The sequence below is a fragment of the Luteolibacter arcticus genome (genome assembly GCF_025950235.1).
GTDB lineage: Bacteria > Verrucomicrobiota > Verrucomicrobiia > Verrucomicrobiales > Akkermansiaceae > Haloferula > Haloferula arctica.
In genome coordinates this window covers 1-57,628 of record NZ_JAPDDT010000026.1, presented here as the reverse complement: position 1 = coordinate 57,628, position 57,628 = coordinate 1, and the positions used below count along the sequence as shown (strand labels likewise).

The 57,628-nt window shown below is 64.2% G+C and carries 38 protein-coding genes and 1 pseudogene; 17 read left to right on the top strand and 22 right to left on the bottom strand.

Features of this window, described 5'->3' with window-relative positions; translation table 11 throughout:
• Window positions 1–174: 174 nt before the first annotated feature.
• From OKA05_RS28155 to OKA05_RS28135, 5 genes are all read right to left on the bottom strand, one after another.
• Entirely contained in the window at window positions 175–1,446 is a 1,272-nt protein-coding gene (locus OKA05_RS28155; protein ID WP_264490560.1) for a hypothetical protein, read from the bottom strand.
• Window positions 1,443–3,416: a hypothetical protein gene (locus tag OKA05_RS28150; protein ID WP_264490559.1), complete on the bottom strand. Its 1,974-nt coding sequence runs from the start codon at window positions 3,414–3,416 to the stop codon at window positions 1,443–1,445. The genes OKA05_RS28155 and OKA05_RS28150 overlap by 4 nt, the downstream gene beginning before the upstream one ends.
• Window positions 3,417–3,496: 80 nt before the next feature.
• Window positions 3,497–3,880, bottom strand: coding sequence for a hypothetical protein (locus OKA05_RS28145; RefSeq protein ID WP_264490558.1), 384 nt, complete (start codon window positions 3,878–3,880; stop codon window positions 3,497–3,499).
• Window positions 3,881–3,885: 5 nt separating this feature from the next.
• Window positions 3,886–4,257, bottom strand: coding sequence for a cupin domain-containing protein (locus tag OKA05_RS28140; protein WP_264490557.1), 372 nt, complete (start codon window positions 4,255–4,257; stop codon window positions 3,886–3,888).
• A complete protein-coding gene (locus OKA05_RS28135) occupies window positions 4,254–4,925 on the bottom strand; it encodes a hypothetical protein (protein ID WP_264490556.1) in 672 nt (223 codons plus the stop codon). The genes OKA05_RS28140 and OKA05_RS28135 overlap by 4 nt, the downstream gene beginning before the upstream one ends.
• Window positions 4,926–5,124: 199 nt before the next feature.
• Here OKA05_RS28135 and OKA05_RS28130 point away from each other — a divergent pair, with 199 nt between their 5' ends.
• Entirely contained in the window at window positions 5,125–5,550 is a 426-nt protein-coding gene (locus OKA05_RS28130) for a septal ring lytic transglycosylase RlpA family protein (protein ID WP_264490555.1), read from the top strand.
• 388 nt (window positions 5,551–5,938) lie between these two features.
• Here OKA05_RS28130 and OKA05_RS28125 read toward each other — a convergent pair whose 3' ends face one another.
• The 3 genes from OKA05_RS28125 to OKA05_RS28115 all read right to left on the bottom strand — a co-directional run bounded on the left by OKA05_RS28125 (window position 5,939) and on the right by OKA05_RS28115 (window position 13,431).
• Window positions 5,939–6,538 carry a hypothetical protein gene (locus OKA05_RS28125; RefSeq protein WP_264490554.1) on the bottom strand — a complete coding sequence of 200 codons (600 nt, stop codon included), beginning with the start codon at window positions 6,536–6,538 and terminating at the stop codon, window positions 5,939–5,941.
• 320 nt (window positions 6,539–6,858) lie between these two features.
• The gene (locus OKA05_RS28120) at window positions 6,859–8,220 is read right to left on the bottom strand and encodes a sigma-54-dependent transcriptional regulator (RefSeq protein WP_264490553.1); all 1,362 of its coding nucleotides are present in this window, start codon (window positions 8,218–8,220) and stop codon (window positions 6,859–6,861) included.
• Between the two features lie 87 nt (window positions 8,221–8,307).
• Window positions 8,308–13,431: a PAS domain S-box protein gene (locus OKA05_RS28115; protein ID WP_264490552.1), complete on the bottom strand. Its 5,124-nt coding sequence runs from the start codon at window positions 13,429–13,431 to the stop codon at window positions 8,308–8,310.
• A 343-nt stretch (window positions 13,432–13,774) separates the two neighbouring features.
• On the opposite strand from OKA05_RS28115, the gene OKA05_RS28110 reads away from it, so the two are divergent.
• Complete coding sequence (locus OKA05_RS28110) at window positions 13,775–22,075, top strand: beta strand repeat-containing protein (RefSeq protein ID WP_264490551.1); 8,301 nt, start codon at window positions 13,775–13,777, stop codon at window positions 22,073–22,075.
• Between the two features lie 302 nt (window positions 22,076–22,377).
• Here OKA05_RS28110 and OKA05_RS28105 read toward each other — a convergent pair whose 3' ends face one another.
• The 3 genes from OKA05_RS28105 to OKA05_RS28095 all read right to left on the bottom strand — a co-directional run bounded on the left by OKA05_RS28105 (window position 22,378) and on the right by OKA05_RS28095 (window position 26,338).
• On the bottom strand, window positions 22,378–23,880 hold the full coding sequence (locus OKA05_RS28105) for a hypothetical protein (RefSeq protein WP_264490550.1): 1,503 nt from the start codon (window positions 23,878–23,880) through the stop codon (window positions 22,378–22,380).
• Window positions 23,881–24,186: 306 nt separating this feature from the next.
• Window positions 24,187–25,284, bottom strand: a complete 1,098-nt coding sequence (locus OKA05_RS28100; protein ID WP_264490549.1) for a sugar kinase — start codon at window positions 25,282–25,284, stop codon at window positions 24,187–24,189.
• A 76-nt stretch (window positions 25,285–25,360) separates the two neighbouring features.
• Window positions 25,361–26,338 carry a phosphoglycerate dehydrogenase gene (locus tag OKA05_RS28095; protein WP_264490548.1) on the bottom strand — a complete coding sequence of 326 codons (978 nt, stop codon included), beginning with the start codon at window positions 26,336–26,338 and terminating at the stop codon, window positions 25,361–25,363.
• A 196-nt stretch (window positions 26,339–26,534) separates the two neighbouring features.
• On the opposite strand from OKA05_RS28095, the gene OKA05_RS28090 reads away from it, so the two are divergent.
• The 4 genes from OKA05_RS28090 to OKA05_RS28075 are packed head-to-tail and all read left to right on the top strand — an operon-like array spanning window position 26,535 to window position 29,929.
• On the top strand, window positions 26,535–27,536 hold the full coding sequence (locus tag OKA05_RS28090) for a hypothetical protein (RefSeq protein ID WP_264490547.1): 1,002 nt from the start codon (window positions 26,535–26,537) through the stop codon (window positions 27,534–27,536).
• The gene (locus OKA05_RS28085) at window positions 27,536–27,871 is read left to right on the top strand and encodes a hypothetical protein (protein WP_264490546.1); all 336 of its coding nucleotides are present in this window, start codon (window positions 27,536–27,538) and stop codon (window positions 27,869–27,871) included. Before OKA05_RS28090 ends, OKA05_RS28085 begins: the two co-directional genes overlap by 1 nt.
• A gap of 34 nt (window positions 27,872–27,905) precedes the next feature.
• Window positions 27,906–28,940: a hypothetical protein gene (locus tag OKA05_RS28080; protein ID WP_264490545.1), complete on the top strand. Its 1,035-nt coding sequence runs from the start codon at window positions 27,906–27,908 to the stop codon at window positions 28,938–28,940.
• Window positions 28,941–28,945: 5 nt separating this feature from the next.
• Complete coding sequence (locus OKA05_RS28075) at window positions 28,946–29,929, top strand: hypothetical protein (protein ID WP_264490544.1); 984 nt, start codon at window positions 28,946–28,948, stop codon at window positions 29,927–29,929.
• A 140-nt stretch (window positions 29,930–30,069) separates the two neighbouring features.
• Here the strand turns inward: OKA05_RS28075 and OKA05_RS28070 are convergent, their stop codons facing one another.
• A complete protein-coding gene (locus OKA05_RS28070) occupies window positions 30,070–30,570 on the bottom strand; it encodes a hypothetical protein (protein ID WP_264490543.1) in 501 nt (166 codons plus the stop codon).
• Window positions 30,571–30,709: 139 nt separating this feature from the next.
• On the opposite strand from OKA05_RS28070, the gene OKA05_RS28065 reads away from it, so the two are divergent.
• Window positions 30,710–31,354, top strand: a complete 645-nt coding sequence (locus OKA05_RS28065; RefSeq protein WP_264490542.1) for a DUF4230 domain-containing protein — start codon at window positions 30,710–30,712, stop codon at window positions 31,352–31,354.
• 136 nt (window positions 31,355–31,490) lie between these two features.
• On the opposite strand, the gene metE is transcribed toward OKA05_RS28065, so the two are convergent.
• Window positions 31,491–33,758, bottom strand: coding sequence for a 5-methyltetrahydropteroyltriglutamate--homocysteine S-methyltransferase (gene metE / locus OKA05_RS28060; protein ID WP_264490541.1), 2,268 nt, complete (start codon window positions 33,756–33,758; stop codon window positions 31,491–31,493).
• Between the two features lie 72 nt (window positions 33,759–33,830).
• Between metE and OKA05_RS28055 the strand changes: the two genes are divergently transcribed.
• The 4 genes from OKA05_RS28055 to OKA05_RS28040 all read left to right on the top strand — a co-directional run bounded on the left by OKA05_RS28055 (window position 33,831) and on the right by OKA05_RS28040 (window position 38,511).
• Window positions 33,831–34,775 (top strand): LysR family transcriptional regulator, encoded by a 945-nt coding sequence (locus tag OKA05_RS28055; protein ID WP_343227007.1) that lies wholly within the window; start codon window positions 33,831–33,833, stop codon window positions 34,773–34,775.
• Between the two features lie 110 nt (window positions 34,776–34,885).
• Window positions 34,886–35,677 (top strand): hypothetical protein, encoded by a 792-nt coding sequence (locus tag OKA05_RS28050; RefSeq protein ID WP_264490539.1) that lies wholly within the window; start codon window positions 34,886–34,888, stop codon window positions 35,675–35,677.
• A gap of 51 nt (window positions 35,678–35,728) precedes the next feature.
• A complete protein-coding gene (locus OKA05_RS28045; RefSeq protein ID WP_264490538.1) occupies window positions 35,729–36,937 on the top strand; it encodes an aminotransferase class V-fold PLP-dependent enzyme in 1,209 nt (402 codons plus the stop codon).
• A gap of 44 nt (window positions 36,938–36,981) precedes the next feature.
• Entirely contained in the window at window positions 36,982–38,511 is a 1,530-nt protein-coding gene (locus tag OKA05_RS28040) for a lysyl oxidase family protein (protein ID WP_264490537.1), read from the top strand.
• 2 nt (window positions 38,512–38,513) lie between these two features.
• Here the strand turns inward: OKA05_RS28040 and OKA05_RS28035 are convergent, their stop codons facing one another.
• Window positions 38,514–38,954, bottom strand: a complete 441-nt coding sequence (locus OKA05_RS28035) for a 23S rRNA (pseudouridine(1915)-N(3))-methyltransferase RlmH (RefSeq protein ID WP_264490536.1) — start codon at window positions 38,952–38,954, stop codon at window positions 38,514–38,516.
• 87 nt (window positions 38,955–39,041) lie between these two features.
• On the opposite strand from OKA05_RS28035, the gene OKA05_RS28030 reads away from it, so the two are divergent.
• Entirely contained in the window at window positions 39,042–39,353 is a 312-nt protein-coding gene (locus tag OKA05_RS28030) for an EF-hand domain-containing protein (RefSeq protein WP_264490535.1), read from the top strand.
• 213 nt (window positions 39,354–39,566) lie between these two features.
• Here the strand turns inward: OKA05_RS28030 and OKA05_RS28025 are convergent, their stop codons facing one another.
• Complete coding sequence (locus tag OKA05_RS28025; RefSeq protein WP_264490534.1) at window positions 39,567–40,970, bottom strand: phenylacetate--CoA ligase family protein; 1,404 nt, start codon at window positions 40,968–40,970, stop codon at window positions 39,567–39,569.
• Window positions 40,971–41,169: 199 nt separating this feature from the next.
• The gene (locus OKA05_RS28020; protein ID WP_264490533.1) at window positions 41,170–42,234 is read right to left on the bottom strand and encodes a 3-deoxy-7-phosphoheptulonate synthase; all 1,065 of its coding nucleotides are present in this window, start codon (window positions 42,232–42,234) and stop codon (window positions 41,170–41,172) included.
• Window positions 42,235–42,400: 166 nt separating this feature from the next.
• On the opposite strand from OKA05_RS28020, the gene OKA05_RS28015 reads away from it, so the two are divergent.
• On the top strand, window positions 42,401–43,129 hold the full coding sequence (locus OKA05_RS28015; RefSeq protein ID WP_264490532.1) for a TlyA family RNA methyltransferase: 729 nt from the start codon (window positions 42,401–42,403) through the stop codon (window positions 43,127–43,129).
• On the opposite strand, the gene hisH is transcribed toward OKA05_RS28015, so the two are convergent.
• Genes hisH through OKA05_RS27995 form a run of 4 tightly spaced genes read right to left on the bottom strand, consistent with a single transcriptional unit; the run spans window position 43,126 to window position 47,607 of the window.
• The gene (gene hisH / locus OKA05_RS28010; protein ID WP_264490531.1) at window positions 43,126–43,752 is read right to left on the bottom strand and encodes an imidazole glycerol phosphate synthase subunit HisH; all 627 of its coding nucleotides are present in this window, start codon (window positions 43,750–43,752) and stop codon (window positions 43,126–43,128) included. The two genes, OKA05_RS28015 and hisH, sit on opposite strands and share 4 nt — an antisense overlap.
• Window positions 43,749–44,339 (bottom strand): imidazoleglycerol-phosphate dehydratase HisB, encoded by a 591-nt coding sequence (gene hisB / locus OKA05_RS28005; RefSeq protein ID WP_264490530.1) that lies wholly within the window; start codon window positions 44,337–44,339, stop codon window positions 43,749–43,751. The genes hisH and hisB overlap by 4 nt, the downstream gene beginning before the upstream one ends.
• A 12-nt stretch (window positions 44,340–44,351) precedes the next feature.
• Window positions 44,352–45,413 (bottom strand): PTPDL family protein, encoded by a 1,062-nt coding sequence (locus OKA05_RS28000; protein WP_264490529.1) that lies wholly within the window; start codon window positions 45,411–45,413, stop codon window positions 44,352–44,354.
• Between the two features lie 52 nt (window positions 45,414–45,465).
• Window positions 45,466–47,607 (bottom strand): DUF255 domain-containing protein, encoded by a 2,142-nt coding sequence (locus OKA05_RS27995; protein ID WP_264490528.1) that lies wholly within the window; start codon window positions 47,605–47,607, stop codon window positions 45,466–45,468.
• On the opposite strand from OKA05_RS27995, the gene OKA05_RS27990 reads away from it, so the two are divergent.
• From OKA05_RS27990 to OKA05_RS27980, 3 genes are all read left to right on the top strand, one after another.
• Window positions 47,505–48,515, top strand: a complete 1,011-nt coding sequence (locus tag OKA05_RS27990; RefSeq protein WP_319800674.1) for a ParA family protein — start codon at window positions 47,505–47,507, stop codon at window positions 48,513–48,515. The two genes, OKA05_RS27995 and OKA05_RS27990, sit on opposite strands and share 103 nt — an antisense overlap.
• The gene (locus OKA05_RS27985) at window positions 48,502–49,128 is read left to right on the top strand and encodes a hypothetical protein (RefSeq protein WP_264490526.1); all 627 of its coding nucleotides are present in this window, start codon (window positions 48,502–48,504) and stop codon (window positions 49,126–49,128) included. The genes OKA05_RS27990 and OKA05_RS27985 overlap by 14 nt, the downstream gene beginning before the upstream one ends.
• Window positions 49,129–49,439: 311 nt before the next feature.
• Window positions 49,440–49,922: a DUF1851 domain-containing protein gene (locus OKA05_RS27980; protein WP_264490525.1), complete on the top strand. Its 483-nt coding sequence runs from the start codon at window positions 49,440–49,442 to the stop codon at window positions 49,920–49,922.
• Window positions 49,923–49,929: 7 nt separating this feature from the next.
• On the opposite strand, the gene OKA05_RS27975 is transcribed toward OKA05_RS27980, so the two are convergent.
• On the bottom strand, window positions 49,930–53,418 hold the full coding sequence (locus OKA05_RS27975; protein ID WP_264490524.1) for an ATP-binding cassette domain-containing protein: 3,489 nt from the start codon (window positions 53,416–53,418) through the stop codon (window positions 49,930–49,932).
• 306 nt (window positions 53,419–53,724) lie between these two features.
• Here OKA05_RS27975 and ftsH point away from each other — a divergent pair, with 306 nt between their 5' ends.
• Entirely contained in the window at window positions 53,725–55,920 is a 2,196-nt protein-coding gene (gene ftsH / locus OKA05_RS27970) for an ATP-dependent zinc metalloprotease FtsH (RefSeq protein ID WP_319800673.1), read from the top strand.
• 119 nt (window positions 55,921–56,039) lie between these two features.
• Here ftsH and OKA05_RS29575 read toward each other — a convergent pair.
• Window positions 56,040–56,591, bottom strand: a pseudogene (locus OKA05_RS29575) (YxiH-YxzG fusion protein); the annotation flags it as partial.
• Window positions 56,592–57,628: the final 1,037 nt, after the last annotated feature.

Below are 57,628 nucleotides of genomic sequence, written 5' to 3'. Positions count from 1 at the left end.
CCAGTGACCTTTTCGTCACACTACGCCGCCGTTCCGGCAAGCAGGGAGGATGCCGAACACTATTGGCGGGACGCCCCGGCCACGGACTGGAGCGGGGCACTCCAGCGACGCAAAGGTCACCGGGCACAAGAAGGCACTGTCAACTGGTGTCGATCTTCCAGCAGCAACCACCACTCACCGCTTCAGCCGCTCCAGCGCCCGCTTCCGTCCCGGACTCTCTCGCAATCCCTCCACCCAGTTCCTTGCCGCTGCAGGATCGACGCAATTCCACGTCGCCGCCGCATTCGAGATCGCCGCCTCCCGCAGCTCTCCCGGCGGCAGGCCTTCGACATGGGCGATCGCAGCCGTTGGATCGCGGTGCGTCCACACGATCAGCCCCGTTTGGATCGTCTGATTGCGGTTGGCATGCTCTGGCAAGGCGTCAGCCCATGCGATCGCTGCCTGCGGATCGGCCTCCACCCAGCGCTCCACCACGCCGGGTGCCCACGCACGGCGCAGCGCGAGCGGCTGGCGATCCATCCATGAGGCCACCTCCGGGGCCGCCACTCCCTCAGGCCCGATCTCCAGGGAAGACGGAGGGCTATCGGGAGTCAGGCCGAGCAGTTGGATGGAGGTCTCCAGTTTCTTCGATGCCTCTGGCCACGCGTTCGCATCGCGGGGGAATTCTTTCACGATGGCTTCCAAGGCTTCCGCTCGCAAGGCGCGGCTGCCTGATTCGGCGATCCTGGTCATGGTCTCCTCCGGCTTGTTGCGGAGATCGCTGATCATCGCTTCGCGTTGCTTGTAGTCGTCTGAATCGTAGTTCGCGGGATCCCATGCGACCGCGGGCTCGGCGGGAGAAGGGGAAACTGGCTCGCTCGGTGCCCTGGGTTCGGCGGGAGCGTCGTCCGCTTCCTGCGGTTCCGGCTCGGATGGCGTCTCCGCTTCCGCCGCGGCCTCCTCTTCCGGCTGTGAGCGGGCCTCTGCCACCGCTTCCAGGCAATCCTGGACGCGATAGCTCATCTTCTTGCCACGCAAGTAACGCAGGGCTTCCTCCGGTTGTTTGCGGCCCCATGCGGAGGCGAGCGCGAGGGAATAGTCGGAGAGGGGATTCGCCAGTGCCCTGTCCATTGCCGCGGCGGGATCGAGCGAGATCATTCGGGCGATGTCGTCCTCGATGTCGCCACCTCCACAGCCCTGTTCGTGTCTCCTCTCGATCAACAGGAGGTCCAGCGTGGCGATCGATGCCGTGCGTTTGCGGTAAACCTCCTGCTCCTCGGCGACGAGCAGGCATTCGGCCAAGGCTCGCTTCCGCAATTCGCGCCGCGGGCCATCGCCAGCGACGGGTGTCGGCGTCCAGTTCGAAGTCGAACTTGAAGCGGGAGTGGGTGCGGGTTGGGAGCCGGTCAGGAACCATCCCCCGGCGAAGCCAAGCACGGCGATGACGGCCAGGAAGGCGCGCTTCATGGGGTCGTGGTGAATTCGAGGTTGATGCGCTCCAGAAACTGCTGCCGTTCCGCCTCGGAAAGTTGCGCCGCTTCCTCGAGTTGATTCCGCAAGGTCTCCGCCGTCGCCGGATCGCGGACGAGGTGCTGGTCTAGGCTGACCCGGGACAAGGCCATCTCGAACGCGTTCTTGCGTTTGCCCGCGTCGCCCAGCGCAAGTGCCAGAGTGACCGTTTTCACGGGATCCACATCGTCAGGCCATTCCAGGATCTTGGCGATCGCGGCATCTCGTCCTGCGCTGATGGGAAGTGTCAGCAGGGCATGGGTGACTTCATCCGGGAAGTCATCGATGACCGAGCCAGTCACCGCACTCCATGCCGCGACAGGGGCATCGGGATCCTCGGAGAGGTGCTTCAAGGCTATGGAGGGATCGGACTGGGACCAGGAGAGATAGGCCCAGACCACCGGCTGCTCCGCGGTGTCCGTCTTGCGTGCGTACTCCAGTGCAGCGAGCGGATCATCATCCGCCATTTCCATGGCGCGCTGGGTCACCAACTCCGTCCGCACCGAACCGGGTGGCAGGGTTTTGATGAGGGCGGCTCTTTCGAGCGGATTGAAACCACGCAGCTTGAACTCGATCTGGTTCCAGGCCTCGCGGGATGTATAGCCATCCTCGGTGCCAAGCTTGCCCGCCAGCCAGCGGACCGCTTCCTCAGGAGACCGCTCCATCCAGAGCAGGATGGCACTCTTTCCTTCATCGAGGAACTGCGCGGCGGGAATGCCCTCCATCAGGCGGATCGCTTCGTCCTGGTCGCTCTCGATCAGGCGCAGCAGCAGGTAGTCCTTCACATTGGCAGGGGTGTTCCGCTGGGGCCCGAAGAAACCACTCAAGTAGTGGATGGGTGGACTGAGCGCGCCGGAGTCCGAGCCCGCTTGCAATTCCACGCCCGGGATCGATGTGCGCAGGCTCCACTGGACGGAAGGCCCGAGCGATTCCAGCAGCGACCACGCCTTGTTGAATTCGCTGTCTGCGATCCGCGAGGCGATCCCTGCGATCATGTCCGCACGAACGGAGGGATCGGGGATCACACGGGCCGCTTCCTTCGCCGCGAACTCCGGGTCGCGCCAGGCGAGGCCACTCAAGAGAGCTTGGAGCGCTTCAATCCGGGCGTTGCCCGGCGGCATGAACTCGGCGATGAAATCCACCACCGCCGGCGAGTAGGAATTCGTCCGTGCTGCGACCGACGCGAGGTCCTTCAGGATTTCCACGCGGTCTTCCTGTTTATTCAGCCACTCTCTCGCGGCGGCCGGGTCTTTCTTCAAGCGTCCCCAGAGCAGTGCGCCCGCGATGTCTTTGGAAGCGATGCCCAACCGCTCAACCCAGAGCGTGGCTGCCTCGGGATCCCTGCTGGCGAGTTCTGCGAAGTGCCTGTTCTCCAACCCGAGGCCTTCCTGATAGAAGCTCTTTACCTCGATGCCATCCGCGAGAGCTTTGTCCAGGAGCCGGAAGGTTTCCTCCACATCCCTGCGCACGGCGCCACCCACGAGTGCGCGCCAATCGTCCATCGAGGCGGAGTCGATGGCTGCCCGTGCCGCCGCCGGATCAAGCGCGGCCCACTCCTCCAGCGCAATCGACCGGAGATCCGGCTTCACGGAAGCGAAGGTCCACGCGGTGGCTGCGTCCTTTTCAAACCAGCAGGAGAACAAGCCGCACCAGGATCTCGCATTGACATCGGGAATGGCGAGCAGGCGAGCGGCGATGTCCTCCATCTGTCCGGGCGTGGCATCGATCAGGTGATCGGCCAGCCAGAAACGAATGGCATCGGGCTCCAAGGCCGCGGGCATCGGTGGCGCGCCGGTGGCAGGTGCTGCTGCTTCTGGTTCTGCGGCTTGCTTCGCCTCGGCCGACGGGGACTCTGCCTGACGTGCCGCCCAGCCGGCGATCATCGCCAGGATCAAGCAGCCAGCAGGGAGGAAAGTGCGGGGTAGCATGTTCGGCGAGTCCTTCGTGCCAAATCGCCAAGCCACCGGCAAGGCGGCACTGGGTAGACGATAGAGAGATGATCAGGGGCTCATCGAGGGCCGTCCTCGATGGTCCCATCCGCTGGAATGAAAAGTACCTCACTTGTCAGATCGGCCGGATCGACGGACTTGGGGGCCTTCGAGAAATACGCAGGCCACACCCCGAGGAAGAAGAACAGCATTAGGAAGACCAACCCGAAGAGAGCTTGGAACACTGCCAGCATCCGCGCCGGGAAGCCCCGGATCTCCTCATCATCGAAAAAGTAATCGGCGGTGAAGCACCCGATGCCTGCGGTGAGCGGGCCCCACAGGAAGGGATTGTCCACCGTGGTGAACCCGCGGATCCAGATCCGGATGCCGTTCAAAAAGGAAACGATCCCGATGACGAGCGTCAGCGCGAGTTTCCAATTCATGAGGACCTCGGGAAGGGTCATGGCATTTACTCGAAATAAGTATCCTCATTCCGGTAGGGCGGCGCGCAGCAGCACAGAAAACGCAGGGGCTCGGTGGCGGTGATCTGGTGCCACGCCCCGGCCGGGATCAGGATCGCATCGCCGGGGCCGACCTCGCGCGATTCACCGTCGATCTCCATCCTCCCGCGGCCTTCCAGCAGGAAGTAGAATTCCTCGCTGTCCTTATGCCAATGCCGCTGGGTTGCACCGCCGGCGGGGATGGTCGCCTCCGCCAGGCTCTGGTTCTTCACCGGGGCATTGGCCGAATCGAGAATGCTGCGGATGGTCGAGCCGTCCTTGGTGGTGAATGGGGGTTGCTGGTCGAGCGCACGGATCTCCATGCCGGATTCCAGTCTCAATCGCCGAGGAAGACGAACTCTTCCGCCATCTTGTTCAGTGATAGCCGCGCCAGTGGCAGGGCCTCGGAAAGCTCGCCGAACATCCGCCGCGGGGCATCCTGCGGGGCGCTGCGATTGTCCGCCGCGTCGCGATAGGCCCGGCGGGCGAAATCCTCGTAGAACCCCACGCCCGGTGCCCCGCGACGCTGGCAGCGGCGGTTGATGAAGCCGGGGAACAGGCCGGTCAGCACCAGGAACTGGTTGCCAGCCTCGAGCTGGAGGTGGAAGCGCATCCGCCCTTGGGCGGATTCCAGGATCGCGACAAAGTCCGCCGCGTGGGTCAGCCCGGCCGGCAGGCTGCGCAGCGGATCGCCGGTGTCACTTGCGAGCCGCTGGACCATTACTCCGGCCACGTAGTCCGACATCCCGGGGTCGTCGATCCCCGCATCCAGGAAGGAGTGCCGGACCAGCACGTAGAAGTAGAAGGCGGGCGAAACACTCAGGGCGGCGGTCGAGTCGATCAACGCGCGCAGCACGTCCTTGAGGTCCAGCATTTCCCTGAGCGCCTCGGGGTCTTCCCAGAGCGTCCAGAGATGGCACCGTTCTCCGTGGGGCGAAAGAACGGCGGTGAGGAAAGAGAAATCCGACAGGGTGAACCGGTCGCGGCAGGAAGGGATCCACGAGCTCATAGCACCCTTTCCCCTAGCAAATCCGGGGCCGAATTGGAGAAAAAAGTTTAACGTTCCTTAAATAAATCGATGTAAAACATTGAGAATCATTGAATTGAAGTGTTTTGGAAAGTTCCAGATTGGGCTTGCGGCATGGTCTGGCAGCCCCTAAACCCGCCGTCCTTGCGTTCAGCGCGAGGAAAACCACCGACACGAAACCATGACCCGGAACCTAAAGTCCGTGGCCCTGGCCATCGCCGGAGCCCTAATGCTACCATCCTGCTCCACGCAGGCAACCGCGTCGAACCGCTCCTCCGGTCCGACGGAATGGAAAGTCTCGTCCGTGCAAACGGGCAAGGCTTCCTGGTATGGTGTCCACTGTAATGGTGGCACCCGAACCGCCAGCGGCGAGCGTCTCAGCAATCTTGCTGCGACCGCCGCGCACAAGACCCTGCCGATGGGCACGCAAGTCCGCGTGACCAACCTGTCCAACGGCATGTCTGAGGTGGTCCGTATCAATGATCGCGGCCCTTACACCAAGGGTCGAGTGATCGACGTCACTGAAGGAGTCGCTCAGCGCCTCGGCTTTCGTTCGCGCGGCATCGTGCCCGTGAAGGTCGAGGTGCTGAAAATGTCAGACAACTGACGGCAACCCCTTCGCTGCCTTTATTAACCGCCCTCTTCCGGATTCATTCGGAAGGGGGCCTTTTTTTGGCTCTCCGTCAGGGTGGCTGAAGCCTTTTCCCGAGGCAGAAGTCTGCCCTCGATTTGAAAACCCAAACCAACCCCCGCCGACGGGACCTCGTGAGAGATCACACGACCGGCAGGGGATTGGATTGGATAGCGGGCGGTGAGGCCCAAGTTCTCCCCCCAGAGAACAGCTCTTATTGGCAGGCAGCGTGCCAGAAATCGTAGGTAAGTCGTAAGTCGCTGGCTTCGAGTGATTCGAAATGAAAGGGAAACCAGCAATGCCAGCGATTGGATGCTTCAGGCTGTAATAAGTTCAGGCTTCGGCGAAGTTCGTTCAGCAAGAATTACCCGTTGGCGCTCAGGAACAGGAAGGCGACCGAGTGAGGTAGCAGCAGCAGGAAGAGACCCAGCACCAAGGTCCGCAGGGAGGTCTTGAGGTGTGAGGAGCTGCCGCCCTTGCCGCCGAGGTAAAGGCTGCCGAGGTGGAGAAACAAGACCGCGAGGTAGAGGCCGAGCACCCACAGCGGCTGGATACCGTTGGCCCAGCGGGCGAGCAGCTTGCCCGCCATCAGGCCGCATACCGACATCAGGGCGATGGACACGCTGATCTCAGGCAGGAAGAAGCCGATCAGGTCCTTCAGCGAATGGACGGCCCAGGGATCCTTTGCGTTGAGAAAGGTCTCCGGCTGGAACGGCACGAAGGGCGGCGTCGAACGGCGCGAGCGGATATTTGCACGCGACCTGGGCCGGGGCGGAAGGTCATCGAGCGAGTCGAGAATTGCTGCATCGTCGATGTCCGCCACCGGGGCAGGCATCTGGAGCAGGGAAAGCGGCGCGAAGTTGTCGGGGACCGGTTGGCAGAAGTCGTCTTTCAGCATGACCCGGGATGGCATGCGCGAGAGACCTTGGCGTTCGAGATTCGGGGAGCTGAGGGAGCTGTGCATGGTGGGGCGGGATGTTCCCTCCGGGGAAAGACCGCCTGCACCAACCCTCACCGCCGGGGGGGCCTCCGAAGAGACCATCCGCCCGACGGTTTGGTTGTGTTGCATTGCGGGGCCTTTCGACCCCTGTTCTCCCCCCAGAGAACAGGGATAGTCTGGCACCCGCGATGCCAACTATACCGACATTTCGTCAGTGCCTCACGTTCAATGAAATGGAGAAACAATTGGAGAATCCGGGCACGGTAGGTGAATTGAAAACTCTGTATGATTTTCAAGATATGCTGAAAATCATGCATGGAGTTGCATTTTGCCCGTCGTCAATGTTACTTCAATCCGTGGCGTTCCAAGAGATTGTAAACGGTGCGCTCCGAGACACCGAGTTCGCGAGCCGTGCGGGCTTTGTTGCCGCCGGTGCGCCGGTAGGCTTCGAGGAAAGTTTCCCGCTCGAGTTCGTGGAGCGTCCTAACTTTGGCGGCGGCAGACGGCCCGTCGCGGCGCGCCTCCAGCAGCGTCACCAAGTCCTTTTCACTTAACTCACTGCGCTCGGTGAATGCGGTCGCCCGCTCGAGCACGTTCTCAAGCTGGCGGATATTGCCGGGCCAATCGTAGGCGGCGAGGGCTTCGCTGGCGTTGGGGGACAGGGTCCAGCCAGCGCTGCCGCGACGTCCCGCGATGCGCCCGAGGATGGCGGCGGTCAGACCGGGCAGGTCGTCCTTGCGCTCGCGCAGCGGCGGGATGGGCAATTCGATGATATTCAGTCGGTAGTAGAGATCCTCGCGGAAGCTGCCGTCGGCGACCTTGGCGTGGAGGTCCACGTTGGTGGCGGCGATGACGCGGGCATTGGTGCGCAGGATCTTGTTGCCGCCCACGCGGAAGAATTCCCGGTCCTGGAGGACGGTGAGGAGTTTCGGCTGAAGTTCGGCGGGAAGATCGCCGATCTCGTCGAGGAAAAGCGTGCCCTTGGAGGCCTGCTCGAATCGCCCGGCGCGGGTGGCCGTCGCCCCGGTGAAGGATCCTTTTTCGTGGCCGAAAAGCTCCGACTCCAACAGCTCCCGCGGCAGGGCAGGGCAGCTCACCGGGATGAAATCCTCCGCGGCACGGGGGCTGAGGCGGTGGATCTCGCGGGCGAAGTAGGTTTTGCCAGTGCCGCTTTCCCCGGTGAGAAGGATGGTGGTGTCCAGCGAGGCGGCCTTTTCCATGCGGCGCAGCAGTTCGCGGACGCGTGTATTCGCACTGCGCAGGCCGCCGCCCGTGGAGGGTCCCAGCTTCGGCACGTTTCCCGCCACCGTCGCCACCACGGGCTCGCGGCGGTCCTGGCGGATCTGCCGCAGCAGGTCGAACAAGCGCTTCAGCTCGAAGGGCTTGGTCAAGTAGTCGCCGGCTCCCGCGCGGAGGGCCCGCACCGCGGTTTCCGCGTCGTTGAGGCCGGTTAGCATGATGACTGGCAGGTCCGGGCGGGCCTGGCGCAGCCGCTCCAAGGTCTGCAGCCCGTCAATGTCCGGCAGTCCATGGTCGAGCACCACGGCCTCGATGCCGTCGTCCAATGCTTCCAAGGCCGCCATTCCGCTGCCCGCCGTCCGTGGCCGCCAGCCGTGATCCTTCGCGGCGATCACCAGCAAACGCTGGATCGTTTCGTCGTCGTCGACGATCAGGAGGTTGGCTTGGTCTTCTCGGCTCAGGGACATCAGGGTCGGGTAAGGTCGGTGAACTTTATTGCAAGTCCAGCACGCGAATCATGGTGCGGCGGGACCGTGTGTGACAACTGGGGGGGATTACGGATCGGAAATAACTCGTTTGAGCACTTTCAGCAGAGTTTCGGCGCTGCATGGCTTGGGCAGGAAGTGGCGGACACAATCACCGGCCTCGCGGGCACGGGCGTCGTGGCCGGTCACGCCGCTGGAGGCGATGATTTTCACGCCGCCATCGATGGCCGCCAGCGCGCGGATCACCGAGGCTCCATCCAAGCCGGGCATCATCATGTCGGTGATCACCACCGAGATGCCGGAGTGATGCTGGCGGTAGAGCTCGACCGCCTCGTTGCCGTTGGCGGCGAGCAGGATCTTGTAGCCAAAGGACTCGAGCGTCCGGCCGGTGACGCGACGGATGAACTCTTCATCGTCTGCGATGAGGACGGTTTCGCCGTCGCCGCGGGGGAGGGGGGTGTCGCCGTGGTCGGGCGCGGTGTCACCCGTTCCCGGCAGGCCGGGCAAGAACAGGTCGAAGCGAGCCCCTCGCCCGACGGGACTGGCCGCGCGGAGGAAGCCACCGTGGCCCTTGATGATGGCCAGCGACGTCGGCAATCCGAGCCCGGTGCCCTTGCCGACCTCCTTGGTGGTGAAGAACGGCTCGAAGATCTTTTCGAGATGCTGCGGCGGAATGCCGGAGCCGCTGTCTTCCACGCTGATCCTCACGTAGGGGCCGGGCTTGGCCCCAGGCTCGCGGGCCGCCTCGCGGGGATCCACGTCGAGGTTTTCCGCGCTGATGGAAATCCGCCCTCCTTGGGGCATCGCGTCGCGGGCATTCACGCAGAGGTTGATGAGCACCTGGTGGAGCTGGGTCGGGTCGCCTTGAAGCGTCCACAGGCTGCGGGGCACGCGAATGTCGAGGGTGACGTCCTTCGGGAAGGTGTCGCGGACGATGCTCTCCACGTCGCCGACCAGACGGCGGGCGTGGATCTCCACCCGGCGGCCTTCCATGCCGCGGGCGAACGACAGCACCTGGCTGACCATGTCCGCGCCGCGACGGGCGCTTCCCGCCAGCGTCGCCAGCAGCTCGCGGCCACGTTCCGAGGTCACTTCGGAGTGGAGCAACTCGATCGACATGCTGATCGGCGCGAGCACGTTGTTGAGATCGTGAGCGATGCCACCGGCGAGCGTGCCGATGCTTTCCAGCCGCTGCGCGCGCAGGAACTGCTGCTGGAGCTGGCGGTGCTCGGTGATGTCGGTATTGATCGCGAGGATATTGCGAGGCTGTCCCGCGGAGTCGTAGAGAAGAGTCCAGCGTCCTTCCACGGTGATCTCGCGACCGTCCCGCGCGAATTGCTGGAGTTCGCCCAGCCACTCGCCGGTAGCCACCACCGTCTGGCAGGCGGCGTGAAAATCCTGCGGATCCCGATAGATCAACGCTTCCACCGAGCGGCCGAGGGCTTCCTCCGCGGTCCAGCCGTAGAGACGCTCGGCGCTCTTATTCCAGTAGGTGATGCGGTGGTCCAACTCGCGGACAAGGATGGCGTCGCGAGCTTGGTCGAGCAGCGAGGCCTGCTCGCGAATGCGCTGGTCGGTCACCTGCCTGTCAAGTTCCGCGGAGGCGCGGGTGGCGAAGATCTGGAGCGTGGACTGCACCAGCGCCGTCTCTTCCAACGGCGCGTTGAAGAACACCACCATGATGCCCGCCACCGTGCCATCGCGATGCCGCAAGGGAATGCCCGCATAGGCGTGGATGCCGAAGACGACCAGCAAGTGGTCCTCCGGAAAAATCTCCTGCACGCCGCGGTCGAAGACGCAGACCTTTCCCTCGCTGACATTCTCGCACGGGGTGCCGGTCAGTCCGTAGGTGACGTTTTCCTCCAGCTTGCCTGCCAACACGAAGGACAGCGTGGTGATCGAGAGGTCGGCGGAATTCAACCGGCCGATCAAGCCTCCGTGTGCTCCCAGCGCCTCGACCATGTTCAAGGTCAGCAGGTCGAAGAACTCGGTGCCGGTGCCGGAAGAAACCGCCTGGGCCACTTTCAGCACCACTTCCTCGGTGCGGCGCATTTCCTGCCGCGAGCGCAGCGTGCCGATGCCGAAGGCAAGGTCGTCTGCCAGTTGTTGCAGCAGGCCGAGCTCGTCGTCGGCCGCTTGAAGAGCGTCCGGCGAGTAAAGGGTGAGCAAACCGAAAACCCGGTCGCCATCGCGCAAAGGCAGGCAAATCACACCGCGGTAACCGCGGGCGATTGCATCGTCCAGCCAGTGGAACGATGCGGTGTCCCTGGTGATGTCACGGCATACGACGGTCTCGCCACTGCGGATGGTCTGGCCGGCCGGTCCGCGTCCCGTGGAGCACTCTTCGTCCCAAGAGAGGCTGATCTTTTCCAAGTAGCCGTCTTCCACGCCCGCCCAAGCGATCGGGTCGATGCTGCGTTTCGCGTCGTCGCGAGCATAGCCCACCCATGCCATCCGATAGCCGCCGGTGTTGACTGCGAGCCGGCAAATCTCTTCCAGCAAGTGGTGCTCGCCGGTGGCGCGGGTGACCGCCTCGTTGCAGGCGCTCAGCATTTGCAGCGCGCGGTTGAGGCGGGCCAAATCCTGTTCCGATTGCTTGCGCGCTGTCAGGTCGGTCATGCCGCCGACCATCCGGAGCGCGCGGCCGTTGTCGTCGCGGATCACGAACCCGCGGTCGAGCACGTAGGCGTAGCGCCCGTCGGCGCGGAGGAAGCGATATTCGTCGGACCAATGCTCTTCCCCCTCCGCGATGGTGCGGCGGATGCCGGGCAGCACGCGGCGAACATCTTCCGGATGAATGCGATGATACCATGACTCGGCGGAGCGCTCGATCTCGCTGCGCTTGAAACCGAACAGGGTTTCGAATCCCTCGTTCCACCAGATCTCGTTCGTGGCGAAGTCCCAGTCCCAGACGGCGTCATTGGTCGCACGGGCCACCACCTCGAAACGCTTGCGGGTTTCGCGAGCGGCTTCCTCGGCCCGTTGGCGCTCGCTGCCTTCCAGTGAGAGGGAGACAAGATTTCCCACCGCGGCGGCGAAGGTCTTTTCATCGCCGGTCCATGTCCGCGGCGGTCCCACGTGCTCGCTGCACATCACGCCCTCAATGCCGCCGCCCAGATGGATCGGCGCGTCGAGCATCGATGAGATCCCCAGCGGAACCAGGTAGCTGGAGGCAAACTCGCAAGTGCGCGGATCGCTCAACGCGTCGTCCGCGGCGATCACATCCATTTCATCCATCGCCCGGAAGTACGCCGGGCAGGTCGCGGAGGTCAGCACCATGCCGCTGCTGTGGCGGTGGGTTTCCAGTTCGTAGAGATCCACGCAGTGGATGGCCGTATGGTCCGCGTTGTAGCGCCAGATGCTGACCCTCGAGACGCCCAGCGCGCGGGCATGGACCTCGGTGATGCGGTGAAAGGCGCTCTCCCCATCATCGGTCGCCAAGGGCGGCAGGTCGGTCAGCGCGATGAGGGCATTGCGCTGCCGGACGTAGCGTTCTTCGGTGGCGCGCGCATCGTCTTCCACCCGCTTGCGCTCCGTGGCGTCGCGCATCACCCCGACCTGATAGGCGGGACCGCCGTCCGTGCCGCTCACGGGGACAATGTCCACCTCCAGCCAAAGTTCTTCGCCGCTCTTCTTGTAGTTGATCAGCTCCGCCCGCACGGGCTCGCCGCGCATCAAGGCGATGCGGATCCGGTCGAGTTCCGCGCGTTGGGTCCGCGGTCCCTGGAGGAAACGCGGTGATCTGCCCAAGGCCTCCTCGCGGGAGTAGCCGGTCGTGCGGGTGAAGGCGTCGTTGACGAAAAGGATCCGCGGCTCCGGTTCATCCCAAATGCCCGAGTTGGTGATGATCACCAGATCGTTGATCCGTGCCACACTGGCTTCTAACAACCGCAGTTGTTCGCGCGACTGCCGCCGTGCCGTCACGTTGCGGAAGTATACCGCCAGCCCTTCCTCCGAGGGGAAGGCGCGGATTTCGAACCACTGGCCGAAGGGCTGGTAGAAGAACTCGTCCAGCACGCTTGGCCGGCCCTTCTCCATCGCCTGCCGGTAGGTGTCTTCCACGGTGCTGCCGCAGACGTTCGGGAACTCTTCCCAAATGATCTTCCCTAACAGTTCGTCGCGCTCCCGCCGCAGAATGCCTTCGGCCTCCGTGTTCAGGTAGGTGAACTGCCATTGGCGGTTCAGCGTGAAAAAGGCATCGGTGATGCTTTCCAGCGTCGCGGTCAATCGCTCGGCCAGTTGCTGTGCCCGCTGCTCGGATGCTTTCCTCGTGGAAATGTCCTGAAAGGCGCCCTGGATCCTGCGGATTGTCCCGCCGGCGTCGCGTACGGCTTCGCCACTGGCCCGCACCCAGACCCGGCGGCCCTTGGCGGTCACGAATTCCAGTTCTTCATCGAATGGCGTGCCCACCGTTCCGCAGCGGTCGAAGACCTCGAGCAAGCGTTTGCGCGACGTTTCTTCGTAGAAGTCGAAGGCCTCGGGTGCCGTCGGTTCGTAGTCGGGAGCTGCCTCATGGATGGCCCGGACTTCATCCGACCAAGTGATCCGCATTTCCGGCATGTCCACCGTCCAGCCGCCGAATCGCGCATTGCGGCCGGCGATCTTCAGCAAGGTTTCGTCCTGGCGCGATTTTTCGGCCGCCCGTCCACGCTCGATCGCCAGTGCCACTAGCTTCGCCGCCGACTCGGCACGGACCAATTCGTCTGGCAGCGGCAAGCGGTTCTCGCGGTAGTAGATTCCCATGATCCCCAGCACCTTTCCGTTCACGGAAAAGACCGGCACCGACCAGCACGCCTTCAGGCCGTGCCGGATCACCAGCTCCCGAGCCGAGATCCAGTTGGGATGGATCGTGATGTCCTCGATCAGCACGGTTTCGCCGCGCGCTGCGGCCGTGCCGCAGGAGCCGGAGCCATCCTTGATCGGCAGTTGCCGGGCCGCTGCGGTGAATTCCTCCGGTAGTCCCGGGGCCGCAGCCAGCGTCAAGGTCGTGCGTTCCTCGTCTGCCAGGTAGATCGAGCACAGCGCCCCATCGTCCGACATCTCCTGGATGCGCCGCGCGATGTGTTCCAGTACCGCTTGGAGCGGCTGGCCGGAGAGGATCAGTTCCAATGCCTCCGCATGACCAGCCCAGAACGCCTCCTGCCAAGGGCGTGGCGTGCATTCGCGGCGGTGGTCGGTCGGAAGTTGGCTCATGGATTGCGGGACGCTCTCTGGGGGGAGTTCCCGCCGGGATTACCCGGTGTTTTCGTGGGGAATGAAATGACGTTCGGGCTGCCGGCTCTCTTGCGCGGTGTCGGCAAGCTGCTGGAAATCCGCGCGGGCATGCCACGGGCGGTGCGAACATGCAAGGCCTGCCCGGTAGCTTTCCGAGGGACGAGGAGGATGGGAGAGTGGCGGGGAGGGTCGGAAATCGCAAAAAGTGACAAGTAAAGTATTATTTTGACGGCTTCCGCATTCTTCTGTTACGAATGACGCTGTCTGACAGATCAAATTTGTCGGGTAAAACCCTCGAACCTCCTCTAACTCCCCAAACCCAATGACAACCAGAGCCTCCCTGCAGGCGCTGGCGCTCTTTGCTGCGCCAGCCTCCTTCGCCGCCAACCTCTACTGGGACAACAATGGCGGCACCGCCAACGATTGGTCCGCACTCGCCAACTGGTCCACCGTGGTGGCCGGTGGCACCGATCCCGCCGCCGTTCCCGGCTCGGTTGACCTCGCGATTTTCAGCGCGTCCTCGGTCGCCAGCGGACAGACCGTCAATCTCAACGCCGCGCGTGCGGTGACCGGCTTGAGCTTCACCTCGTCGCAGGCCCATGCCCTGCAAGGCGGTGGCACCAACCAGATTCTCACCTTGGGTGCCAGCGGGATCGACCTGACGGGCACCGGCGCACAAGTCATCGGCTCGGCGACCGCCGGCCAGCAGGTGGCCATCGCGCTCAGCGGGAACCAACTCTGGACCAACAGCAACAATACCGGCTCCCTCACCGTCAACAATGGCGTGGCCCCGGCCACCGCTGCCAACACGACCCTGACGCTGGGCGGTGCCAGCACGGCCGCCAACCGGATCAATGGCGTGATCGCCAACAACGGGGCGGGCGTGACCAGCATCACCAAGACCGGCACCGGCACCTGGTATCTCGGCAACACGACCGCGGCCCCAGCCAACACCTTTACCGGAGCGGTCACCATCAATGGCGGCACCTTGCGCGTCGAGCGCCCGAACACGGTCGCCACCTACGCGAACCTTGGTGCCGGTGTGGTGGCGGTGAATAGCGGTGCGACCCTGCATTTCTTCACCGCCAGCAGCGCCAACGTCCTCACTCACACCAACAACCTGACCCTCAGCAGCGGGACGATCTTCTACGAGGATGGCAATACCACGCTGTCCGGCACCGTGGGGCTTACCGGCTCGAATACCTTCCGTGGCCGCTGGGATGACAAGAACCTGACCCTTTCCGGCGTTGTGTCGGGCACCGGCGGCATCACCAAGATCAACACCACGGCTACCGGTGCGGTCGAATTGATCTTGTCGGGTGCCAACACCTTCACGAGCGCTGCGACGGGCGGCGTGATGACGATCAACGGCGGCTATGTCCGCTTGGCCAATGCTGGCGCGCTCGGCAACACGCCGACGATCCTTGCCAACAACACTCAGGCTGCATCGACGGTCGGCGTCCGCCTGGCCGGCGGCATCAACATCGGCGCAGGCCGCACCCTGGTCCTGCGCAATGGTCCCAACCTCGCCAACGACCAGCGGGCCGCTCTCGACAACATCTCTGGCAACAACACCTGGTCCGGCTCGATCGTGCTGGAAAGCCCGGTGGCCGGCGTGCGCAACCAGACGCTCTCGGCCGCCTCTGGCACCACCCTCACCATCAACGGCACCGTTTACAACAGCCCCACGCTGCCCTCCGGCGGCCTGTTCGTGCGCGGCGCCGGCAACGGGATCATCAATGGCAACGTCTTCCTGGGGAGCGGCATGTTCCTCAAGACCGATGGCGGCACTTGGACGGTCAACTCGACCGGAAACACCCAAGGCTCCACCACCGTCGCGAACGGCGGAGTGGTGATCAACACCACCAGTGCTCTCGAACCCGGCAAGCCGCTGACCCTCGGAGAAGGCAACTCCAACTCCGGCACGCTGACCATCAACAGCGGCTTCAGCCAGAACTTCGCCACCATCGATTCCGCGGTCGGCAGCAACGGTGCTCACAACATCACTGGCGCTGGATCGCTCGACACCGGTCTCGCAGGCACCATCGCCACGATTGGCAATGGCACCGCAGCCGACGACCTGACGCTGTCGATCGCGACCGTGACGGGCAGCGGTACCCTGACCAAGGCCGGAGAGGGCACGCTATTCGTCAATGGCACGACTGCCAGCGCCCCGGTCGCACTCTCTGGTGGCACCCTGCGCGGTGCGGGCACCTTCACCGGCGGGCTCACGATTGGCACCGGCACCACCCTGATGCCGGGCAACACCACCACAGCGGGCAGCATCACCGCCAGTGCGCTTGCCCTGACGAATGGCACGCTCGCCGTGAATCTGGGCTCCGGTGGCAATGACGTGATCAACGTGACCAGCTCCGGCGGCCTGACTCAGAGCGGAACCACCACCGTGAATGTCACCCCGACGGGGACGATTAGCACGGCCTCCACCTTCTATCCGATCATTTCCTACACCGGCAGCTCGCCGGGCACCGCCGGCTTCAGTGTCGGCAGCCTGCCCCCACGCGTCGCCGGCTCGATCACCGATAATGGCTCGGCGATCGGTCTCACCGCCACCAACGACAAGGTCCGCTGGACCGGCACCAACGGTGCGGTCTGGGACATCAACACGACCCAGAACTGGCGGACGGTCGCCGGAAATACGGCGACCAATTACCTGCAGGGTGACGAGCTGATCTTCACCGACGCCGGAGCCAATACCTCCATCACGCTTGGCGTGGCCGTCACCCCTGCGTCGGTGGACTTCCAGAATACCTCGGGCGGTCCCGCCTACACCTTGTCCGGTGCCGGAGCGCTCACCGGTTCGATGCCCTTCGCCAAGACCGGCACGGGCACGGTCACCCTCAGCGGCAGCGCCGCCCATTCCTACTCCGGTGCCACCAGCATTGCTGCCGGCACCCTGGAAGTGAATGCCGCCACCAGCAACCTGACCGGCACCAGCGGCGTGGATGTCGCCGGGGGCGCGACCCTCCGGCTGTTCGCCGCCAATGCCGACTTCGGCTTCAATCGCGTGCTGTCCGGCAGCGGGACCGTGGAGATCGATCCGCTCGCCGGCGGCACCCCGCTCCCCCGCAGCCTCACGCTCACCGGTGCCAGCCCGTCCTTCAGCGGCACGCTGCGGCTGGCCCCGTCCGGTACGCTTGCCGCCAACGGTTCGTTCCGTCTCAGCAGCGTGGCCCCGGCCGCCCTCGGCACCGCCAGCATCGAAGTCAATCCGCGGGCCCAGTTGTGGCACACCGGGACCATTGCCAACAACCTGATCCTCGCCGGCTACGGCTTCCAGGAAACCAGCGGTGGCACGGCGGCCACGGCTGCCACCGGAGCCGACGGCAGCTCGCCGACAGTTCCCTCCGGCACCTATGCGGGCAGCAGCGGCATCGGTGCCATTCGCATGAACGACGGCGGAGGGATTTCCGGCAACATCCTCCTTGCGGACGATGCCAAGATCATGCCCTACGGTGGCACCGGCACCTTGTCCGGCACGCTAACCAACGCCACCCCGGCTGACGACCTCGTCGTCGGCGGCGGTGCCTCGGGTGCCAACCTGGTCCTCACGGGCAACGCTTCCGCCCTCGAGCGCATCTGGGTCAACGGTGGCGGCACGACCGGCACCAACACCCTGGTCATCGGCAACAACACCACGACCGGTACCCTCGGCAGCGGCGACGTGGTTCTGTATCAAGACGCCGCGGCCGCCGGCTTGCGGATGCAGCGGTCCGACGGCTACTCGCTGCCGGCCGGGCAAAACATCATCGCCGCCCACAACGGCACCGCCACCAACCTCACCAAATCGTTCCTGCATGCCAACACGACCGGCACTGGCTTCACCATCGGTGGCGGCGGGGCCAATGTGATCGATCTCACGGACGGCACCAACGGCGGCGTCCTCCAGGTCGGCACCAACGTTACCGGGGCCGTGCTGAACCTCGCTTCCGGTGCCACCGTGGAAGCCCGCGGCCTGTGGGTCGGCGACAACGTCAACAACTCCTCCACCGTCAACCAGACCGGCGGGTCCGTCGCGGTGAACGGCATCAACACCGACACCAGCAACAACATCCGGGTCGGCCACTACGCGACGGAAACCTCCACCTACAACCTGTCCGGCGGCACCTTGAGCTTCGGTTCCGCGGCACCGGCCACCACGCCCTCGGCGACCGGTGAACTCGCTGGCGGCATCTACGTCGGCGTCGATGGCCAGGGGATCCTCAACCATTCCGGAGGCACCGTTTCGACCAACTTCGTGGTCCTCGACAACCGCAGCAACACCGCGTCCGGCGTCAACATGACGACCGGCATCGACCAGTACAACCTGTCCTCCGCCGGCTTGCTCGAACTCAAGTCGGCCTACGGGGTGATCGGTCGTAATACCTCGACCCTGGTGAACCTCAACGGCGGCACCGTGCGGATCACCGCAGCCGACGGTTCCGACGTGGCGCTCAACAGCGACATCAACAGCTCCGGCACCACCACGCTGGACACGGTGAATGCCACGCGGACCTTCAGCCTGATGAACAACATCACCGGCAACGGCACGCTGAGCGTGACCGGCGGTGGTGCCATCAGGCTCAATCCGGACAGCAACGCCACCCGGACTGGCACCTCGACCGGCTCCGGCACCCAGTCGATCTCCGCGATCCTCGCCGGCTCCAGCGCGGTGACGAAGCTCGGCAGCGGCACCACCACCCTGGCCGCCGTGAACAGCTACAACGGCGCCACCACCGTCAGCGCCGGCCGCCTGAACATCGACGGAAGCATCCTGAACTCGGTGGTCAGCGTTGCCAACGGCGCCGGGCTCGGCGGTGAAGGTTCGGCTGGCTCCATCACCTTCGGCAGCCTCGGCGGTGACGCGACCAGTCTCTTCGCCGACGCCACCACGCCCGGCGCGCTGACGTCGACCGGGACGCTGACCGTGAACGGAACGGTGAACGTGAACCTCGCCGGCGCCCCGGCCGGCGCGGGTGCCTTCACCGTGCTCAACCATGGCGGCACCGTTGCCACCGCGGCGAACTTCGCGCTGGCCAACGCCGCGAACTATCGTTCGAGCACCTTCAACGTGGGCGCGAACAACGTGACCCTCGACGTCACCAAGAAGAGTCTCGTCTGGGACGGCAGCACCACCACCTGGGAAATCGCCGGCACCGACAACGACTGGAACGCCGGTGCCAACGACAACTTCTTCACCGGTGACAATGTGACCTTCGACGAGACCCACATCGCAGGGGACCAGACGGTGACAATGACCGGTGCGCTGTTGCCCGGGTCCGTCACGGTGGATAACGACACTTATAAATATACCCTCACCGGCAGCGGCTTCGGCGGCTCCGGCGGGCTGACCAAGACCGGGGACGTCGACCTCGATCTGGGAGGGGTGAACACCTTCACGGGGCCTGTCTCGATCTCGGGCGGCATCGTGAAATTGACCACGACGGGCGCGCTTGGAAACGGCTCGGCGATCGCGATTTCCGGCGGCGGAACGCTGGATCTTGGTTCCCACACGGCGAACACCCTCAACCTGGGCTCCAAGGTGGTCACCATTTCCGGCACGGGCGTGACCGGCCTCGGCGCGATCACCCAAAGCGGAGCGAACGACCAACAGAACGCCTTCCAGTTCCTGACGCTCGCGGGGAACGCCACCATCAGCGGCAGCGGTCGCTACGACGTGCGCGGAGCCTCCTCCGTCCTGGACCTCGGCGGATTCACCCTGACCAAGGAGGGGTCAAACAAGGTCTACGCCACCGTGGACGGCACGGTCACTTCCGGAAACGTCCAGGTCAACGGCGGCACCTTCGCGGTATGGAACGGCACCGTCCAAGGTTCCGGCACGATCACGGCCGATTTCGGCGGCACCGTTGAGATCAGCAACACCGTCATCGGCAAGTTCACCCGTCAGGTCACGCTGAACGGCGGCAGCCTCACCAGCGCTTCGGCGGCCACCACCACCGGGAACGTGGTGCTCACCGACGACTCGACCTTCACCAACACGGCCGACCTCTTCATCAGCGGCGCGCTGTCGGAAACCGGCGGCCCGTTCGATCTGGTGAAGACCGGTGCCGGAGCCTTGGTTCTGAACGGAACCAACAGTCTCACAGGAAAAGTGAACGTCTCCACGGGTATCCTCCGCGTGACGGGCGATGCCCTGCTGGGCCCCGTCCCGGGATCTCCGGTCGCGGACTCCATCACCTTGCAAAGCGGGGGCCGCCTCCAGGCCGGGGCAACCACGGGCGTCGACATGACCCTCCACTCCAACCGTGGCGTCACGCTCGCCACGGGCGATGGCGGCTTTCACGTGTGGACCGGCTTCACCATGAATTACGGTGGTGCGATTACCGGACCGGGCAACCTCACCAAGTCCGACGGCGGCACCTTGGTCTATTCCGGCACCGCCAACCACACCGGCAGTACCAACTTCAGCGCAGGCACCGCCACGCTCAGCGGTGCGACGCTGTCGTCCACCGCCAATTTCCTGATGACCGGTGGCATCACCAACCTGAACAGTGGATCGCTGGTCACCACTGCTGGCAGCACCACGATCGGCACCGCCACCTTCAACGTCGCTGGCGGCTCTTTGACCACCGGACGGTTCGTCCTGGACGAAGGTTCCAACACCTCCTCCACGGTCAATCACACCGCGGGCACGGTCAGCATTACCGGCACGGACAATACCAACACCAATCAGGCGTCGTTCCTATTCGGCCACTGGGCTGGCGGTAACACCGCCACCTACAACCTGAGCGGCGGCACGCTGAACTCCACCGGTGCTGAATTGAGCTTCGGCTGGGATTCCACCAACGCGGTGTTCAACCAGACAGGCGGCACCGCCAATCTGTTGGGCCTCGACCTTGGCAACACCAGGAACAACACCGCCGTTTACAATTTGAATGGCGGCCGTCTCAACCTCGGCGCGAACGGCATCACCACCAACGGCAACAAGACGGTCAACCTCGGCGCGGGCACCCTCGGTGCCTTCGCCAACTGGTCGTCCGGCCAAGCGCTCGCCATGGCCGGCGCGGTCACACCGACGACGGTGGACACGCTCGATTCGGTGGATGGCATCACTGCCCGCACCATCACCCTCAGCGGCCTGCTTTCCGGCAATGGCGGCATCGTGAAGGCGGGCGCCGGGACCCTCACGCTGAATCGCACGGGAGCGGCCTCCAATACCTACAGCGGCGGCACCACGGTCAACGCGGGAACCCTGAAGCTATTCGGCAACAACGACGCCGCCAGCGTGGTCGGCTCCGGTACCCTGACCATCAATGCCGGGGCCATCGTGGAAGCCAACAGCCACAATGCCCTCGGCCAAGGCGCGGGCGCGGCGCTCACGCCGGTGGTAATCAACGGTGGCTCCTTCCTCGCCGATGAATACAACCACCTCAACTCGGCCACGCTGACCGCTGGCACCATCGGTATCCGCTCCGGCGTCACCCAGGTGGATGGCATTGACATGCGCACTCGCAACGCCGTGACCCCGGTGCTGACGAGCCTGGCCCATGCGAGCCCCTCGACGGTGACCTCGAAGCTCAGCCTCACCAACAACACCACCGTCTCGGTGGCGGACGGTGCGGCAACCACCGACTTGCAGATCAGCGGTGCGATCGTCGGAGTCGGCACCTTGACCAAGACCGGTGCCGGCACTCTGGAACTCACCGGCGTGAGCACCTACACCGGGGCCACCAGCGTGAACGCCGGCACCCTGCGGGTGAATACCGGTTCGCTCGGCAACACCGCTGTCACCGTGGCCACCACGGGCACGCTCGGCGGCACCGGCTCCATCGCAGGCGCCACCACCGTTCAAAGCGGCGGCACACTGGCCCCCGGCAATAGCGCGGGAACGCTGAACTTCGGCTCCACCGTCAACCTCCAGGCAGGCTCGAGCTACGCGGTGGAAATCACCGGCGCTGCCACCCATGACAAGGTGGCCGCGACGGGTGCCCTCACCGCCAACGGCACCATCGCCGTGACGCTGAGCGGCTACACCCCGGTGGCTGGCAATACGTTCGACATCGTGGACGCCGCCAGCATCACCGGCACGCCGACCTTCAACTTCACTGCAGCCGTGCTGACCGCCGGCTTGGTGTGGGATACCTCGGCGTTTGCCACGACCGGCGTGATCAGCGTGGTCACCGACGATCCTTACACCGCGTGGGCCTCGTTCTACGGCGTGACCGAAGGCAAGAACGGCGACGATGACAAGGACGGCGAAAGCAACCTGCTGGAGTTCGCTACCAACTCGAATCCAGCCAACGGCTCGTCCCGCCCCCGTGCCTACGGCAAGATGCATGTGCTCGGTGGAGACAAGGCGCTGACCTACACCGTGGCCGTTCGCAAGAACGCCGTCTTCGCCGCCGGCGCGCCAGATGCGAGCAAGCGGGAAGCCATCAAGGACAAGGTGGAATACACCATCGAGGCCTCCAACGAACTGGGCATCTGGAACTCGGTGGTCGTGACCGAACTGGCACCCGTGGATGCCGCCGCGGTCCAGACCGCCATCACGCCCGCGTTGCCGGCGCTTGATGCGGACTGGGAATGGCACACGTTCCGCACCGATGGCGGCGCTCCGGCCGATGTGAGGGACTTCATCCGCCTGTCGGTGGCCGAGGCTCCCTGATCGCTTCCGGACGGTCCTGCTTCACTCCCCGCATCCGGCAACGGGTGCGGGGTTTTTTTGTGGGTGGGATCAACGGGTGACGGCTGTGGCGAGAATTGTCAGGAGCTTGCATCAAGGTGGCCCCGTTGTTCGCGCCTGGACCTCTTCGTTCCGGGGGAGAGGTTCGTTTTCCCAACGTCGTCGTCTCGATTGGCAAATCTCTCTGGTGCTTCGCCCGACCGGAGCCCATCGACAGAAATGTCGATGCCCCTTACCCTTCATAAGCCCGCCTCTCTGGCAGGCTGTCCCCGTGCCTCGCCTGCTCAGTAGGCAGCCGCGGGGCGGGTGATCTTGATGCGGAAGAATCGCTTGGAGGGAGCTGCCGGGATCGTCTCGTTGTACATTACCGAAAAGGTTTTCAGCTCGTTCGGAAAGGTGCCGCTCACCGAGGATTGGACGATGATCAGCGGGCTGCTGGCACCAAGGGTGGTCCAGGTCACGGCGTCGGTGGAGGTCTCCACGCCGTAGGTGATGCTCTTGCTGTTGCTGAAGAGCCCCCCGGCACCGTTCGAGATGGCGGAGCCGATGGTCGGAATCTGGAACTTGAATTTGTTCTCTGACAGGGGGAGACCCGGGGCAGAGGGGGCGGTTGGCAGGATCTTGATCCCGGCCGTGCTCGAGTTGAATGCGAGGTCGATCAAATCGGAGCGGCCGTTGCCGTCGGTGTCTAGGTCCTCACCTGGAAATGCCATGAATGCCTGCTGCAGGCTGTTCCGGTAGAGCAGGTGGGGCTTGCCGTTCTTGAAGTGGAGTCCGCGCACTTCGGCTGTGCCGTTGGTGTCAGTCACCGGATGGAGGACGTCGTAGGCGGAAGTGGTACCCGGCTTCAGGTAGTGGATCTCTTTGGCCAGTCCATCGAGCCAGACGATGCGTTGTTTGTTGTCCGGTCCCGGCGCGCAGATGATGCTTGTCGGGGAGCAGAGGCCGATGGTTTGGACGGGATCGGTGAGGCCGGCTTGCTTGAGATTCCAAAAGCCGTCCTGGGCCGCCTTGGCGAAATAATACAGACGGTCCACACCCCCGAGCCGGTTGCCTGCGATGTGCTCGGCGATGTTATTGCCGAGGTTCTCGGCCGAGCCGGCGGCGATATTGGCATTGGTCACGGTCGCTCGCAGGAGGGAGTAGACCGTACCGGTTTGGAGCGAGGCGTAGATTTTGGCTGCCTTTGTATCCGAGGGGATGACCACAGTCTGTCGGACGAACTGGCTCTGAGTGCTCAGGTCCCGGGGCGTCGACCACGTCCAATCGCCGGAGGCAGAGCGGAAGGCATACCTCAGCGTTTCCGAGGTGGTATTGGGACTTCCAAGGTAAACGATATGGAGACCGCCTCCGGCGTCCCGAGCGGCGCTCAGCCCGATCGAACTGATTGGAACAGGGACGGTGGACCTGTCCACTTTTTCGCTGAGCTTGAGCTCTCCCGCGGCATTGAAGAAGCGCAACCACAATTCGGTGTTGTGCGGGGCGATCACGTATGCAGAGCCGTTGGTATACGGCACGATCACACCCTGCTTGTTCAGGCTGGGTGTCCCGGTCAGTGCGCCAGCCGTCCAGTTGGGAGGACCACCCGTGAGAATCCGGTGATTCACCGTGGCTCCGGTGCCGGTAGCCTTGACCAGCACCCGCGGGTTGTCGTTGGCGTCGGGGAAAAGGTACCAATTGTTGCTTGCGCCGGTCCCGGTGGCGGCGGCGGCCAGGGGCGCGGTTTGCCACGAGTCGAGGTCCAGAGCCGCTCCCGCCGCCATCGTGACGAGGGCCGGAAGGAGCAAACAGCGGGGGAAAACCGATTTCACGCGGCAGGGCCTCGCATGGAGACCGCCCGCGTGCAAGGCCGCAGGTGTGAATTTGCTAACTGTCACGCAACTTGCACGGTTGTGTGACGCACGGGTGCCCGGACTGCGGTGACTTGTCACCGCTTTCCGGCAGGCGACTGGTCGCCGTGAAGGGCCTCTGCGGCCCGTGGCTCCTTTGTTTTCGTCTCGGCAAGCCTCGCGGGGAAAGCTGCGACAAGTCGCAGCACTCCGTGGAGATGGCACTTCGTGCCGGACTCTTATTGGCCTGAGCAGGTGATTTAACTACCGGTCCACCCGGGCCGAGCCGCCGCCGACGAGCTTTTTCACCTCATCGACCGTGGCCATGGTGGTGTCGCCGGGGGTGGTCATCGCGAGTGCGCCGTGGGCGGCGCCGTATTCGACGGCCATCTTGGCGTCATTGAACTCCATAAAACCGTAGGCGAGGCCGGAGGCGAAAGAATCGCCGCCGCCGACGCGGTCATAAATTTCGAGCTTCGGGCGATGGGGCGCCTCGTGGAATTCGCCGGCGTGCCAGCAGACTGCGCCCCAGTCATTGATGGTGGCGCTGTGGACATCGCGCAGGGTGGTGGCGACGACCTGGAAGTTCGGGAAATCCTTCACCGCGCGCTCGATCATGTTCTTGAAGTTGTCCACCTCGATGCCGGTGATGTGCTCGCTCACGCCTTCCACCTCAAAGCCGAGGGAGGCCGTGAAGTCCTCCTCGTTGCCGATCATCACATCGACGTATTTGGCGATCTCGCGGTTGACTTCCTGCGCCTTGGCCTGACCGCCGATCGACTTCCAGAGGGAGGGGCGATAGTTGAGGTCATAGGCGACGATGGTGCCGTATTCCTTGGCCTTCTTGCAGGCCTCGATGGTGAGTTCGGCGGTCGTTTCCGAGAGCGCGGCGAAGATGCCGCCTGTGTGGAACCAGCGCGCGCCGTGCTTGCCGAAGACATCGTCCCAATCGACATCGCCCGGCTTCATCTGGCTGGCGGCGGTGAGGCCGCGGTCGGGGGTGCCCTTCGCACCGCGGATGCCGAAGCCGCGTTCGGTGAAGTTGAGGCCGTTGCGAATGTTGCGGCCGATGCCATCGAAGGGCTTCCACTGGACGAAGCGGGTGTCGACGCCGCCCTGCAGGATGAAGTCCTCGATCAAGCGGCCCACGTCATTGTCGGCGAAGGCGGTGACCACCGCGGCGCGCTTGCCGAAGCAGCGGCGGAGGCCGCGAGCGACGTTGTATTCGCCGCCGCCTTCCCATGCCTGGAACTGGCGGGTGGTGCGAACCCGGCCGTCGCCGGGATCGAGGCGGAGCATGATTTCACCCAGCGAGATGATGTCGAACTGGCAGGAAGCAGCGGTGCGAAGCGTGAGAGACATGGGAAGATTTGGGAAATTGGGAAATTGGGAAATTGAGAGATTTGGGAATTGAGTTATTGGGTGATTTGGGAGGGAATCATTCGTCGGAAGGGATGACGCCGTTGGCGCAGGCGATCGGTCCGGTGCCGGAGAGGAAGTTGAGGAGGTTATCCAGCGACATCTTGGCCTGGCGCGGGACGCTTTCAAAGGTGCGCGAGCCGATGTGGGCGGTCACGATGACCTTCGGGTGAGAGAGCAGGGGATGATCGGCCGGCGGGGGTTCTTCTTCCATCACGTCGGTGCCGTAGCCGGCGAGGCGGCCGGAAGCGAGGGCCTCGAGGATGGCGGCGGAGTCGGCGAGTTCGCCACGGCCGGTGTTCACGACGTAAGAGCCCTCAGGCATCAGTGCGAGGCGCTGGCGGTTGATGAGGTGGTGGGTCGCCGCATTCAACTTGGTGTGCGGGCTGATGATATCCACGGCGGAGAAGAGCGACTCGACCGTGTCGTGGCGGATCACGCCGTATTGCGCGGCGATGTCGTCCGGCCAGAAGTTGCCGAAGCCGTGGATCTCCATGTCGAAGCCGTGGGCGCGGCGGGCCATTTCCTGGCCGATGCGGCCCATGCCGATCAGGCCGATGCGCTTGCGCCACAGCTCGTGGCCGGTGATTCGCAGCCACTTGCCCTGACGGGTGGCATTGACCGTCTCGACGAGGTTCTTCTGCATCGCCAGCAGCAGGCAGAAGGTGTGCTCGGCCACGGTGGTGTGGTTCACGCCGGGGGTGAAGAGGACGGGAATGCCAAATTCCTTGGTGGTGGCGACGTCGATCTTGTCGAGGCCGATCCCGTATTTCGAGATCACGCGCAGGCGCGGCAGGCTTTTCTCGATGACGGCGCGGGTGATGGCGTCGTCCCCGCACAGGAAGGCGTCGAATCCGCCGGCGAGCTCCAGCATCCGGGCCTCGGTCAGTGGGCCGCGTTCGCGGACGATCTCAAAACCCTGGCTCTCAAGCTGGGCGTGGTGGGGTCCGGGAGTGTCCTGGAAGCTACAAGTGGTCAGTAGTACGCGGGTCGGCATGGCGTTCGGGAGCGTTTTGGAGGGAGGAAAGCTGTCATACAAGTGTGAATTAGGGCATCGTTGGAAAAGGATTCCGGACCCGGCGGCGGGTTTACGTGAAATTTACATGAAGTCCGAATCAGAGCTTGGAAAACACTTATGCCACATGAAAGAATCCGCCTTGTAAATCGTTCCTATCCCTGTTGAACTTTTCCCGATGAAGGCGTTAACTCCTCCCCGCCTGTTAGCCGCTGCTGCGGCAGCATGCTTCGTGCTCCCGTCCTGCCAAAGGAACACGGAGGCGAAGGCTGATCCGCAATGGTGGAAACTTGAATCCGAGAGGGTCGAAGTGGCTCATCAGGTCGAGCTTCTGGAACTGCGTCTTTCCAAACAGAAAGCCGGTGACCAAGGCTTCGCCGCTTTGACGGCGGAAGTGGAACGCGGCGACGCTTGGCGTCGTGAGCTAGCAGCGCAACGCGACGAGGCCCGTGAGGAGGTCGAGCGTGCCCATGAGTCGCTGGAAATTGCCAAGAACGAATGGATGCGGGCGACCCGCGGCGCGGCCGTAGGGCGCGAGTTCGCGAAGTTCACCGGACTTCGTGGCCGGTCTTATGAAAACGCGGTGATCACCCGGGTCACGGATGTGGGTGTCGAGTTTCGTCATGCCACGGGAACGGCCCGGCTCGCGGCGGCGGATCTGACCCCGTCCCAGCACGAGATTTTTGGATTGGATGCGGAGATCGCTGGTGCAGCGATTCGCCAGGAAAAGGAAACTGCGCTTGCCTACGACTCTTGGGTCGATGAGCGGGTGACTGCCGCAGCCGAGGTCCAGAAAGAAGAAGACGATCGCAGGGCGTTGGCCATGGCGTCGACGCCCGAGCCTCGCGCCACTCCGTCGATTGCTGCCACTTCGCCAGAGACTTTTTCCCGCTCCCGCTTAAGCGAGCGGCCACGGAGCTTTGGCAGCAGCGGGACCACGGTCTGGTATTCCAATTACTACTCGCGGCCTTACTACCGCTCCTACTCATACGTGCGGCCTTACCGTCCATCGGCGTCGATCTTCTACGATCCCTGCACTGGTGGTGCACCGGCACGGGTCAATACGCCGCAGTCGTATCGGACCCCGAGTAAGAACTGGACCTTCAAGCCCCGGTCGGCTGGCTCCAATGCTCCGGTGACCTCCGGCTACCAGTCTCGTCCTTCTTTCACGACTCCCTGATGAAATCCATATTCCCTTTGTGGGGCCGCTGTGTGGCGGCCCTATCTATTTGTGTTGCATTAAATTCCTGCGGCGACGATCCGGCTTTGGTTCTCAAGCGCGATGAACAACGTGCCGAGATCAGCAAGCTTCAGGGCGAGCTTTCGATTCTTCAGGAGCGGATGGAGCAGATCCCGCCGGACCGGAGTGCGAAGATCGACGAGCTGAAGCAACAGGCGGAAGACAATCGCACCCAGATTTCCACGCTGGAGTCCGAGGTCGAGGCGCTTGAGAAGGAGAAGGCCGATGTTGAGAAGCAGCATCAGGCCTATCGCCGCAAGTATATCGCCAAGTAGCCTTCAAAGTTTACCATTCGACCATTCGAATCCCATGGGATTTACCGATCTTCTCACCAGCAGCCGCGGCCCCGGTGTCATTGGCACCTTGCTGGCGCTCCTCGTCCTTGTCGGCTTCGGCACCCTCTATCTCTTCGTGTTCGACGAGGGCTTGCAAGGGGGCCAGAAGAAAATCGAAGCCGTGATCCGTGACGAAGGTCTCGAGATCGGCAGCCTCAAGACCCAGATCCAGAATGCCAAGGATCGGCTCGAAGAAGCTGGCGTCGCCAAAGCCAAGGCGCGGGAAGCGGACGAGCTGACCACCCGGAATGCGGGCCTCGCCAAGCAGATCGAGGAACTCAATGCTGCCAAGACGGCGGCCAACGAGGAAGTCCAGAAGGCCTTGGCCGACTGGGAGGGATACAAGGATCAGTATCGCGCCTCCGAGTGGGGTTCCGCGGTTGGGAACAAGATGGACGACATCAAGACTCCGTCCGGCGAAGTTTTCTCCAATGTCGAAGTGAAGGCGGTTGATCACACGGGAGTGCGGATTACGCATTCGGCCGGATCCAAGACGATCAAGCCAGAGGATTTGCCTGCGGATCTCTTTGATCGCTTCCAGTTCGACTTGGAAAAGAAGAAGGCGATCGAAACCGCAGCGGACGCCGTTTTCCAAAACCTGACCAACGATGTCGAACTCACGAACCTCGGTGAGAGCGGCAAGGGGAAATTGCGTCAGATCGAGACGCTGAACCAAGAGATCACCACCTTGAATGCCGCGGTGGTGAAGGCCAAGGATTCGATCGGTCGCAATCAAGCGGCCATCGATGGCAAGCGTCTGGATATCGCCCGTGAGAAGACCAAGAAGCTGAGCCGCGCCCCGCAGATGCAGGAAGAACTCCGCGTCATGGAGCGGGCGGCGCGCGAGAGCCGCGACTCGATCCCGGCCAACGAATCGAAAATCCGGCGGGCCAAGAGCGACATCTCAAAGCTTCAGGACGAGATCCGTGAGATCAAGGAGAAGATCGCCAAGGTCGAAGAGGCCAAAAAGGGTCAGAATGGCGATCCGGCCACTGCCCCTAAGAACTGAGTTTCATGCTGAATGACTCCAACGATCAGTCCGGGATGGTCGGCTTTCTGGTCGGCATCATCGTGCTGGTGTTCGCGGGCATCGCGTTCTCGCTGATGGTGGACAAGCGCTTCAAGTTCTCCAGTGGCAAGGCGGACCTGGAGCAAGTGCTCAAGGAGGAGAAGCACGAGCTGGATACCTTGCGCCGGCGGGCCGAGATCGCCCGGGACGAATTCCGGGAACGGTCCCAGCCCATCACGGGACAGCCCGTGGATTTGGAAAAGGCGAAACTTGCCGCCGCCACGAGTACCGAGCGCCTGAAGGAGCTGCGCAGCCAACATGCCGTCCTGAAGGGTTCGGTCGAAGGGGCCAAAGCATCGTTCGCGGAATACCGGGCCGCCTTCCGCAAGCAGGCCCGACAGGCCGCTGCGGGTGAAAAGATGGCGCAACTCGAGGCAGTCGGCGGAAAGGTTTACCGCGAGGTGACCATCCGGCGCGTGACCCCGGCCGGAGTCGAGATCGTTCACTCCCAAGGTGTCTCCAGCCTTGGTCCGGAGGATTTGGCCGCGTCCTGGCAGGAGCGTTTCCAGTGGGATGTCGAGGAGTCGATGGAGGCCCTGAGCCGGGAGAAAGCTGCCGCAGACCAGCACGAGAAGCTGGTCGCCACCCAACTTCAGGGTCGCCCGGTGCCGGCGAAGCCGGAGCCGGGGATCTCACCCGAAAAGCAGGCCAAGCAGGACGCGGACAAGAAGCTGGCGGGACTGCGGCGCGACGTGAGCGAAGCCAAGCGCCGCCTCGACCGGGCCGAGCTGGAGGTTTCGCGGATCCGCAATGAAGCCCAGACGAACCGCGGCAAGTCGGTTCCGGGCAGCCTCGAAACGTGGGCCGAGCGGATTTCGCGGCTTGAATCGGGCGTTGAAGCCTTCCGCTCCCAGTACGTCGACGCCCGCGGCCGCTTGGCCACGGTGGCTCCCGAAGACGTCCTGTTGCGCGATTCCTCGTCGCAATAAGGGCGAGGCTCAGAAGCCATCTGAATACCGTCGGAACGGTGCTCTCAAAGATTGGCCGTTGAAGAACCAAGGGGGAGGGGCGGGACGCCCCTCTAACGGACTGGGGCAAGATGCCCCAGCTACATTTTTCAGGTAGGCGCTCAGGCCAGCACCAGCTGGGAATCGTTCTCGAGCTTGGCGGTGAGAGCATCCCATCCACCGGGGCGCTGGAGGCTGAAGACGCGAAGATAGAGCGTCACCACCTTTGGATCGTAGTCTTTCAGCAGCGTATCCACAGCCCCGTCGAGCTTGGCCGCGTCGATCTCCGTTGGCAGGTCGCCGGTGACGGAGCCCTTTCCATCGTGCTCGATGCCCATGGCGTCGCAGAATTTCGCGAGCATCTCCTGGTGGCCGGCCATGAACCACGCCTGGAGCAGGTGCTCGCCGATGGTGTCGGACTGCTTGCTCCGCAGGGTCTTCAGGATCCATGCATACTGCTCTGGCAGCGGCTTCTTCTGGATGAATACGAGGCGCAGCTTTTTGCTCTGCGCGAGGGTGGCGACGGCGGACTTGTAAACATTCCGGTCGTGGTCGCGGAACCAGTCGAGCAGTTGGGTGACGAGGGCGGGATCGGCGGCGCTGAAGAGTTCGTATGCTTTCACGGTGGGAAAATCGGTTGGCAGGGACTCCAAGTGATGCCGCCGGAAATGCCAAACACGGATTTCCGCAAAATCCCCGTTCCAACAACGGTAGCAATCCCCGCTTGCCGCGGCTTCTGCCCGCTTTCTAGTGTCATCGCCCATGTCCACGCATCATCCCGAACTCTGGAAGACCCTGCGCTGGTTCGCGCTGCTGGCGGCCGTGGTGCTGGTTGCCTGGCTGGGCATCCGGACCTTCGAGCGCGGCGTCGGCAGTGGCGTCTCGGGTCTGGAGAAGGTGCTCGGCGCCATCACCAACTCCGACACCCGCGTGGTGGAGGGGCGGGCGGAGATCATCGAGAAGACGGACGTCACGGAACTCGCGCTGGTGAAGATGAAGATGAGCACTACCCGCACCTTCGAGAACGAGACTTTCGTCCTTAAGTATTTCTCCGGTGGCAGGAAACGGCTGATCATCCAGGGCGAGTATGACGTGAGGGTCGGCTACAAGCTCGAGCCCGGGGTCTCCCTGCGGATGGATGGCGATACGCCGGTGGCGACGTTTCCCGAGCCGGAAATCCTGTCGGTGGAGCTGATCGACTACCTGCCCCTCAGCGAGGAGAGCGGGTGGTGGAATGGCATCACCCCGGATGACCGCGCGCAGCTCCTGCGTGACCTGCGCGACCAGATGAGGATCAAGGCCGAGCAAAGCGGCGTGCTCGACATGGTGGAAAGCACGCTGCGGACGCGGTTGAAGGATTTGTTAGGAACGGGGGATGTGAAGGTGGAGCGGGCGGAAAAGAAGTGACCGTCCCGCCGCCGCGCACCTTTCCGTAGGCGCGGTGGTGACACCGCGGAAGCCACCAGTGAAGCGGACTTCACCCTGGCTTCCGCGTTCTCACGAACGCGCCTACGTTGAATGCGCGCCATAGGTTACTTTGCCGCTACACCGCCGCCACCGTCTTCGTCCTCATGGCTTTCGCCGCGGCGACGAGGTTTTCCAGCGAGGCTTTGGTTTCTTCCCAGCCGCGGGTTTTGAGCCCGCAGTCCGGATTCACCCACAGCCGCTCCGCCGGGAGCACGTCGGCCGCTCGCTCTAACAGGGCCGTCATTTCTTCCACCGAGGGCACCCGCGGCGAGTGGATGTCCCAGACGCCGGGGCCGACATCGGAGCCGATGCCGCCAGCGGTGACGGCATGCAGTGCCTCCATCCGGCTGCGCGAGGCTTCCAGGGAAATGACGTCGGCTTCCAGCGCGGCGATCGCGCCGGCCACGTCGTCGAATTCCGCATAGCACATGTGGGTGTGGATCTGCGTTTCATCGCGGACGCCGGCTACGGCCACGCGGAAGGCGCGGACGGCGGCCTCGAGGTAGCTCTCCCGCTCGGCGGGATCCAAGGGCAGGCCTTCGCGCAAGCCGGGCTCGTCCACCTGGATCACGCGCAGTCCGGCAGCTTCTAGGTCGGTCACTTCTTTCCGGATCGCGAGGGCGAGCTGGAGCGCAACCAAGGCCCGTGGCAGATCGACGCGGACGAAGCTCCATTGCAAGATAGTGATCGGGCCCGTGAGCATGCCCTTCACCAGTTTGCTGGTGAGTGCCTGGGCCTTCGCGCTGACGCCCACGGTCATCGGGGTGGGGCGGACGATGTCGCCCCAGATGATGGGCGGCTTCACGCAGCGGGAGCCGTAGCTCTGCACCCAGCCGTTCGAGGTGACGGTGATGCCTTCTAACATCTCGCCGAAGAACTCGACCATGTCGGTGCGCTCGAATTCGCCGTGAACCAGCACGTCGAGGCCGAGGTCTTCCTGCAGGCGGATCGTCTCGCGCATCGCGGCGTCGAGCCCGGCCTCATAGCCAGCGGTATCGAGTTCGCCCTTCCGGTGGCGTGCGCGCAGCCGGCGGATCTCGGCGGTCTGCGGAAACGAGCCGATGGTGGTGGTGGGGAAGAGCGGCAGCTTGAGTACCTGCCGCTGCAGTTTCAGACGTTCTTCCAAGGGTCTCCCGCGGTTGGCCGCGCTTTGATCGAGCCTCGCCACGGCTTCGCGGATCTCGCGAATCTTCACGCCGGGATGGGCGCGCCGCGAGGCCAGCGCGGCCCGGGTGGCGGCACCGGCGTCGGGATCGGGCTGGGCGGCGGCGAGTGAGAGCAACTCGCCGATCTTCTCCTTGGCGAAGGACAGCCACGACCGCAGCACGGGGTCGAGCGTGCTCTCGGCATCGAGCCGATGCGGCACGTGCTGGAGGCTGCACGAGGTGCCGAGCCACAATTGTTTCTCGCGGAACGATGCGGCGAGGGCCCGCAGTACCTCCACGTCCGAGCGCCAGATGCTGCGGCCATCGATGAGCCCGAGCGACAGCACGCGGTCCTGCAGGTAGTTCGCATGCAACCATGGGAGATCTGCTGCCGCGCGGGTGGCGTCGACGTGCAATCCATCGAAGCCCAAGGCGCAGACCCGTGGCAGGGCGTCGCCGAGACGGCCGAAGGGAATGCCTAACAGCAGCTTCAAGGGCGCGGCCGGGCGAAGCTCGTCCCACGCGGCTTCCAGCCCGGAGAGCACGGCTTCGTCGCGACGGCTGGCGAGTATCGGTTCGCTGATTTCCACCCATTCGGCACCGGCTTCGGCGAGCGCTTCTAACAGTTCTCGATAGACTGGGACGAGTCGGCCGATGAGCGACAGCGGATCGCCACCGTCCATCTTCGAAAGGGCGAGGAAGGTCACCGGGCCGATGACCACCGGCTTTGGCCGGAAGCCCGCGGCGATTGCTTCCTTGGTCTCCTGCACGGCCTTGTCCCATGTGAGCCGGAAGTCCTGCTCCGGCTGCAGCTCCGGCACCAGGTAATGGTAGTTTGTGTCGAACCACTTCGTCAGCTCCAGCGGCACCACGTCGGGCGCGCCGCCTTGGCGGCTGCGGCCACGAGCCATGCGGAAGTATCGCTCCAGCGTCATCGGAGAGTCCGCCGGGCCGAAGCGCTCGGGGATCGCGCCGAAGGTGCAGGCGAGGTCGAGCATGCCATCGTAGAGGCTGAAGTCATTCGTCGCGGCGAAGGAGAGCCCTGCCTGCTCCTGCCAATGGCGCAGGCGGAGCTCCTTCGCAATGCCATCGAGGCCCGAGGCATCGAGCTTGCCGCTCCAGAAGGCTTCGAGCGCTTGCTTCAGTTCGCGCTTTTCGCCGATGCGCGGGTAGCCGGAGACGTGTGTGGTTGCATTCATCGTCGCGCAGCATGGGCAAATCTGTGGTATGAACCAAACGAAGGTTCTTCACGGTGATTGGCCGTTGCATTCATGACGAGCGACTGTAGAAGTCGCCGCGTGTTGGAGATCCGCCACCTTGATTCCCTGATCGCCCTCGCCGAGACCGGCAACCTGACCCGCGCCGGCGAGAAGGTTTCGCTGAGCCAGAGCGCATTGTCCCACCAGATGCGGGCGCTGGAAGATCACTACGGCTTCGAGCTGTTCGAGCGGAAGACCAGCCCGCTGCGCTGGACCCGTGCGGGCGAGCGGCTGTTGGTGCTGGCTTACGAGGTGAAGCGGCTGACGCGTGATGCTGAGCGCGATCTTGCGCGGATCGGGCAGGGGACCGCGGGCACCCTGCGCATCGCGGTGGAGTGCCACTCGTGCTTCGACTGGCTGATGCCGGCGATGGATTCCTTGCGCGAGGGCTGGCCGGATGTGGAGATGGACATTGTCTCTGGCTTCCATCCGGATCCCGTCGGGCTGCTGGATGAGAACCGGGCGGATCTGGTGATCGTTTCCACGGCGAAGCGGCGCAAGGGCATCGAGCATCACCCGCTGTTCGAATACGACATGCCGGCGTTGGTGGCGCACGACCACCCGCTACTGGAGAAGTCGTACTTGAGTCCTCGTGACTTCGCGATGGAGACGCTGATTACCTATCCGATCCCGGACAATCGTATGGACCTCTTCCGCCAGGTGCTGGAACCGGCGGGGGTCGAGCCGCGGGAGCGCCGCACCACCGAGCTGACGGTGGCGATCCTGCAACTGGTGAAAAGCCGCCGTGGGATTGCGGCGCTGCCGCGCTGGGCGGTGCAGCCTTACCTGGAAAAGGACTACGTGGCGGAGATCCCGATCACCTCGAAGGGGCTTCGTGCGTCACTCCATGCGGCGACCACCCGTGAGGCGGCGGGGCAGGCCTTCATGCAGGAATTCATTGAAACCGTGCGTGTCACCGCGGCGAAGCAGTTCGATGGGATCCGGCTGTTGGACTGAAGGGAGCGTCTTCTAACGACGCGATCTCCGGTGCGCTGCCGTGGCGGCTTGTTGCCCCGCGACCGGCTTGCGCCTTGTCAGCCTGCGGGTGCCCGGCTTTGCTTCGCCGCGTGCGATGGCTTGATTGGATCGAACGACGCTTGGAGTGGCTCCATTTTCCGGGGCTCTTCAAGTACCTGACTTTCCTCGGGGTGATCGCCTATGCCTGCCAGTGGGCGCGGCCGGAGATCGCGCTCTTGCTGGACTTCGACCGTGCGAAGATCCTCTCCGGCGAGGTGTGGCGGGTGTTCACGTTCTTGTTTGCGCCGATGGGAATGCAGCGATTCACGCCGTTCGGGGTGTTGTTTCTGTTTTTCGCCGTCCAGATTTCCTTTCTCATCAGCGATTCGCTGGAGGAAGCGTGGGGCGCCACGCGGCTGACCCTTTACATCCTGGTTGCCTGGATTGGCCTGGCGGTTGCGCAGTTTGTGTTCGATCCCGGCCTGCTTGGCAGCGGGAGCATGCTGTATACTTCGCTGTTCCTTTCCTTCGCGACCTTGTTCCCGCGGGTCGAGTTCTCGTTCTTTTTCCTGTTTCCGATCCAAGTTCGATTCCTGGGCTGGCTTTCCGGGGTGCTGCTCCTCCTGAACGCGATCACGAATCCGATGAGCCTGATTCTGACCGTGCCGGCGATGGTGCCCTACCTGCTGTGGGTGCTGCCGGACGTGGTCCATGGCCGCAAGTCGCTGGTGAAGGCGGCCCACCGCCGCCGCAAGTTCCAGACCGCGAGCCGGCCGGAGGCGTTGGCCTTCCACCGCTGCGAGTCCTGCGGCCGCACCGAGCGCGATTCGGAGGATCTGGAATTCTTCACGCTCCCGGACGGCAAGGAATACTGCCAGGACCACCTGCCGCCGCAGGCCTGATTTGGTTTTTTCCCGTGCAATCGGCCCGGGCCTCGTTTCCCTTGCGCGCACATGGCATTCGATTCCGTCACGATCCGCGCCGAGTTCCCGATTCTGGCGCAAGAGGTGAACGGCCGTCCGCTGGTCTATCTGGACAATGCGGCGACCACCCAGAAGCCGCTCGCGGTGCTGGACGCCTCGCGCCGCTACTACGAGGAGATCAACGCCAATATCCACCGCGGCACCCACCATCTGGCCCGCGCCGCGACGGCCGCCCATGAGGCTGCCCGTGAAACGGTCGCCCGCCACCTGAATGCCGCCGATCCCGCCGAGGTGATTTTCACGGCCGGGACGACCGATTCGATCAATCTGGTGGCCGCGATCCTGGCCCTGTCGCCGGGGGATGAGGTGCTGATTTCCACGCTGGAGCATCATTCGAACATCGTGCCGTGGCAGATGCTGTGTGAGCGCAGCGGCGCGACGCTCCAGGTGATCCCGTGCCACGACGATGGGACGCTCGATCAGGATGCCTTCCGCGGGCTGCTCTCGGAGCGGACGAAGGTGACCGCGTTCAACTGGATCTCGAACGCCTTCGGTACGGTCAACCCGGTCCACGAGATGACCGCCGCCGCGAAGGCCGCGGGCTCGCTGGTGGTGATCGATGCCGCCCAAGCCGCGCCGCATCTGGCCATCAACGTGCAGGCGCTCGGTGCCGATTTCGTCGCGCTATCGGGCCACAAGGTCTATGCGCCCACCGGTATCGGCGTGCTCTGGGGAAAGCGGGCGGTGCTCGATGCCCTGCCGCCATGGCGCGGCGGCGGCGAGATGATCAAGGAGGTCACTTTTGCCAAGACCACCTACAACGACCTGCCCTTCAAATACGAGGCCGGGACGCCGAACATCGAGGGCGCGATCGCTTTCGCCGCGGCGCTCGACTTTGTCCATGGGGTTGGGATTGAAGCGATCTCCGAACATGAGAAGAAACTCATCAAAGCGGCGGCGGACGGGCTTTCGTCGCTGCCGGGGGTGAAGCTCTATGGGCCGGATGACCGGGCGGGGGCGCTTTCTTTTGCGATCGAGGGGGTGCACCACTACGATCTGGGCACGCTGATTGACCAAATGGGCGTTGCAGTTCGCACGGGGCATCACTGCTGCCAGCCGCTGATGGCGCGCTTTGGCATCACCGGCACGACCCGGGCGTCATTTGCGGCTTATAACACCGCGGAGGAGGTCGAAAAGCTGGTCGAGGCGGTGGACAAGGCGACCAGCATGTTACGCTGAAGTTGGGCTTTTCCTTTGGCCGGAGACGGTCGAAGCTTCGCGCCATGAAAGTGCTGCTGCCACTCCTGCTCGGAGTTCTTTGTTCGCTACCGGTCATCGCCCATATCGAGGTGACGCCGTTCCCGAAAGTGGTGCAGGGGGGAGTGCCCTTGGCCGGGCTGACCTCGACCGATCCGCACGGCATGATCGTTTACCGCGTGGTTGTCCCGGAGGGCACGGCGCGGCTGACGGTCACGACGAACGGTGGCACCGGGAATCTGGAACTCTATCTGCGGAAGAGCGTCCACCCGAGCTACGGCGGCGCGGATGCGGATTTCGACTCACGCTTTCCCGGCACTCGCCAGCGCCTCCAAGTGGAAGCACCGAGCGCAGGGGTCTGGTTCATCGGCCTCCAAGGTGCCAATGGCGGCTACAACGGGGTGAAGATGGTGGCGGTGACGAAGCAGGCAAAAGGGGCGGTGGCGGCGGCGGTCCTGAACCCGCCACCCGGAATCTACCCCGGTGCCACGACCTGCACTCTCAAGGCGAAGGGCGCGACGGTGCGCTACACCCTCGATGGCAGTGACCCGACGGCTTCGTCGCCGGTCGCGCCCGCCAGCCTGTCGATCACCAGCGACACCACGGTGAAAGCCCGCTCGTTCTCCTCCAAGGGGGTGGTGGGGCCCGTCGTCGAGGGCTTCTATCAGATCCATCCGGCTGGCGAAGTCCGTGACTTGGACAGCCTCGGCGTGATCCACCATCTCGGTAGCGCGAAGGGCGGACGGCACCTGTTCCGCGTGCCGGTCGCCGCCGGCCAAAGGCTGTCGGTGGTTGCAGAAGGCGGGAAGGGGAAGTCGACCATTTCCGTCCGCCACGGGAGCATCCCGCCGACCGGCAAGCCGGCCAAGGGCGACACCTCCTTCATCCGCGGCACCACTCGCGTGGTGATCCCGGAAACCACCGCTGGTGACTACTTTCTCGCGGTGGATGCCGCCACCGCCTACTCCGGCCGGACTGTCATGGCCCTCGTCGCCGGCGATGGCGCGGATCTGACGCCGTGGGCCCTGACGCTGGAGCCCTACACGAGCACGGAGACTTTCGATCCGGCCTCGTGCGAGGTGCAGGAAGGGATGATCGATGCGGGTGAGCGCCGCTTGCTCCGCTACACCACCGAGATCCGCAATATCGGCGGCTTTGACATGGTGATGCCCGATCCCGAGGGCAATCCCTTCTTCGAATTCCAAGAGTGCCACGGCCACTACCACTTCAAGGGCTTCGCGGCGTCGCGCTTGCTCGATCTGGAAGGCAACGAACTCCGCTCCGGCCGCAAGGTCAGCTTCTGCCTGCTCGACACCAATCGCTGGGATCGCGGGGCGAACTCGCGGACACGCTTCAACTGTAGCAAGCAAGGCATCCAAGCCGGTTGGGGAGACGCCTATGACAGTGGCCTGCCGGGCCAATGGATCGAGATCGATACGCTGCCTGCCGGTGACTACCAGCTCGAGCTGACCGTGAATCCGGATGGGATTCTCGCGGAGACGAACTACGAGAATAATACCGTGGTCATTCCGGTGACGATCCCGGCGGAGGATTGACTCTAGCGGTGATACGGCTCGCCGCGTCGCAATGTGGCGACGCGGTAGAGTTGCTCCAGCAGGACGACCAGCGCGAGCTCATGCTGCATGGTCAGGCGCGAGAGTGACCAGACCGCATCGCAGGTCTGGCGCAGTTCCTCCGTGTGGCCGTCCGAGGCACCGATCAGAAAGCTGACCGCCTTCACGTCGCCGCGCATTTCGAGGGAGGCGAATTTGTCCGCCCATGACTGGGTGGCGAGCACCTCGCCGCGTTCGTCCATGGCGATGCGGAAGTTCCCGGCCGATCGTTCTAACAGCGCTGCCGAGACCGTGGCGGAGTCGCCGGCCTTCAGATATTCCAGCTCGTAGCTGCCGTAGCGGCCGAGCCGTTTGAGATATTCGTCCACGCCGCTCTTGGCATAGGCCAGGGCGGGTTTTCCGGCGGCAAGGATGCGGACGCGCACGGCGGCAAGCATTCCCCCGCGGTGCTGGCCCGGTCAACCTGCTTTACCGCTTGTCCCGGCGGGGGCTTTGGGAAAGAACATCTGCGGATGAAACGCCTTGCCTTGTTGCCCTTCCTGCTCGCCGCCTCCTGCGCCAATCAAGAACACACCGAGGCTGCCCATGGCCGCAAGATGATGTCGCTCCTGGAGAAGTTCGATCGCTTCGACTACGACGGCAACGGCAGCCTGACCCGCAAGGAGATCGAGCAAGGAGTGACGGAAGCCGGCGCGGGCACGACCAAGCTCGAGCCAATGGAACTCGATGCCATGATGAAGCACTACGACGTCAACAAGGACGGCAAGGTCACACGCTGGGAAGCTGAGCGAGTGATCGACCTGCCAGTGCCGGAGATGCACTGAGCCGGGTAAACCGGCCAAGAGCGGCGCGTCTGCCCATGTAGCGGCGTGTCCATGACCGTCGCTGACTGGCGGCGACGGGCCGCATCGTGAGTCTTTGTTCTCGAATTCCTATCCACAAGGACTTCGCTAAAAGCGTAGCCGCTCCAGGCCAGCGGGGAGAAGCATCCTGCCGGGATTTCGCGTGAAACGACGCGAAACCTGTTAAAGCTGGCTCTAACAACGGCGCTCGAATTCGGCGAACTTTCCGGTGGGACCGCGAACGATTTCATCGATGTACTCGATATCGACCTCAAAGCCCGCGCCGAGGGCATCGCGGGCGCTTTTGAGAACATGCGCTTCCTCATCGCGGGTCAGCGGATGGGCGACCACGAGGCGGAGGCAGACCCGGTGGCGCGAGGTCTGGATGACCTGGTGTTGGCGGATCGACCGCACCTGCATCACCGCATGGTGACCGTAGTAGGGCGGGCGGAATTCGCCTGAGGGTAGCATCAACAGGTCGCGCGCGCGGCCGGGAATCGCGTCGAGTATTGGCAGCGAGCGGCCGCAGGGGCAGGGCCCCTGACCCACCGTGGCGAGGTCGCCGATTTCATAGCGCAGCAGTGGCATCGCGAAATTGTGAAGCGGTGTCACGATGACGCGTCCCGTCTCACCCGGCTCGCAGGGCCGGCCATCCGAATCCAGCACCTCGATGTATGACTTCTCCGCCTGCACGTGCCACCGGCCGCCCTCGCGGCACTGATAGGCCATCGCACCCGTTTCCGCGGCGGTGTAGGTGCTGCACAGCGGGGCATTCCAGACTTCCCGGCAGAGTCCCGCCAGCTCGGGCGGGCTTGCCTCGCCCACGCCGATCGCCTCCTTCAATGGCGGCAGCTCGATCCCTTCGCCACGGGCGTGGCGCAGGATTTCCATCAGCAGCGAGGGAAAGGTGCAGAGGTAGTCGGGCTGAAGTTCGCGGATGGTTTCCACCAGGAGGCGGATCGGTGCGCGGTAGTCTAACAGAAAGCTCTTTCCCGTGGGCCACACCACCGAGGCCGGCGGACCCCAGTCGGCCATGCTTCGCAGGTGGATGCTCTCGTCGATGACCTGCCGGCTGTCATCGCGAAGGATGGTGAGAAACCTGCCCGCGAGGTCGCGGCCGCGCCAGACGTGCTCGCGCAGTTGGAACGCCTGCCAATAGAAGTAATCCAGTGTGCTACGGGCGATCCGCACCGGACGGCCGGAGGAACCGGAGGTGACACTCTCGCCCACCACACCATGGCCATCGGGGAGCTTGGCGACCCGCAATTGCGCATCGAGCGATTGCACCTCGGCGCGCGTCAGGACCGGCAAGGCAGCCCAGCGCGTGTGCCATTCCGTCAGGCTGAGTGCGGCGTTCTTCGCGGATTGCGGATCGAGTCCGGCTGCCTTCAAGCGCTTGCGCCAGAAGGGCAACTGCGCGGCGGCGTGAGCCATCAATGCTTCCAACTGCGGACGGCGGGCCATCGCGAGTTGATCCGCCGTCATGAACTGGCTTTCGGCCAACTGCCCGAGCACGGCAAGCAACGCAGCCGCAGGCGTCGGCGGGATGGCCGGCCACACCGCGCCGGGAAAGGCAGCGTGAGGGGTCGGCGAAGGCATGGTGGAGCTTACTGCTCGCGACTTGATGGGCACGACTTTTGTGAACCGAGCGTCCGACCCACCGCGTGGCCGAAGCGTGTGGATCCACTTGGTGCTCTGGACGGGCCCGCGTGTCGTGCAGAGTTCGGATGGCGTCGGGCCCTTTTGGCCGGGGGGACCGCGCCTGAGTTGCGGAATCGTTTTCGCGAGAACTGAGCACTCAGAGAGCGCGCCGTGCCCGCACCGCGGCGGCGAACTTGTCCAACACCGCCACCGTGTCATCCCAGCCGATGCACGCATCGGTGACGGACTGGCCGCGGGTGAGCTTCGCGAGGTCGGGCACCAGCTTCTGGTTTCCTTCGACTAGGTTCGACTCGACCATGGTCGCGACGACCGACTTGGAACCTTCCTCGATCTGCTTGCACAAGGCGTTCGCGACCAGCGGCTGGTTGCGGTAGTCCTTCATCGAGTTGCCGTGCGAGCAATCGACCATCACGTGCGGTGGCAGGCCTTGCTCGGAAAGCATCTTCACGACCTCCTCGATGGGTTCCTTCTCGTAGTTCGGCCCGGTCTTTCCGCCGCGTAGGATGATGTGGCAGGAGTCGTTGCCGGTGGTGGAAACGATGGCCGACACGCCTTGCTTGGTGACTGACAGAAAATGGTGCGGGCGCGACGACGACTGGATGGCATCGAGCGCGATCTGGATCGAGCCGCCGGTGCCGTTCTTGAAGCCGACGGGCATCGAAAGGCCCGATGCCAGTTCGCGGTGGACCTGGCTTTCGGTGGTTCGCGCGCCGATGGCACCCCAGACGATCAGGTCGGCGATGTATTGCGGCGAGATCGTGTCGAGGAACTCGGTGCCGGCGGGAATGCCGAGATTCGCGAGATCTAACAACAGGCCGCGGGCGACGCGCAGGCCGTGATTGATGTCGAAGGAATCATCGAGCCGCGGGTCATTGATCAGGCCCTTCCAGCCGACGGTGGTGCGCGGCTTTTCAAAATAGACGCGCATCACCACGAAGACGTCGTCCTTAAGGCGCTCGGCTTCCGCCTTGAGCTTCTTGCCGTATTCGATCGCCGCTTCGGGATCGTGGATCGAGCAGGGGCCGACGATGACCAGCAGGCGGTCGTCCTCGCCTTTCAGGATCGCCTCGGACTGGGAGCGGGCGGAGGCGACGAGTTCGGAGGCTTCTTCCGACACCGGCAGGAAATAGTTCAGGATCGCCGGCGAAATGAGCGGGTTCAGGCCGGAAATACGGAGGTCGTCGGTGCGGTGGCGGGTCACGCGCGGGAGGAAAGGGGAAGTCGCCGCCGGGGGCAAGTCGCGAGTGGTGAGGGGTTTGGAGGGGAAAATGGAACCGCCAAGACGCCAGGTTCGCCGAGGATGAGCGGAGATTTCCATTCCGGACTTGGCGTCGTTGGCGTCTTGGCGGTGAATCCCTTTCCCAACCGTGAAAAAAGAACGAGTCGATGCCCTGCTGGTCGCCCGTGGCTTGTGCGAATCCCGCGAACAGGCCAAGCGCCTCGTGCTCGCCGGCGAGGTGCGCAGCGGCGACCGCATCGTGGACAAGCCGAGCACCAAGTTTCCCGAGGACGCCCCGCTGGAGGTGAAGGAAAAGCCGAGATACGTCGGCCGCGGCGGATTGAAGATGGAAGGTGCACTGGCAGCGTTCGGGATTTCTCCCGAAGGCTGGACCTGTCTCGACATCGGGGCGTCCACCGGCGGCTTCACCGATTGCCTGCTCCAGCACGGCGCGGTGAAGGTCCACGCGATCGACGTGGGCACCAACCAGCTCGCCTACAAGCTCCGCACCGATCCTCGGGTGGTGGTGAAGGAGCAGTTCAATGCCCGCGGGCTCGAAGTTTCGACGCTGGGCGAGAAGGTGAGGATGATCGTGATGGATCTGTCGTTCATCTCACTGACCAAGATCCTCCCGGCCGCCTTCGGGGTGCTGGAGGAGGGCGGCTGTATCGTCTGCCTGATCAAGCCCCAGTTCGAGTTGGAGCGGGAGGATATCGGCAAGGGCGGCATCGTCCGTGATCCCGAGCTGCACCAGCGGGCGGTGGAAAAGATCCGCGCCTTCGTGACCGGGGAACTCGGCCGCGAGTGGAAGGGGCTGATCGACTCGCCGATCACCGGCACCGACGGGAACCGCGAGTTTTTGGCGTGGCTGAGCTAGTCCTCCACTGGCACCCCCACCTCGAGGAAGTTCCCTAACAGCTTCAGCCCAGCCTGCTGGCTTTTCTCCGGGTGGAACTGCGTCGCCACCACGGCTCTGGAGCGGATCGCGCTGGCGAAGGTCTCACCGTATTCGGTGGTCATCGCGATGATGTTCTCATCCTCCGGCACCGGGAAATACGAGTGGACGAAGTAGAAATACGGCTGACCGCCAAGGCCTTCCCACATCGGGTCGGCAAGCGAGACCGGCTCGGCGGCGTTCCAGCCCATGTGGGGGATCTTGCGGCCGTCTTCGGTGAAGCGGACGACCTTTCCGCGGAAGACGCCGAGGCCGGGCACGCCCGGAGCCTCCACGCTTTCCTCGAAGAGAATCTGATAGCCGAGGCAGATGCCGAAGTAGGGCCGGTTGGAGGCGACCCAATCGCGGATCGGTCCGATGAGGCCGCGCTTCTCGAGCTCCGCCATGCAGTCGCCGAATGAGCCGACGCCCGGCAGGATGAGGTGCGTGAGCCCTTCCATTTCCTCGGCGGAGGAAACAAGGATGGGCTCGATGTCCAGCGCTTGGACGGCGTTGGCCACGCTGCGCAGGTTGCCCGCGCCGTAGTCGATGATTCCGACTTTCACAGTGCCTCCTTCGTGCTCGGGATGCCTTTCACTCGCGGATCTTTTTCGCATGCCTCGCGCAAGGCGCGGGCAAGCCCCTTGAAGATGGCCTCGGCGATGTGGTGGCCATCGCGGCCGTAGAGCAGCTCGACATGGATGTTCGCCCGCAGATTCGAAGCCAGCGCACGGCAGAACTCTTCCACGAGCGTGAACGGGAAATTCGGCGCCGAAGGCGTGTTCGGCGCGGCGCGAAATTCCAAGTGCGGGCGGTTGCTCAGGTCCACCACCACCCGGGCGAGCGTCTCGTCCATCGGCAGGTAGCAGCAGCCGTAGCGGCGGATGCCACGCTTGTCGCCGAGCGCTTCCCGCATTGCCTCGCCCAGCGTGATGCCGGTGTCTTCCACGGTGTGGTGGAAGTCGACCTCCAGATCGCCCTTCGCGTCGAGGTTCAGGTCGAACGACCCGTGGCGCGAGAACAGCGTCAGCATGTGGTCGAAGAAACCAATGCCGGTGGAGATGCTGGAAATACCTTCTCCATCAAGGTCGATGGAGAGGTCGATGCGGGTCTCCGCCGTCTGGCGGTTTTGGCGGGAAGAGCGGGCAAACATGAGCAGAAAAAATCAGGGAGCGGGCGTCGCGGGTGCGGCTTTCTTGAGCATGTCCAAGTAGGCGGGCGGGAGACTGGCGCTGCTAGCGGCGGAGAGGGCGGTGGAGACCTCCTGCGGGGTGGCACCCTGCTTGGTCACGGCAGCCCAGGCGGTTTCATAGGCCTCTTCTGACTTCGGCAGATTGGCGGTGCCGGTGCTTTCCAAGCGGCGGATCTCGGTCTCCAGCGAACGCTTGGTTTCTTCCAACGGGGCTTTCACGTAGGGATCGAGCGGAGGCCACTTGTGGCCGGCGGCCTTGTCCCGCTCGAGGCGAGCCATGTAGGCCTCCTGCTCTTCCCGGATCGCCTCGGTGCTGAGACTGCGATCGGAGCCGCCCATGGCAGCCAGGCCATCGGCGCGCTGTTTTGTCCGAGCGTCAAAGGTGGCGAGGCTGGAGGTGACGGTGGACAACTGCGCCTTCATGATCTTCACCGCGTAGGGGATGTTCTGGCGGTAGGCGCTGCTGCCCTGGAAGCCGGTCTCGAGCTTCGACCACGCGCGCAGGGCGGTGGTCATGTCACCTTGGTCGGCGGCGGCCTTCATCGCGGCGGCCTGGATCCCGGCATCGAGCGCATAGGCCTTTGGCAGCCGGTCCGCGGCGGAAATCACCTTGCCTTGGAACTTGATGCCGCCGGCTTGCACGACGTCGAACTCCTTCTCCAGCACGGAAAGCACCTTGAGCGCCTCCGGCTTCTTTTCGCTCTGGGGATACCTCTTGATGAAGGACTCCACCTTGTTCACCTGGGATTGATAGACTTCGGCGGTCTGCATCTCACGCGTGGGCACCAGCTTCGCGATCTCCAGGAATTCCGTCTCGTCCTTCTTTTCCGCGACCTGGTTGACCACGTTCGCCTTCGGGATGCGGCGCTCGTCCTTGATGGACTTGGTGACCTGCACCAGGATGATGTAGTCGCTGCCGTCCTCCTTGAGGATGGTACCTTCGATCGTGGTGCCGTCCTTCAGCTCGAAGGTGTCGGCCGAGACGCTGGCGATCGCCAGCAGGGGAAGGTAGCGGAAAAGGCGGTGGGCTTTCATGATGGGCAAAACAATCCGACGCCCCCGGCTGGATGCGAGAGGAAAAATCGCATCAGGGTTTTGGGCCCCCGACCGCCGCGGCAAGTTCGGCCGGGGTGGCCGCAGTGGCAGTGGTGCCGTCGGGACGGCGGATTTTCACCGCGCTCTCCTTGCCGATCCGCCTTGCGATGCGGTCGAGCGGCAATTTTGCCGCGGCCTCGCGCCATTCCGGGGATGGATCGGCCGGGAGCTCGACGATGGCCCGCGAGCGGCCAAACGAGATCGCCAAAATCGAATCCGTCACGACGACCGGTTGGATCCCCGCGGGTGGCAGCGAGCGTGCCAGTTTCGCCATTTCCGGCGGCGGGGGCTGGCCCAGCGCTTCAAGGCGGGCCGCATTCATCCTCATGAGGCCGGCGGTAGAGTCATCGAAAAGCATGATGCGGTCCGCGATTGGCAGCTTGATCGGCGTCGATGCCGGACGAGCCTCGATCAACCGGCCATCGTCGCTGCGGAATTGCTCTGCCACCACCGTCGCCAGATCCCCAGCCCACAGCCGCCAGGTGTCATCGAGCGTGATTTCCGCCAAATCCAGGGCTGCCTGAATGGCGAGTGCGTAGGTGAAGGCCCGTGCGTCCGCCACGGACGCAGGGACCGGCGGGGCCTGTTCCACCAGCAGGTTATCCTTGGAAAAGGTCTCGCAGGCCCGCTGCGCGAGTGCCAGCGCCTTGTCCCGCCATGCAACTTCGCCGGTCGCGGTGAACAGGGCCGCGTAGGCGGACACCATGCGGAAGCTGGGTGACGCGGCACCCGCCGCGGCCGGTGGCGGCTGCGGCAAGCGCGTGAGCCGGGCCGCGAGCAGCTTCTTGCGGCCGCTTTCAAACAGCCCGGGCGCTTGGGCCGCGTCCAGCTTCGCTTTCGCCGCGGCCTCGGTGAGGGACACCCGCATGCCGAGCGAATTCAACCGGAAGAACTCCCGCTGTGGATCCGCCTCGCTCGCCAGATTTCCGAGATCCTGGACCCCGCAGAGCGCCTTCCACAGCGCGGCCTCCTGCGGGGAAAGCGCGGCATCGATCTGCTCGCGAGTCCACAGGCCGTCGCGAAGCACCGTGGGCGTGGGCTGTCGCTGATTGGAAAACAAGCCGTCCGGCATGGCGAATTGCTCCTCGGCGTATTTTACCGCCCCCAGCGCCACCTCCAGCGGGCGCGCCTCGCCAATTGACGCATGCAAGCTGACCAAGGCACGGGCAGCGCGGGCCTGCGTCATGCAGGTCCGCTGTGGCATCGGCAGGTCCCAGGCATTCCCGCGACGGCTGGAATACACGCCGCCGTCCAGTGGATCGACCATCGGGCTATAGAGGACGTGCTTGCTGAATGCCGTCACCGCCTCGCGGCAGCGCCCGGCCAGATCCGCGGGGATCGCCGGATCGTTCGAGGACGAGGCCAAGCACTGCAGGCTGCCCAGCGGAAACAAGCCGCCGGTGCCGGACAAGGTGCCGATGTCCGGGTCATACTGGCTCATCAGTTGCCGGGTGGCGCTGATCAGGAAGGCGTCCCGCGTCGCAACATCGGCCACCGTATCGGGGAAGACGATCCGTTTCAGGCGCTGCTCGTGGTCGGCGCGGCTGTTGCGCAGGTTGTACTGGGGATCCTCCGTCCACATTTTCGCGATCACATCGGTCGCCCCATCGAAGAGTTTCTTGAAATCGCTGCCGGGTGAGTAGGCGATCGGCCGCCACGTTACCTCGTTGCCTTCGGGCGACAGCACCAGCAGGAAGGGGAATGACACGGGCATCCGGATTTCCTCGCTCAGCAGCCCGGCGACGATGCCCGTCTCGCGGGCCACCTCGATGTCCACCAGCACCGGGAGGAAGTCCGCATTGAGGCGGGAAACCAGCTCGGGGTCGCGGTCGATTGCCTCCAGCGCTTCCAGGCAGCCCGGATACTGGGCGCTACCCACGAAAGCGAACACCAGCCGCCGCGCATCCGTCGCGCGTTTCAGCACCGCCGGCTCCCAATGCTGCCAGTGGACGGGTGAGTTCTTGCGGGCTGCCGCCAGACCCTGGGGTCCGGTGGTCATCTGGTTGGCCTGCATTTCCGGCGCGATCACCGGTGGCGGACCGGCCTTTGCTGCGGCCGAGGCATCGTTTTCCCGGCAGGAGGTGGTGGCGACCGTCAGGGCAACTAGGCAGGCGAGAGGAGCGACATTTGACATCGGCGGGCAAGGGTAGGGAGGGGGCAGTCGCAGCGTGCAGAAAAGGCTTCCGTGCTTACAAGCCGAAGCTACGCTGCGGCAGCGATTTCCCCGGAGCTAACAGCGTGATCAGTATAGCGGTTTCCAGTCAAAAAGGAGGCGTGGGCAAGACCACCGCCTCGATCAACATGGCCCATGCCTTTGCCCGCGCGGGCCTGAGAACCTTGCTGGTGGACGCTGATCCTCAGGGCTCGGTGGGTCTTTCGCTGACCCGCCAGTCGCGCATGCTGTCCGGCTTTTACGACTACCTCGCCGACCCGGGCATCCCGCTGGAGAGGTTGCTGGTGCCGACCCGGCTTGAGACTTTCACCTTGGTCGCCGCCGGTCAGGCCAGCGACTACGAGGTCGGTGGCGCGCCCACCGGTGCCCATCTTGCGCGCGTTCGTGGGTTCCTGCGCGCGGTCGAGGCCCGGGGCTTCGACATCTGCCTCGTCGATACGCCCGCCGGGCTCTTCGGCCTCACCGCCGACATCATCGCCTCCAGCGATGCGGTGCTGGTCCCTCAGCAAGCGGAGCCGCTGGGCATCCGCTCCGTGCCAAAGATGCTGGAAGGTCTTAATCGACTGAGAGTCATTCACCCACGGCTGATCGTGCTCGGCGTCCTGATGACCATGGTCCAGAACGATATGGCGGAAAGTCGCGAGTCTGTCCAAGCATTGCGCCAGATCCTGCCCGAGGACCTCGTCCTGCGCACTATGATCCCGCGCGACGGACTTTTTGTGAAAGCCAGCGCCCGCGGCCTGCCGGTCGGCGTGCTGGAAGATGGCGCGGGTGCCTTGGCGGTCTTCGATGCCCTTCGCGCGGAGATCGAAGCCAAACTGGAACGCGCCGGCCACCCTGTCTCTCCTCGCCGCGATGGATCCGCTTGAACCATGGATCGATGCCTCGGCGGTCCGGCGCTTGGCCGAACGCCTGCTGGCCGATAGCACCGAACCGGAGGTCACGGACTCGCCCGATGCCGGTTTCGGCACCGAGTTCGTCGGCTTTGCTGGATCCGCACCGCGGCCTCCCGCCCCCGTCGCCGTCGTCCCGGAATTGCCTGCGGACGAAGTCTTTGAATCCGAGCTGGGTGAGCCGCTCCCGCCGGTGGAGCCCACGCCGCCGTCCGCTGAGCCGCTGCCGCCCGGCCGCGGTCCGCTGCTGGTCCGCCTCGCCCGTTTTCGCGACGCCCTGATCCGCCACACCGGTGCGCGCGGCGTCTTCATCCTCGATCGCGAGGGGAAGCCGGTCATGGAGGACCCCGCCTACGCGCGGATGCACTTCCTCGCCCGCAGCCTCGCCCAAGCCTACCGCCCGGTGGCCGGGCAGGCCGGGAATGTGCACGTGAAAATCGGAGCGAACGAGGTGCTCGAAGTCGTCCCGGTCGAAACGCCCTTTGGCTGGCTGGTTCTGGGTACCGTGGTTCCGCGGCCGCTGACGGCCGTGGTGGTCGCGGAAATCGCCGCGGCGCTGAAGCAGGCGGCCACGCCGGAAGGGGCGTGATTATCCGGTCATGTACGTCAACGGTCACGTTCTGCGCTGCCCGCATTGTCGAGGCGAAGATTTCGAGAGGACCCGGGTTACGCTGGATTCCAGCCGCAGTAGCTTTCTCGGATTCGATTGGTCGGATGAGGATGTCGGAGCATTCACTTGTCTGACCTACGGTCGCATGGAGTGGTTCCGGGAGCCCCGGGTCGTTAAGCCCGACCGATCCGGAAAGCCTGCCGATTGCAAGCGTTGCGGCATCTTGATTGCTGCGACGGACGACGCCTGCCCGAACTGCGGCGAGCCGAAATAAGTCTCCAGAAGACCCCATGCACATCACTTGGAAGGAACTGACCGTCCAATTCGATCCCGAGAAGGCGGGCGAACTTCTGAGTGATTGGCGGTGGTTGGTGGGTGAGCGGACCGAATTCATGTTGGCGGGATCCTTGGGTGATCTCTTCCTGCGGGACGAAACGGGCCAGGTCCTGTGGCTCGACACCGGCGCGGGCCAACTCTCCGTGGTAGCGGGCTCGCATGAGGAGTTCCGGGAGCTTCTCCAGCAGCCCAACCAAGTGAACGAGTGGTTCTTGCCGCAGCTGGTCGGCGACCTTCTCGCAAGCGGCAAGCAACTCGCTCCGGGCCAGTGCTTCAGCTACAAGGTTCCGCCGATGCTGGGAGGGAAGGTGGAACCGGAGAATTTTGAGCCCACGGATTTGTCCGTGCATTGCAGCATACTTGGCCAGATCGCCCGGAAAAATCAGGATCTGCCGGACCGCACTCCGATTCAGCGCGTCACTTTATCGGACGATTGACTGCCCATCACCTCGTCCGCCGGTTCTGAATCCCCAGCACCGCGGAGGTCGCGAGACCGGTGCCAAGGATCACGAGGATCAAGATCGCGCTGTCGTAGTCGACGGTGTCCACCCAGTCCCCCGCGACGGGTTTCTTCAGGCCGAGGAAGATGTGGCGGGGCTTGTCCTCGTTCCGGTAGTCGAGGCGGAAGGTCTCGGCCTCGCGAACCAGCAGGTCGATGCGGTCGTTGACGAAGAATTCGGTGATCGGCCGGGCCAGCACGTCCTTGTTGCGGACCCTGAGCGAGTCGATCTCCAGCCGGGTGCCACCTCGGGCCAGCATATTGATACGCTCGGCCAGGTCCTCGGCGTTGCGAGCGGTGGTGGCTTGGGCACCGCCGAGTTTGACCAAGGCCTGGAGCATGAGCTGGAGACGTTCCTCCACGGCGGGCTCCAGCGGGCTCGGCATTTCCTTGATGGCATCGACGCGGCGCTGGATGCGGATGCGTTCGATCTCGTAGGGATTGCGGGTGGCTTGGGTGACGACCATTGCCTCGTAGGCATGGCGCAGCGGCATGAAATCGGAAGGGACGGGGACGCCGCCCCGTTCGCGCTCGATCCCGCTGTTTTCAAAGAGCCCGCGGTTCATCTCGCGGAAGGGGACCAGCGCGCCGGCCAGCAGCATCTGCGGGACCAGCAGCAGTGGCACGGCGGTCAGCGCGGCGCGCTCGGTCTTGACGATGGACGACACCAGCAACGCAAGGCCGGTGCCGGTGCAGGCGGTGAGCGTCATCCATAGCCACTGGCTCGGCACGGTGCCGCGGATCTCCAGCAGGAAGTGACCGATGAGCGTATAAACGAAGCACTGGGCGGCGGCGACCAGCCCCAGCGCGCAGAATTTCGCGCCGACGTAGAGCAGGGGATTGGCGCGGCAATTCCGCTCGCGACGCAACACCGGGCGATCCCGCAGGATCTCGGTGGCGGAGTTGGTGAGCCCCAGGAACATCGCCACCGTGGCCGACAGGAACAAATAGGCCGGAACGTGCAGGGCGGTGGGGAATTCGTAGGCGCCTTCCTTGGACGAGCGCAGGGTCACGCCGATCAGCATGGCCAGCAGCGGTGCCTCCAGCAGGGTGGAGTAGAGCGTCCCGCGGTTGCGCATCTTCGAGAAGAGCGAGCGCTGGAAGTGGGTCGCGAACTGGGCCCACGCGCGCGTCACCCGGCGACCGAAGCCGGTGGCGACGTGGACGGAGGGCAGCGAGGTGTCGGTGCTTTCGATGAGCGACGGCGGGGCGGTATCGCCGAGCGCGTGGACCAGCGATTCGCTCTCGAAGCGTTCTTGCCAATAGTTCGGCGGGAAACGTCGTGCGGCGGAGGGATTCTGGCCGCCGCCGATCTGGGCGAGCGGGGTTTCCAGCACGTCGAAGACAAAGTCCGCGCCGAGCGGGATATTCGCCGCAATCGCAGGGTGGGAGATGCCGAGTTCGTCCGCGGTCTCGCGGAAATACGCGATCATCGCCGCGGGCGAGCCGAAGAAAGCGACCCGGCCGCCGGTGTCGAGCAGCAGCACCTTGTCGAAAAGGTTCATCACCGTCGCGCCCGGCCGGTGGAGGGAGGCGATGACGATCTTGTCGCGGGCCAGCGAGCGGAGGGTTTCGGCGACGTGCTCGGAGTCCTTGGACGAGAGCCCGGAGATCGGTTCGTCGAAGAGGAAAACCTCCGCGGCGCTGCCGAGGTCGAGACCAAGGTTGAGACGGCTGCGCTCGCCGCCGCTGAGGGTCTTTTCACCTGGCGAGCCAACCCGGCGGCGGGCGATCGCCTGTAGGCCCAACTCCGCGAGGATGCCGTCGGCGCGTCTTTCGATCTCTTCCGTCGAGAGGAACGGCCGCCGGATGGTGGTGGCCTGCCGCAGGTGCTCGCGCACCGTGAGCTGGGGATTGAGCGCTTCCTCCTGCGGCATGTTCGCGATGAAGCGGATCAGCTCGAGGCGGTTCTGATAGAGGGAGGACTCGTTGAGACGGACGCGGCCGCGGGTCGGCTCGAGTTGGCCGGCCAGCACCGACAGGAGTGTGCTTTTTCCGCTGCCGCTGGGACCGATGATGCACATCATCTCACCGCGCCCGACCTCGAAGTTGACGTTGTCCAGCGCGCGGGTGCCGGGAACGAATTGGTGGATCAGGTCCTGCACCTTGAGCGCTTCGATGAGATTTCGCTCTTCATCGATGATGCCCTCGCTGAACCGGCAGCGCAGGGCCTGGGTGCGGGAAAGCCGGATGATGGTGCCGTCGCGCAGCGGCGCGGAGGACTTCACCGGCACGCCATCGGCGGTGACACTGCCCTCGGCCTCGCGGATGAAGACATCGCCGGTGCGGCGCTCGGAATCGAAGCGGATCCGCAGCACGACCCGCGGGGAGAAACCCGGGGCGAGCAGCAGGTCGCCGCTTTCGAGGACCGAGGGGTCATTGGAAACGCGGAAGTCGCGCTGATCCGGCTCCAAGCGGAACCGGCCGCCTGCCTCGGCGCGCCGGCGGCGCAGGGCATCGAGTGTGATCGATACCCCCTCGGGGTCGGAAAGTCGCTGGTGATGGTCGCAGAAGACGGGCTTGTTCGGGAACAGCGGGCCGATGCCCTCGATGATGAACTGGGTGGGCTTGAGCGCCTCGATCTCCGCCTGCAGGCCGAAGCGGATGCGGACCTCGCTCTGGCGGCTGCGGGCGCGTTCGCTGCTCAGTCCCTCGTCCGTGCTGGCGAGGAAAATGGCGGGGCTTTTGCCGGTCAGCTTGACGTTGAGGAAGAAAACCAGGTCTTCCGCGGTCAGGGTCCAGCCGGGGAGCACGATTTGCTGGCGTTCCCGCATGCGGAGGAAGGCGCCGCTTTCCAGCGACCGCCCGCGGACCCACAGCGGATGCTCGCCCGTATTCCGGACCAGCACCAGATCGGCGGTCCGATAGACGCGAAATGCGTGACCGGTCGCCTCGGCGGGCAATTCGACGTCGACAGTCTCGCCGGCCCCGAAGACGAGCCGCTCGAAGCCAGGATGTTCGCCGGTTTCCTCGCCCGACATCTCCGCGAGGATCTGCCGCGCATGGTCCGGCCGCCCGAGGCGGCGGAGGAAGATTTCAAAGGAGCTGCGGCTGCTTTCCGAGCGGCCCACGGCATCGACCAGCGTGTAGAGCTGCAGGCCGACCGCCATTTTCTGCGGGTCGTCCAGCAACTCGCGCAGGTCCAAGGCGGTACGGGCGAGGGGCTTCTGTTCGCGGACCGCCCGTTGGACCCGCCGTGCCAGCCAACTGTGGTCGGCCTCGGGGAAGGCGCTGCGCAGCAGGTCGAGGATCAGGTCAGCCTCATCGGCATCCAGCCGGCCGTCCAAGGTGGCGAAACCCGCAAAGGCATCCACCAGCAGGCCGAGCACCCGCGAGCTGCTCGCACTGGCCGAGCGCCGACGTTGCCACCATGTCCCGCGGCCCGGACCCTTCCGCGGTTCCGGGGTCTCGTCGGGAGCCGCGTGATGATCCATCCGCGCCATCCATGGCAAACGCTTGCCGGACCGGCAAGAGCGCCGGAAAAAATTGGGTTTTCTTTCGGCAATGTCGCGCTACCCTGTCGCGCCCTCTGCACTGTCTTCCCCGTAGATGCTTGTTTGCCTGCGGCGACCGTAAAAAGGGCGATTTCCTCATCAATCATGTCTGACCCGTCTCAAAACCGTCCGCCGCAGGGTTCTGGCGCGCGCGGACCGAACGACCCGCCTGGATTCAACTGGCGCCTCGCGATTCTCCTTAGTGCCGCGTTTCTCATCCTGGCTCTCGCCGTATTCGGCCCCTCGGTGAATTCGACAACCCAGCCGCTGTCCTTTGCCGAGTTCAAGAGCAATTGGGACAAGGGGATGGTCTACCGCAACGATCCGAAATTTCCGCTGAAGGTCACTACTCAGGACACCGCTTATAATGCGGTCATCAATGGGTTCCTCCGCACTTCGCCCGAGCGTGGCCCGGGGGAAGAGCCCGGCCGCAAGACGATCCGCGCGACCGTCCGCACCGAGAACGTGGCCGAGATTCTCGGTGAATCCGTGGTCTTCCGCCTCAGCCGTGAGCCTGCTCCGGAGCCGGGGGTGGAGACCGTGGAGCTTTCCGAAGCCGCTTTCCGTCGTGCGGCTGCCCTCGGCGAAATCAAGCCGCTGGATGACAAGGCACCGCTCACGGTTTACTCGTCGGACGGCAACCTCGGTGTGGTCGTGGGCATTCGCGATATCCCCGCCGCCCCGGCCCCTGCCGCCGACGCCAAGGCCGCTGCGCCGAAGCAATTCAAGGTGGTGGCTCCAGTGATGATGCTTGGCGACGAGCTGGGTTTCCTGCTTCGCGACAACGGCATCTACGAGCCCAACAACGACTTCCTCAAGAGCGCGATCTTCACGTTCCTGCCGGTCCTGCTGATCGTCTTGCTGCTGTTCTTCCTGTTCCGCCAGCAGATGAAAGCCGCCGGCCGTGGCGCGATGTCCTTCGGGAAATCCAAAGCTCGCCTGCTGACCCGCGATCACAACAAGGTCACCTTCAAGGATGTCGCTGGCATTCAAGAGGCTAAGGAGGAACTCTGGGAAATCGTCGATTTCCTTCGCGATCCCCGCAAGTTCCAGAAGCTCGGCGGCTCGATCCCAAAAGGCGTGCTGATGGTCGGTCCTCCGGGCACCGGCAAGACCCTGCTTGCCCGCGCCATCGCCGGTGAGGCGGACGTGCCGTTCTTCTCGATCTCTGGCTCGGACTTCGTGGAAATGTTCGTCGGTGTCGGTGCCTCGCGCGTCCGCGACATGTTCGAGCAAGGCAAGAAGCACGCTCCCTGCCTGATTTTCATCGATGAAATCGACGCCGTCGGCCGCCATCGCGGTCACGGCATGGGCGGTGGCCACGATGAGCGTGAGCAAACGCTCAACCAGCTCCTCGTGGAAATGGACGGCTTTGACACCCAGGAGGGCGTCATCATCATCGCCGCGACCAACCGTCCGGACGTGCTTGACCCCGCGTTGCTGCGCCCCGGTCGTTTCGACCGCCAGGTCACCGTGTCGCTTCCAGACGTGAACGGCCGCGAGGAAATCCTCCGCGTCCACGTGAAGAAGATCAAGCTGGCCCCGGGAACCGACCTCGGCGTTATCGCCCGCGGCACGCCCGGCTTCTCCGGTGCGGAGCTGGCCAACCTGATCAACGAAGCGGCCCTTCTTGCTGCCCGCCGCGGGCTTTCCGCCGTCACGTTGGCCGAGATGGAAGAAGCACGCGACAAGGTCCGCTGGGGCCGTGAACGCCGCAGCCTGGCCATGTCGGACAAGGAGCGCATCGGCACCGCATGGCACGAGGCCGGCCATGCCTATCTCAATATGGTGCTGCCGCACACGCACCCGCTGCACAAGGTCACCATCATCCCGCGCGGCCCGTACCTCGGTGCGACCATGTATTTGCCGGACGGAGACAAGTACTCGATCCAGCGCAAGGAAGCCCTTGCCAACCTTGTGGTCACCATGGGCGGCCGGATTGCCGAGGCCTTCGTCACCGACGACGTCTCGAACGGTGCTTCAGGCGACATCCGCCAGGCCACCTCGCTCGCCCGCCACATGGTCTGCGAGTGGGGCATGAGCCAGAAGCTCGGCATGATCGAATACGGCGATGGCGACGGCCCCGTCTTCCTCGCCCGCGAAATGTCACGGGCCCGCAATTACTCGGAGGACACCGCCCGCCTTATCGACGAAGAGATCAAGCGCTTCATCGACGAGGCCTACGAGCAGGCTACCTCGCTCCTCACGCAGGGCAGGGATAAGATCGAACTCATCGCCAACGCCCTGCTTGAATTCGAGACGCTCGACGGAGCGCACGTCCGTGACCTCATCGAGCACGGGGAAATGCGCAATCCGCCCAGCGCGCCCAAGCCGCCGCCGGTTCCCGAAGAATTCCGCAAGAAGCCGGTGTCCAAGCCCACTGAGGACAAGCCGGATGACGGTGGCCCCCTTCCCGGCGAGGTCGTGGGGGCTCCGGCCTGATCTTGATCTTCTGATCTGAGCGTTTTCAAAGCGCGGCGTGGTGAAAGCCACACCGCGCTTCCTGTGACCACTGCGGCCACTTCTCGCGCTTCGGCCACCGTGATTCTGAAGATTTCCCGGCCCCTGAGGAGAAACAGGGCCTCGCCTCGTCCTGCCACGCGCTCCGCTTTGATGAGCTCGCCCCGCGAGTCGCGGAGCTGGAACCTGGATCTCAGGGTGGCGGAGGGCCTTGTGAGCTCGAGCAGATGATATTCATCCGGGTTGTCGTAGCCTCCCCGGAACAGGGCGTGGTCGCCGGAGATCGCGAACGCGTCCGCTCCACTGACCGGAACAGTCCAGTGCGCCGCGATGGCACCGTCCCGGATCAGAACCAAGGGAAAGTCGGTGTAGTAATAGATCCACACGTCGTTCCCGCAGGCATTCATGGCGTAGCAGTCGCACACGTGGTCGAGCCCGTCGCCCGGTTGATACGCGTAGGCCTCCGTCCCGTCCTGCCGCCAGGCGACCAAGCCGCTGCTCCCTAAGGGAGCGGGCCACCCGAGGTTTCCGAACACGCCTTCGTCGAAGTAGCTGGTCCAGATCAGGCCGTCCGGCGTCACGGCAACGTCCTGAACGCCGTCTCCCAAGGTGATTCCCTGAAGAAAACGGCCGTCCACGTGAGAAGCGGCCATTCTCGTCGGCACCCTCCTCGCGATACTGGCAGCGCGAGCAGACGAGGAGGAGTTGGTCGTGGCCGATCGGCTGCACTTGGTGGATGTTGAACGTTTCCCGCTCAATGGCCGTGATCAGTCTCGTGGCACCCGCCTCCGCGCGATAGACCCGGTAGCCTCGAGGAGCTTCGGGGCGGATCTTGGGGAAGATCGCACCGCCTGCATGAGTCGTCCGATCGTCCAGTGGACCCACGGCGATCACCACGTAGGGAATCCCGTCCGCCCCCACATCAAATGCGACAATCGAACCGGCATCGGTGCCGGCGAGGGACGAATAGGGTTCGAGGGCAAGTTCACGCATCGCGAAATCCTATCGATTGGGGAGTTCGCTCCGCAACTGGGGATCCCGTGCCAGGGAAGGGGCCCGCATTGCGGTCTCTTGAGAGTCCGGATCCGGCAGAGAGCGACCGCGAGGCCTTTCCGTGTCCGTTCACTGGCTAAAAGTCGCTCCGCCACGGCCATGGGGGAGGGGCGATTCCCCTATTTATAGAGACACACGCTGCGTGAGGCCCGCGGGAGCAACGCGGCGGCCTTTTGGCCTCGTTGAATGGCGATCTGCCCCAGTCATTCACGGCGTCGCGATCCTTGAATTTAGGCGGATAGCGGCAGCAGTTGTTAACTACTATGAAAATAGTAGTTCGGCATGGGGTCCTTCCGCGAAGGCGCGCAAACCAAGGAAATACAAGGGCTGCAGCGCCTCGATACGGGTCCCGAAGGCAAAATCCGCATCCGATGAGGGCGATTTCGCAGCTACGCCGCCTCTAGTAGCAAGGTGCCCGGAAAATTCTCCCTGCGCTCAATCCTGCAAAATCAATGCGTTGCGTGGAATGGGGCGAAAAGTTCGGAAAAAACATCTCAAAAGGTATTGACCCCTCCGTTCCGGGCGGACTAGGTTCTCCCCGCCGCGCGGCACCAAGCGCGGCGCGAGAGACGAGAGTCGATCGCGGTTCTTCTTCACAGAAGGCGAACCCGATCGGCTTTTTAGTCCCCTCGAAACG

Coding starts and splice junctions, on each gene's coding strand:
- OKA05_RS28155 (WP_264490560.1), bottom strand. CDS start 1,446: ATGAAGCGCGCCTTCCTGGCCGTCATCGCCGTGCTTGGCTTCGCCGGG.
- OKA05_RS28150 (WP_264490559.1), bottom strand. CDS start 3,416: ATGCTACCCCGCACTTTCCTCCCTGCTGGCTGCTTGATCCTGGCGATG.
- OKA05_RS28145 (WP_264490558.1), bottom strand. CDS start 3,880: ATGACCCTTCCCGAGGTCCTCATGAATTGGAAACTCGCGCTGACGCTC.
- OKA05_RS28135 (WP_264490556.1), bottom strand. CDS start 4,925: ATGAGCTCGTGGATCCCTTCCTGCCGCGACCGGTTCACCCTGTCGGAT.
- OKA05_RS28130 (WP_264490555.1), top strand. CDS start 5,125: ATGACCCGGAACCTAAAGTCCGTGGCCCTGGCCATCGCCGGAGCCCTA.
- OKA05_RS28125 (WP_264490554.1), bottom strand. CDS start 6,538: ATGCACAGCTCCCTCAGCTCCCCGAATCTCGAACGCCAAGGTCTCTCG.
- OKA05_RS28120 (WP_264490553.1), bottom strand. CDS start 8,220: ATGTCCCTGAGCCGAGAAGACCAAGCCAACCTCCTGATCGTCGACGAC.
- OKA05_RS28115 (WP_264490552.1), bottom strand. CDS start 13,431: ATGAGCCAACTTCCGACCGACCACCGCCGCGAATGCACGCCACGCCCT.
- OKA05_RS28110 (WP_264490551.1), top strand. CDS start 13,775: ATGACAACCAGAGCCTCCCTGCAGGCGCTGGCGCTCTTTGCTGCGCCA.
- OKA05_RS28100 (WP_264490549.1), bottom strand. CDS start 25,284: ATGTCTCTCACGCTTCGCACCGCTGCTTCCTGCCAGTTCGACATCATC.
- OKA05_RS28095 (WP_264490548.1), bottom strand. CDS start 26,338: ATGCCGACCCGCGTACTACTGACCACTTGTAGCTTCCAGGACACTCCC.
- OKA05_RS28090 (WP_264490547.1), top strand. CDS start 26,535: ATGAAGGCGTTAACTCCTCCCCGCCTGTTAGCCGCTGCTGCGGCAGCA.
- OKA05_RS28085 (WP_264490546.1), top strand. CDS start 27,536: ATGAAATCCATATTCCCTTTGTGGGGCCGCTGTGTGGCGGCCCTATCT.
- OKA05_RS28080 (WP_264490545.1), top strand. CDS start 27,906: ATGGGATTTACCGATCTTCTCACCAGCAGCCGCGGCCCCGGTGTCATT.
- OKA05_RS28075 (WP_264490544.1), top strand. CDS start 28,946: ATGCTGAATGACTCCAACGATCAGTCCGGGATGGTCGGCTTTCTGGTC.
- OKA05_RS28065 (WP_264490542.1), top strand. CDS start 30,710: ATGTCCACGCATCATCCCGAACTCTGGAAGACCCTGCGCTGGTTCGCG.
- metE (WP_264490541.1), bottom strand. CDS start 33,758: ATGAATGCAACCACACACGTCTCCGGCTACCCGCGCATCGGCGAAAAG.
- OKA05_RS28055 (WP_343227007.1), top strand. CDS start 33,831: ATGACGAGCGACTGTAGAAGTCGCCGCGTGTTGGAGATCCGCCACCTT.
- OKA05_RS28045 (WP_264490538.1), top strand. CDS start 35,729: ATGGCATTCGATTCCGTCACGATCCGCGCCGAGTTCCCGATTCTGGCG.
- OKA05_RS28040 (WP_264490537.1), top strand. CDS start 36,982: ATGAAAGTGCTGCTGCCACTCCTGCTCGGAGTTCTTTGTTCGCTACCG.
- OKA05_RS28030 (WP_264490535.1), top strand. CDS start 39,042: ATGAAACGCCTTGCCTTGTTGCCCTTCCTGCTCGCCGCCTCCTGCGCC.
- OKA05_RS28025 (WP_264490534.1), bottom strand. CDS start 40,970: ATGCCTTCGCCGACCCCTCACGCTGCCTTTCCCGGCGCGGTGTGGCCG.
- hisB (WP_264490530.1), bottom strand. CDS start 44,339: ATGTTTGCCCGCTCTTCCCGCCAAAACCGCCAGACGGCGGAGACCCGC.
- OKA05_RS28000 (WP_264490529.1), bottom strand. CDS start 45,413: ATGAAAGCCCACCGCCTTTTCCGCTACCTTCCCCTGCTGGCGATCGCC.
- OKA05_RS27995 (WP_264490528.1), bottom strand. CDS start 47,607: ATGTCAAATGTCGCTCCTCTCGCCTGCCTAGTTGCCCTGACGGTCGCC.
- OKA05_RS27985 (WP_264490526.1), top strand. CDS start 48,502: ATGGATCCGCTTGAACCATGGATCGATGCCTCGGCGGTCCGGCGCTTG.
- OKA05_RS27980 (WP_264490525.1), top strand. CDS start 49,440: ATGCACATCACTTGGAAGGAACTGACCGTCCAATTCGATCCCGAGAAG.
- OKA05_RS27975 (WP_264490524.1), bottom strand. CDS start 53,418: ATGGATCATCACGCGGCTCCCGACGAGACCCCGGAACCGCGGAAGGGT.